The organism is Streptomyces sp. NBC_01288, from assembly GCF_035982055.1.
In the GTDB taxonomy this organism is placed as follows: Bacteria; Actinomycetota; Actinomycetes; order Streptomycetales; family Streptomycetaceae; genus Streptomyces.
In genome coordinates this window covers 4244897-4298311 of the sequence record NZ_CP108427.1, presented here as the reverse complement: position 1 = coordinate 4298311, position 53415 = coordinate 4244897, and the positions used below count along the sequence as shown (strand labels likewise).

The window sequence follows — 53415 nt, the reverse complement described above, 5'->3', positions numbered from 1 at the left end:
CGAGATCCTCGCGGGAGAAGACCGGTGAGCGCCCGTCTCGTACGCCGTCCGACCGAGCGCGCCGCGATCCGTGCGGCCGCCCGGTCGGCCCGGCCGCTGCCCCCGGTCGACTGCCTCCTCGACGCCCTCGTCATCGCCCACCGCATGGGCGACCTCGAAGGCTGGACCCTCGCCGCACACCGCGCCGTACGCGCCGCCGCCCCGGAGGTCGGCGAGTCATGACCCAGGACCCTTCCCGTACGTGGATCCGCCGCGTATCAACCGCGGCCGGCCTCGCCTACACCGCCATCGCCGAGTACGAGCTGGCCCGCAGGTTGGGCGCCCGGCCGCCGATCGCGGTCATGCTCCCGCTCTCCCTCGACTGCTACGTCATCGCCGCCCTGAAGTGGTTCAGGGCGTTGGACGTCGCCCTGTCGCTCATCCTGATGTGCGCCGCGCAGGTCGCCGCCCACGCCCTCGAAGCGGGCGTTGTGAAGGTCAGCCTCAACCTCGTCACCGTCGTCTCGGTCCTCGTGCCGGTCGCTCTGTGGCGTACCCACGCGCTCGCCCGCAGCGAGGACGATGACCACACCGTGACCCCTGAGGCGCAGTACGAGACGGCCGTCGAACGCGTCCCTGTACCCGCAGCGGCACCACCTGTACCTGAGGTGTACCCGGCGATCGAGGTACGCGTACCTGCCGTACCGGACGCTGTACCTCCGGGCGTCCGGCTGCTCCCCCTCGTCGCCCGCACGGACCATGTCCGCCCCGCCGCGGAGAAGGTCGCCGAGCCCGTCCCGGAGTACGCCCCTCCGCCCGACGAGGTACCCGTACCCGAGGAGCAGGTACCCCACGAGGAACCCGACCCGGCGCCGGTCGACGAGGAGCCCGAGGACGAAGCCCTCTACCCCGACCCGCTCATCCCCCAGGTACGCATCGACTTCCCCAGCGAGGTGCCCGGTGTGCGCCGGCTGAAGGAGTCGTACGGCATCGGCCAGCCCCGCGCCCAGCGCATCCGTGACGAACTGATGGGAGTCCGGTCATGACGAAGTGGCTGCTCGTGGGCGCCCTGTTGGGCCTGCTCATCGTCTTCCCCAGCCTGCTCGCGGTTGTCGTCGCCCTCGTCGCGGCGATCCTCGGCAAGCCGGTCGTCGTCGCCTTCGCGGCCGGTCTGCTCCTACGCCCGCACCTGCCGCGTGTACGGCGGTGGGCGCCTTGACTGAGCCCTCTCCGCTCGACAAGGCGGAGGCTGCGGTGACCGAGGCGTCCGTGAACACGGCGGCCGTACAGGTCGCGATGGCCGCCGTTGAGTTGGCGAAGCTGGTCAGTGCCCAGCAGCAGGCCGCGCCCCCGGCGTGCGGTCACCAGGCGCCGCAGCAGGCGCAGTTCAACACCCGGAAGTGGCTGACCATCAGCGGCCTGGCCATCGTCGGCGGCTGCGTCGCCTGCTTCCTGGCCATGGCCTTCGCCGTGGCGGCCGTCGCCGTGGCCATCTGCGCGACCTGCGCGACGGCATGCCTGATCGTCCTGCGCTCGATGTGGCGCGACCTCACCAACCGCTGACCAGGGGGAATCCCATGCACAAGTCCACCCAAGACCAGTACGTCCGCCTCGCGTGGAACGCCACCGCCAAGGCCGAGCAGCTGGCCCGCGACGCCGAGCGGTACGCCCGCGACGAGGACCACCGGCGCAAGGTCGAGCCCCTCGCCGCCGCTGGCCGCCTGTGGGCCGAGGTCGCGCAGTCGTACGCCGCCATCGCGGCCGTGCTTCCCGAGCCGCTGCCCGAACTGCCCACCACCGAACCGACGGAGTACTGACCCATGGACGACGACCTCAAGCTCTCCGACTTCACCGGCGGCGAGAAGGTCCACCTCGCCCTGCTGCACACCCGTATGGCGAAGCGCGGACTCGCCGGGCCGACCGTCTACATCGACGACCTGAAGAAGAAGGTCGAGCGCGTCGAGAAGCGCGCCCTCAACCGCAAGAACAAGCAGTAGGTACACCACGGGGCGGCCGTACCCGGCACAGGTACACCGGCCGCCCCGTGTCCCGGAACGCCCAACAGAACGACCGGAGAAGCCAGCATGACGGATCTTCACGTACCCGCCAACGACGAGGACACGGGTACACCCGTACCTGTCGTACTCGACAAGCCAGGTACCCCGAGTACACCCGCACCCGAGGCCGTACCCGCCGAGGTACGTCCCCGCCGCCGGATCCGCGCCGCGTCGCTGCGCCGCGTCGTCGTCGAGATCCGCCAGAACCCCGCGTACCGCGCCGCCGTCCGCCACGGCTCATACACGTGGGGAGGCGGCCGCATCCTCACCAGGCGGGCGTGGGAGGCCCGTACGGCGGCCATGCACCACCGGATGATGCGCATCGCCGAGGCCGCGGGCAACGAAGAGATGGTCCAGAAGTGGGAGCAGCGGGCGTACGCCTACCGGTTCGCCCGGCACAAGCGGCGTATGGACCTGTTGCAGCTGGCGATCAGCCTGCCGAAGGCCGTGTTCACCACGGTCGTTGCCGGTACCGGTGTCCTGCTACTGATCGGCATCCTGATCGCCTGGCACCAGCACGACGTGGCTGATGTCCTCGGACCGCTCGACGCCGTGATTCAACTGGTGGCGTGGCTGGGGTTCCTGGCCTCCGTGATCTGGGACCCGCTCCTCTACTCGTTGCCCCTGCTCGCCATGGCCGGAGCGTGGGCGGTCGGACGGAACCAGCGGACCGCACCCACCTGGGCACTGCCCGCAGACGGCGACGAGCGGGACGTCGTACCTGATGAGAACGCCATCATGCGGGCGCTCGGCAAGCTCGGCATTCCGCCGCTCAACGCCTCCATCAAGGAGGGCTGGAAGCCGCGCTGGGTGCAGCCGTCGACCCGTTCGGGGAACGGCTGGCATGCGCAACTACAGCTGCCCGAAGGCGTACCCGTCGAGATGATCGCCGACAAGAAGCAGATCCTCGCGCACAACCTGATGCGCAAGCCCATCGAGGTGTGGCCGACCGAGCCGCGCGACCAGGCCGGCGTGCTCGACCTGTGGGTCGCCGACCCCGGCGTCCTCACCAAGCCGGTACCGTCCTGGCCGCTCCTGACGGAAGGAACGACCGACTTCTTCAGGGGCGTACCTGTTGCACTCAACGCCCGCGGCGAGCAGGTCATCGGGCGGCTGATGGCTGCGAACTACCTGATCGCCGGGATCATGGGTTCGGGTAAGTCGTCGCTGGTCGTTGCCCTGCTGCTCGGCGCGATGCTCGACCCGCTGGTCGAGATCGACGTGCACGTCCTGGCGTACAACAACGACTACGACGCGATGCGGCCCCGCCTGCGGACCCTGGTTAAGGGCGACGACGACGAGCACGTGGTTGCGGCCATGGACACGCTGCGCGCCCTGGCCGGCGAGGTGTCCCGACGGGGGCAGGAACTGGAGCGCCTCGGCACGGACACCAAAGTCACTCGCGAGATGGCGGAACGCGACCCGTCCATGCGGCCCCGGATCGTCGTGTTCGACGAGGTCCACGAGCTGTTCACGCACCGGGAGTACGGCAAGGAGGCCAAGGAACTGGCGCTGAAGGTCACCAAGAAGGCCAGGAAGACGGCCATCATGCTGATGTGGATCACCCCGGACGCGGATGCGGCGAGCCTGCCGCGCGGGATCTCCAAGACCGTGTCCCACCGTGTCGCGTTCGCGATCAATGATCACCAGGGCAACGACGCGATCCTCGGCACCGGCATGCACAAGAACGGGTACTCGGCGACGACCCTCGTTGCAGGTGAGGACGTCGGCACGGCCATGGCCGCGGGCTTCGGGAAGACTCCCGGGCTGATCCGCTCCTACTTCGTGCGCAAGGAGGCAGGCGTCGACGAGGTCACCCCGGTCGTCGAGCGCGCCATGAAGGCGTACAAGAGCGACGAGGGCGTATGGGAGGTGCCCACGTTCGACGTGGCCGACCCGCTCACCGACATCGCGGCCGTCCTCGGACACGCGACGAAGATGCTCACCCTGGACGTGCTGCACGGGCTGAAGGATCGCAACCCCGTCGAGTACGGCTCCTGGTCACCCCGAGATCTGAAGGCTGTCCTGGACGACGCCGGGCACGGCGAGTACAAGACCAACGGCGGCAAGATGCACGTCGGCCTCGACCGCATTCTCGACGCCATCGCGGCCCGGGACGACGACACCTTGGACGACGAAGACGACGAGGGAGGCATCGAGGACTGAGGGAGTTCTCCCTACCCGCCTCCCTCCCTGCCTCCCTGTACATGGCCTGCGGGTATGCCCAGTTAGGGAGGCGAGGGAGGCGGGTCTCCGCACCTGTGGGAAACGGGAAACGGGCACTTCAGCCTCCCCCGCCGCGCCTCCCTCCCCTCGCCCCGCGTACGCGTGCGCGTACAGGCTGGCGGACGCACGCTGAAGTCATGAACAGCCGGACTCCGCCAGGTCCCCCGGACGCTCGCAGCACATGACCCGCGGGCCAATCAGCACCGGCAGGCCCAGAGCGGCCGCAGCGGCCAGCGGCGTGTGAGGGGTCAGCCCTGCGCAGCCCCTGGCAATCCGTATCGCTCCACGAACAGAGCCACCGTGGCGGGGTCCCGGCGCATCGCCGCCATCAACTGGTTCCGGCGGAACCGCACCCGGCCCGAATCCAGCACAGCTTGATAGCCGTCCCGCGCCTCGACCAGACGTTCCACCACCAGGAACTCGATGACGTCCTCCAGACAGGGCCGAAACCGCTTGCCGCCCACGGGAAAGTGCAGCTGGGCAAGCGAGCGGCCTGTGTCCGTCTTCGGATCGTTCAGTGTGTGGAACAGGTCCGAGACTGCGTCCACCTGTAGGTGGGCGTCCGGGTAGCCGTCCGCCTTGTCCCGTTCGTAGTCGTAGTGGAACAAGCCGTGTTTGGCTTCTGGGGAGCCGAACACGCCGACGAACGACTTCTGCACCATCAAGTGCTCGCGTTCGGCATCTAGGCGCAGCTGGAAACTCACGTCCATCCATAGCTCGGTCCGCGGCGCCGTCGGTTTCAGCTTGAACCGCTGGGCCGTCATCGTCTGCTTGTCGAGCAGGTGACCGAGCGCGAAAAGGCGGTCGTCGCCCAGATCGAGCGCGACCGCCTTTACCTGCACGTGACTTCCGATCGTGCCGTTCAGAAGGGCTTGGATCTCCTTCGTGAAACTGACCGTCTGGTCACGCAGCTTGTCAGAGATCAAGTGCACCACCGATGGACACCCATAGCGATTGCGCCTGGGCTGAACTGAAGTCGCGTCGGCGGGCCATCTCACGGAGCTGTGCGTAGGTGATGCCGAGCCTGTTGAGCGCCGCGTACGCGGCCTCCCGGAACTCGTCTTCGGACAGCTCGGTGATGACGTCGTCGTCGTGGTCCGATGTCCGCTGCTCTTGAATGGTCATCCGAATCGCCCCTACCCCCCGGTAGCTTCTCGATGACATTAGTGTCCCTCAAGGGTCTGACACTGTGACCTAGGCGGCCACCCGGCGTCCAGCCCCTGAACACTCCTGGTTATTTCTTCCCACCTGAGAGTGAGTCGAACAAGCCCGATTGCCTCGCAATACGTACGCAAGGCCTGTTCTGCTCGGCCGCCGAACGGTAGACGCACCGTTGATGGACGGGACCGCGCTCAGTGCTCCCACACGTCGGAGCCGCCGCCACGCCACTCGATCAGGCCGGACTCGGCGACGTACGCCTCGTCGACGTCCTCGATCCCGGCACGGCGCAGGAACTCGGCGATGTCCTCAAGCCCGTACGCACGGCCGAGGATCTCGCTGTCGACGCGCACACGCCGGCCGCCGTCCTCGTCGGGCGGGCACACGACCACGGGCATCACGGAAGCCATACCGTCAGCCTGGCGCTCCCGGCCGACGGCCGCACGCTGAGCCAGCTGCCTGGGCAATCCCCGCGATCAGGCGGAGCCGCGCGAGGCCAGCTTGGACAGCCTCCCAGCATGATCAGTCCAGTGACAGGCGACCGGGAACCTCGCCGCCGTATGAGCGCGGGCCCGCTGTTCGACCGCGAGGAAGCCGAGCGCCGTCTCGGACCGGCCGCTGTTGAGGCGTCCCGCCGGAATGCGGCTGCTGCTCCTCCGCTTCGGCCGGAGCAGATCGAGTTCCTCCGGGCCCTGTTCGCGGTCGCACGCCCGGTGGCCTCCAGATGACCCGCGAAGAGCGCCTCGCGATCCTCGGCCCCGAGACCGTCGCCAAGATCCGCGCCCGCGTCGCGCTCGCCCCGGAGCCCACGGACGAACTCGTCGAGGAACTCCGCCGGATCATGACCAACCCCGGCGGCGAGATCCCCGCGGCCCGGCCGAACGACGAAGCCACCGAAGGCCAAACGTGAATGCCCGGTCCGGGGAGAGACGGGACCCATCCGTGCGGGCAGCGGCTCCGAATCACGAGTGAGGGACACGGAGCGGTGCTCTCACCCGTCGCCCGGCTGTGGCTGGGACGCTTCAGCCGGGCGACGAGAGACGTGCCAAGAGCGTGTGGATGGAAACCTCAGCAGGCAGGGCCGACGGACACCTGCACCTTCTTCAACCGCTTGGCTGGCGTGGCGTCTGCGTTGTAGCCCGGGTTGTCGCTCGCCCACGCCGCTTCGGTGCAAGCCCCGGGAACGGTCGGCGACGTTCGCTGCACCGTCTGGAAAGTGGACTCGCAGTTCGGGTAGCCGTTGCCGCCCAAGACCTGAGCACTGTCGGGGACACCGGGCACCTTCATCCACAGGACGACGTCCCCCACGGCCGGGCATTCCTTCGCCGACGGGGATGGCTTCGCCTTGGCCGCAGGTGTCGCGCTGTGGGTGGGTGTCGCCGCGGCGTGCTTGATCGGCTTGGGTGTCCCCACCGGATCGTCGGCGGTGACGGCCGGCCTGGGTGTGCCGCTGCTACAGGCAGCGGTCAACAGGATGGCGGCGATGGGCAGGATGAAGCGGCGCACGAGTCCCCCTCGGCTGTACGGAAGTTGCGTGCGGACACGCTGGCACCGATGTGCGCATCATGGGGCGTTGTTTCCGGAACGTGACGATTCGCGACAATGCGCTATCGATCCCGGCTGGCGCAGTCTGTAGGCCAACAGCACAGCGGAGCCCACGAGGGAACGCTGGTTGCGCGTATCTCCCTCGCAGACCTTCGGCAGGCGCAATCTCCCGCAATCTCCCGGCACGCATGGACGATCCGCAGCATGCTGGACCTCCAACCAGCGCAGATGGAGGGCGACATGACGCTCAGGTTCATCGGCACCACATCGGAGCACGGCAACTGCCCCACGCTGTACGAGGTCGTCGAGACCGGCGAGATCCTCGTCCAGGGCGAGCGCGAGACCGACCCCGAGCATCTCGCCCAACTCCGGGACGTGAAGGACTCCGAGACGTTCGTACGGATCCCGCGCGAGCTGCTCACCCGCTTCGCCCCACGGGACACTGAGTCGACCGCCGGGCCGCAGACCAAGGAGTAGAACGCGTGTCGGACCTGATCCCGTTCGACGAGATCACCCACCTGTTCACCGACTTCGAGCACACCGCCTGGCGTCTGGAGACCCAGCGCGGCTACGCGACCGACCGCGTCAGCCCCAACTGGCCGCGCTTCCAGCGCGGGGAAACCTTCGACTACGACCCGGCCAGCCCCTGGCATGTGGGCGTGCGCGCGCAGACCGAGGCCGGCAAGCGGTACGGACGCGTGCGCCTGGTCGACGATCCGCCGACCGAGGGACAGCGGTTCCTCCTCGCCACTGGCCTGGGCAACGTGGCGGCTGGCGAGGACATCCGCAACCTCTACCGCGCGGGCGCCGTACGGATCGGACTGCCGGACTACGACTTCTGGCTCTTCGACTCCCGCACCCTCGTGAAGTTCGTCATCGACGACCAGGGCGTGACCCTCGGCGTACAGATCCTCGAAGACGCCGAGAGCGTCGTACGCGCCTGCCAGGCCCGGGACGCTGCCCTGCACTTCGCGGTACCTACCAGGCAGTTCCAGGCGCAGGTACCGTCAGCCGGGTGAGCACCGATTTCCAGTCCGGCCGCGAGGCCCTCGGTGTGCGGCTACGCGAGCTGCGCACCGAGGCCGGCCTTCAGGGCAAGGACCTTGCGGAGCGGCTGGGCTGGCAGCGGTCGAAGGTGTCACGGCTGGAGCTGGGAAAGCAGACCGCGACCGCCGAGGACCTCGACGCGTGGGCGCAGACCCTCGGCGTCCCGGACGAAGCCGACGACCTGAAGAGCCGCCTGCGGGGCCTGGAGTCCCAAGCCCGGTCGTGGCGTCGGCAGCTCTCCACCGGACACCGCGGGGTGCAGGAGCGGTACGTCGCTGAGTACCGGCGTACGTCCACCGTGCGCGGCTATGAGGCGACTGTCATCCCCGGGTTGTTCCAGACCCCGGACTACGCCCGGCATCTGCTGCTCCACAACGCGGAGTTGATGCAGTCGCCGCGCGATACCGAGGACGCCGTACGCGCCCGCATGAAGCGCCAAGAGGTGCTGTACGAGGCAGACAAAGCCTTCCGTGTCCTGATCTGGGAGGGCGCTCTCCATGCCCTCGTATGCCCGCACGAGACGATGGCTGGCCAGCTCGACCGGCTCGTCGGGCTGATCGGCCTGAACACCGTGGCACTCGGCATCGTGCCGTTCGGGGTGCAGTTGAAGCTCAGCCCGAAGCACGGGTTCTGGATCTTCGACGAGGAACGCGTCATCGTCGAGACCATCAACACGGAGTTCACCCTCGAATCCGCCGAGGACGTCGCCCTGTACGGACGCGTGTGGGATCGCCTTGACGAGGGCGCCGTGTACGGGCCTCAGGCGCACCGGCTCATCGGCCGTGCGCGGGCTTCTCTGGACCTCGCGTGAGCAATCCGCCCCAACCCCGGTAGCAGGTCCGCAATCGCGCGCAATCGGCACGCGCGCTCGCATCGCGGGTTCCTAACGTCCTGGTCATGGCCACAAAGCCCGCCCTGTCGCTCCGGCAGCAAGGCCAGGACTGGCTCCTGTCCTGCACCACTGACCCCACCAGCGCGCGCCGCCGATGGGACCGCGAGGAACTCGCCCCGTTCCTCACCGGCATCCACTGGCGGGCCGCCGAGGCGCCCCTCCTGCCGTCAATGCACGCGATGCAGCGGATCGGCTCGAAGCGTCTCGGCCCGGTCCTCGCCGACGTCGAGGCCGAGTTGGCGTGGTGGCTCCTCCCGCCCGATGTGGGCGACCAGCTGGACGACGTACGGCAGCTCACCGTCCGGTGTTCCGGCTGGGTCCTCGACTGCCCGCCCGTTCTGTACGGGGTGGACGGCCGCATGTGGCTGGAACGGCCGGACGGCGTCGGCCGGTTGACCGATCCCGTACTGCTGGGTGCCGCGTTCGGCCCGGGCGGACAACTCTCGGAGGCTGCTCGATGAAGACGGACATGGACGCGCCCCCCGTACTCGGGCTTCCGCTCGATGGGCCGGCGGCGAACCCGAACTGCGGTGTGTGTGCGGCGCTCGCGCGGCAGCGTACGGACGCTCGGGCGGCCGGGGACTTCTCGAAGGTGTCGGATCTCAACGTGGAGTTGCGCAGCCATCAGGCGGCCGTCTCATGACCGTGCGCGTCTGCCGGGCCTGCGACGAGCCGATAGCCGATCCTGACGACGCGGTCCTCGTCTGGCACCAAGAGTCCATGTCCGGCCCGGGCAGGGACGTGTGGGCGCACCGCGAGCACTCCGACCTCATCCAGCCGGACACCGGCCTCGTCCGTGTCCTGGCCCGCGTCCTGATCGCGAAGGCTATGCAGTCGGGCGACTGACTGCCCCGTAACCCCTGCTGCCGGCGGAGACTGGCCGTAGCAGGAAGGGCGGCCGCCTTCACCTCCCCCGGGCGGGGCGGCCGCCGTTGAACTCCCGCCTGCCTTCTGTACCCCGGTCTCGATGAGAGGGCGGGCGGGATCGCGACAGGGCCCCGACTGGTGCGCGTCTCCCGGTTAGGGCCCTGCTCGTTCAGGTGGACTATCGCGAACCCCCGGCAACCTACGAATGCCATCGCTATCATCCCGGGCAATCACGCACAGAGGGTGCGTCTGTGACCGGGGGGACTCACGTGGGGGTTCGGCTGTCGGGCGGTATCGGCCCGTTACGGGTATCGGTTCCGGTGCTCGGCGCGGCCGGCGGGTTCTTCGGGGTCTGCCTGTTCGCGTTCAAGCTCATCGGCTGGCTGCTGTGGTGGGAGCTGGTCCTCGGCTGGTACGCGCTGCTCGGCTGCTACTGGCTTCTGCGGGTCGTGTACTGGGAGGCACCGAGGGCGGCCTGGCGATGGTGGCAGCGGCGGCAGGCGGCCACAGCCGGGGCACTCTGACGCGTCGCCAACGCGGGTGTGCCCGGCCGCCGTGGCGAGCAGCCGGGCACAATTCGTCAGGCAGTGAATATCAGTTCAGAAGATCGGTCGAGTGGCCCGCTCGGTGATGAGCCACGTCGAGCCCCGATGCGCGGCCACGGTGGCCTTGTGCTCGGCCCGCTGCCGCGCCTGCTCCCTCGCCGCATACAACTCGGCGGTGGTCTTCGGCTCGGCTTCCTCTTCGACGTCCTCGTCGACCTCCTCCTCCTCGTACTCCTCGTATGCCTCGTCGTCTTCCTCGACGTCCGACTCCGGGGTGATGACGCCACGGGCCACCAACTCCCGCATGCGCGCCTGCTCCCGCAGTTCCGCGTCCGCGCGGTAGCCGGGCAGGATCCGCGCCGCGTACCTCTCGGCCGTCGACTGTGCAGCCGGCGCGGCCCCCTGGTCAGTGGACCGCGACTGCTCTCGCGCACGGATCCGCTCTGCGTGCATGACCGCACTGGCGGACACCGGCGGGTTACTCGGGTTCCTCATGGGTTTCCTCCTTCAACTGGACTGGCTTCTTACGGTGAAGGTCCTCACTGGCGAGGACCCGTTTACGGGCCGCCCTGCACGCGACGAGCCGCTTCCTCCACCACGGCCTGGGCTTCCGCCTCGGCCTCCAGCTCGGCGAGGATCTGCTCGTTCCGGGCCTTCGCCGCGGCCAACGCCTCGCCGGACCCCGCCTTGTACTGGCGGCGTTCCTCCGGGGTCATCTCGCGGTGTTCGTCCAGCGGCGGCACGTCCTGACCCTGGCTCCGCTTGGCTTCGATGACCATCCGGTACAGCTCAGACAGCGGCTGCGCCCCCATTTCGCACGCGGGTCCGTGGTAGGCGCACCACTTCTCCTCGCTGGCCGGCAGGGCGCCGAGGCGGTTGAGGCGGGCACGCATAGATCGCCCGCTCATATCGTGTCCACCTCCTTCTCCTTCTCCGCTTCGGGGGTGAGGCCGAAGATGGGCAGCAGCTCGGCCACGTCGCCGCCGTTGGCCACGTACTGGTCCAACGCGGCCAGCACCTGGCGGCCCAGCTCGCGGGCCTCCGGCGGGCCTTCCTCCAGTCGCGTCAGCCGTGTCATCAGGCGCCGCCGGCTCACGACAGATCACCGACGTCGACACCGAGCAGCTCGTACACGAGGGGCTGCCCGCCGACGAGGGCAAGCCGTGCCCCGTCCGGGCCCTGGTGGGTGTAGCAGCGGACGCCGGGGCGGGACCACAGCAGTTGTCCGTACTGCTCGGCCTCCGCCGTCAGGTCCGTGGCGGGTGGGCCTACTTGGCTTTCCAGGCGCGTCAGGCGCACCCCGTATCTGCGGTTCACGCGATGCTCCTCTGTTCGGTGATGGCGGCCTCCAGGGCTGTGAGGCGCTCCTCAAGGTCCACGTGCTCGGCGAAGGCAGGCAGCGCACCGAGGAGGACGGAGGCGGCCCGTACGCGTACCGCGGCCGAGTCGTCGGTGAGGGCCTCGTGCAGCGCGGTCACGGCATCGCGGGCGGCGGCGCCGAGAGCGGCACGCGCCTCGGTGAGCAGTGCCCGGCGCGCGGCTTGGACGTCGGCCTCGAAGGTGGTGTCTTCGCGCCAGCGGCGGACGGTGCGGCCGTTGACGCCGACGGCAGTGCCTACTGCGTCGGTGGATTCACCGCGGGCGAGGCGGGCGATGGCTTGGATCTTTGCGTCCAGGGCAATTTCGGGCACTGACGGTCACCTCCGGGGTATTGGTCGGGGCCGACCGCCGGATGGCGGCCGGAGTCTGGGTCAGGCACGGAAGGTGTCAGGGATGGCCGCACGTACGGCGTCCGGCAGTGCGGAGAGCGCACCGTTTGCGACCGGGCACCCCGGATCGTGGGCGACTTGGATGTGAGGGAGACCGGTCTCGGGGTCCGTATTGAGAGTGGCCGGGTCGCTGTTGCAGTGGCCGCACTGGTAATGGGCGGCGAGTGCGGCGGGGTCGATGTCGCCGAACAAATAGTCGGTGCGGAGCGGAGAGGCCATGACGGGGCTTCCCTTCAACATGTGGGGTGGGTGGTCTGGCCCGGCTCGGTGACGTCGATCGGGTAGCCGCACTCGGTACAGGTGACGGCATTAGAGAGAGGCTGCATTTCAGCGTCCCCAGCGTCCCCAGCGTCCCCCCTGCTGTGTTCACGCAGGTCAGGGGCGGTGTCCTGGGGGGACGCTGCGAAGAGGACAGCGTCCCCCTCAGCGTCCCCCAGCGTCCCCCCGGTCGAGGTGGGGGACGCTAGCGTCCCCACTCCAGCGTCCCCCCTGTTTCCGCTGGTCACAGCGCTACCGGAGCCGTTGGGGGACGCTGGGGACGCTGTTTCGCACCTTCTATCTGCTGATGCCGTCAGCCGGTACAGCCGCTGCTTCTTCGGGCTGGGCCCGCGCTTGCTGTCGTCGACCTCGATCCCGATCGTGCGCAGCGCGGGGGCGAGCCGCTTCAACTGTCCGCCCGCCCTGGTCGGGTCCTTCGGCCACTTCTTCGGCAGCTTGTCGGGGGTGGGTACGCGCTCCAGCAACTCCGAGGCGGTGAGCGTCACCCCCAGCGGACCGGACCGGTCGACGAGGGTGACGACGGCCTGGGCGAACGGCTCACCGTCGAGGACGTCGGCCACCGCGTCCCGAGCAGTGGCCTTGTAGCTCTCCAGGGTCTTCCAGCCCCTCACCTGGTCGACGGCCGCCAGGACGCGGGCGAAGTCGGCCATGCGGGGACGCTCGGTCAGCTCGACGTCCGGCAGCACCTTCAGTACCTCGGAGAGGAGGTCGAACAGCGAGGCGAGGATGCCAGGGTGGGCGTCGGCATAGGCCCGGTCCATCTCGGCTTCCTCGCGCCGCTCGCGGTCCGGGATGGTGTGCAGCTCGATCGTGAGGAGCCGCTCAGCGAGGTCTCCCGCGCGGGCGCCGGCATCGATGGTGGTCATGGCCAGCACGCGCCGGAACTCCAGGACCACCACGTCGTCGTCGGTGTACAGGGCCCGGTCCACGATGCCGTCTCCGGTCACCGCCCGGCACAGGGCATCGGACAGCCAGTCCGCGATGATGCTCACGTTGTCCAGGCACAGCGCCCAACTGTTGAACGCCTGCGTGGCCCACGACTTGATGTCCCTCGGCGCGGTCCGCTTCGGTGCGCCGGACGGATCGATGATCCCGATGACCATCTTCGCCGCGTACGACTTCCCGGTCCCCTGCTCTCCCCGGAAGGTGAGGATCGGGTGGGGCAGGTCGGGGATGAAGCAAGCGACGATCCAGGCCGTCAGCAGCCGGAAGTGCTCCTCGTCGGTGTTGAGCAGCTCGCCCAGCCTGGCCAGGCCGTCACCGTCTCGTACCGGTTCCGGAAGGGGCTTCATCGCACCCGACCTCCGGAAGAGGACGGGAGACTTCGGGGTACGTTCCCAGCCGTCCGGGCCGATGGTGACGCACCGCCCGTCTGCGGTGCCGAGGTCGACGACGATGCGCTCGTGGTGGCGCCCGATCCGCAGGTGCGGGACGCGCGGGTCCGCCGCCTGCGCGGCGCCTTCCAGCACGGTCATTGCGTCGGCGAGGGCGGACTGAGAGGGAGCGGACCCGCCGCTGCCGTCGGTGTAGAGCAGCGCGAGTTGAGAGCGGAGGCCAGCCTTTCCACGCAGGGGGAGGGCGATGTTCGCGCCGTCCTTCTTCACTCCGTACGGGCGGCCGTCCTCGGACATGAACATCTCGTACTTCTCGCGCGCGAGGGCAACGAGCTGGGACGCCTGCGAGGGACCGCGTTCCTTCTTGGTGCTGGCCTCCACCTCGTCAGCGAGGCCCGCTCGGCTGAGGATCTCCCGCGCCTCGTCGTCGATGTTGTTCTCGTCGTCGCTCATGCGCTCGTCCTCATGGGTGCATTTCGGGCACTGCTCACGGTGCGTTCGGCGGCATGCTCTGGGTGGCCAAGGGAGACAGCGGCGTCGACGAGGGCGCGGCTGATGGAATCAGCGTCGACACCGGTCTCGTACGCCCGGCAGGCCGACCAGTACAACCTGGTGTTCAACTCGCCTTCGGGGGCCTCCAGCACGAACTTGACGAGGCCGACCAGGGCTGCGCCCCGCCGAGGACCGGGAAGGTAGACCGGGGGCCTCCGGACCGGAGGCGGGGGCAGCATCAGGGCGAGCAGCGCATCCGGGAGTTCGGCGGCCGGGCGCCGGTCGACGAACCGGTAGATGCCCTTCGGGGTCCAGGACCCAGGGCCGACGAGGAATCCGCCGTATCCGCGGACGTCAACGCCTGGACCGAGCTTGCTCGCACTGTTGCGGACGGGCGCGCCGGCCGGGCCGATGAACCAACGGTGTTCGCCGCCCGACGGGGTGGCGATGATGGTTGTCTCGGGCACGGTGAAACCGTGCTGCTCGGCAAGAGCGGCGAGGGAGACGACGCCATCCACACCGTTCTTCCGGTCGAGGTCGACACCGAGAAGAGGCTCGTAGCCGCGTCCGCAGGCGATCCCGTATCCGCAGGCATGGGGCGCTGCGTCGAACTGCTCGTCGATCCGCTTCGGGTCGGTCGTTGCGTCGTGGACGCCGTGGCCGAGGCGACCGCAAGTACCGCGGCACGGTGGTGTGCCTGGCGGGTCGTCGCGATGCGGAGACCGGATCGCGGGCAGTTTGGCGCTGCCGATGGGGAAGACGTGCAGGCCGTGTTGGGCTGCTTGGTGCGCGCTCTCGATGGCGCGCAGCCAGGCGCTTCGGGTGGTTCGGTTGCTCACGTGTTCCCCCTGCCGCGACGCCCTCGTCTGGCGGGCTGGAGGTCATAGCGGGTACCGCACGGGGTACGCACGACGCCGAGGTGGATATGGCGGTGCCACCCCTCGCACTTCGGGCAGCGGCCGGTGAACTCGATGCGTCCCCGCGTCGTAAGAACGATGGGTCGTACGACAGGCAGAGGCGGTACCGTGGACTCAGTCCCGCCGCCAAAGAGGACTTGCTGAGACCCGCCGGCTAGCCCCCGGCGGGTCTTCGCGTTTGTCGTCATGCTGCGGCGCCTCCGGTCTTCACCGTCTGGGCGTCCAGCCACTGCTCGATGTCGGTCCACCGGGCGCGGAGGTGGCGGCCGACCTTGATGAGCTTCGGGCCGCCGCCACGGCTGGACCACTGGTAGACGGTCCCGATCGGCACGCCGAGGTATTCGGCGACTTCCTCGGCGGTGGCGAGCTTGCGCCTCTGTGCCTCGGTGACCTGAGGCAGAGCGATATGAGGCATCAGTTCTCTCCTACGTGAAATAGATTCACTCAAGATGGCCGCGATGGCTCCCTCGGGTGAAACAGTGCCTCATAGTGGCGAGTGATGCAAGTTCTCGTTAAGGTGAACTCATGTCACCTGAAGCGGTGGGACCGGTAGAAACCATCGGCCAGCGAGTGAAAGAACTCCGCGCGCGGCGCGGCTGGACCGCGGCCCAGCTAGGCAAAGAACTCGGGAAACACGGAGTCCGCTGGGACCGTTTCGCCGTGGCCAACCTGGAGACGGGGAAACGCAAGAACGTCACGGTGACCGAACTCATGGCTCTCGCCCTGGCCCTCGACGTAGCCCCCACGCACCTGCTCATCCCGCTGGACGATCGCCTGTACAAGATCACCCCGACTTACTTCTTGCCGACTCTCGACGCCCGCGAATGGTTCCGCGGCAACGTCCCGCTGTACGGGATGCACGGGGAGCGGGCACGCACCTATCTGTCCGAGCGCCCCCTTGCCGACCTCGAAGGTCGGAAGCCTGATTTCGCCGAGCTGCGAACCACGCTTGTGCCCGACCCCGACAATCCTGATGACCCAGACCGTGCCGTCCCTCTAGTCAGCTACAGCCGGGGCGAGCCGGAGTCCGGAGACTCATCGGCTGACCCGGCTGACCAGGAGGAAAGTCGTGGCTAACGTCTACGACCGGTGGCACCTCTCCCGCCCGAAGAAGGGGGCCGACCCTTGCGCTGTGCACTCCAGCAAGACGAATGTCCTGGTGCCGAGCAAGGACCACGGCAAGGGGAAGCGCTGGCAGGTCCGTTGGCGTGACGCGGCGGGGGAGCAGCAGAAGGAGAACTTCGCCAAGCGCAGCCAGGCCGATACCCGCGCGGACACGATCGGGGCTGACCTCGCGCGTGGTCTGTACGTTGACCCGGCAGCGGGCAAGGAGAGCTTCCGCGCGGTCGCCGAGCGCTGGCGAACGTCAGCCGTCCATAAGGGCGGTACACCCTCGCGCGTCGAACGGGGCCTGCGGCTGCACATCTACCCGACGTTCGGAGACCGGCCGATCGTCACCATCCGCCCCTCGGAAGTGCAGGCCTGGGTCAAGGATCGCTCGCAGGTTCTCGCCCCGTCCACGCTCCGGGTGACGTTCGCCTACCTGGTCACCGTGATGCACACGGCCGTACGGGACCGGACGATCGCCATCAACCCGTGCGCCGGCATCAAGCTCCCGGAAGTCCGGCGCCCGGAGATTGTGCCCCTTCACAAGGACGCGGTCCGCGCCCTGATCGAGGCGGCTCCGCCCCGGTACCGCGCGATGATCCTGCTCGCCGTCGCCTCCGGGCTCCGCCAGGGCGAGGTCTTCGGCCTGGAGGTGGACTGCATCGACTTCCTGCGCAAGGAAGTGACGGTGCGACAGCAGCTCATCACCCCGGACAAGGATGTCGACGCCGACGAGGATGAGACCCCCGAGCCCTACATCGGCGAGCCGAAGACTCACGAGAGCTATCGCACGGTGCCCCTGGTCGGCCTCGCGGTCGACGCCCTGGCGGCGCACCTCCAGCAGTACCCGGCGGCCGTCGTCGACATCGAGGACCGGACGGACACCCGGAAGCCGAAGCGTCGGAAGGCTCGGATGCTGTTCACCAACGACCACGGCGGGGTGCTGAAGCGGGCCAGTTGGTCGCACGTGTGGGCGCGCATGGAGGTGCGGGCGAACGAGGTGCTCAGCAAGGCGTACGCGGAGACGTACGCGGCGTGGGTGCATCGCGGCCGGCCGGACGGACAGGAGCCCGCGCCCGTGCGGGTGCCGGAGGGGGCGAGCATGCACGACCTGCGCCACTTCTACGCCTCAGCGCTGATCAAGAACCGCGAGAGCGTGAAGACGGTACAGCGACGACTCGGCCACTCGAAGCCCAGCATTACGTTGGATACCTACACCCATTTGTGGCCAGACGACGAGGACACAACCCGGGCGGCCGTCGAGGCGGTCCTCGGCGATGTGCCCGCGTTGTGCCCTCAGGTCACCACGATTTCCAGCTAGTGCAGGTCAGGCCCTTGGGTCACCGGTAGTTCACGTACTGCAGCGCGAAGTCGAAGTCCTTGCCCTTGAGCAGGGCCTGCACGGCCTGGAGGTCGTCGCGGCTCTTCGAGCTGACCCGCAGTTCGTCGCCCTGCACCTGGGCCTTCACGCCCTTGGGACCCTCGTCGCGAATGATCTTCGCCACCTTCTTCGCGTTGTCCTGGGAGATGCCCTCCTCGATCGACGCGAAGATCTTGTACTCCTTGCCGGAGAGCTGCGGCTCACCGGCGTCCAGCGCCTTCAGCGAGATGCCGCGCTTGATCAGCTTGGACTGGAAGACGTCGAGGATCGCCTTGACCCGGTCCTCGGAGTTCGCCTCCATGACGATCTTCTCGGCGGACCATGCGATCGAGGCACCCACGCCCTTGAAGTCGTAGCGCTGGGAGATCTCCTTGGCGGCCTGGTTGAGGGCGTTGTCGACCTCCTGCCGCTCGACCTTCGAGACGATGTCGAAACTGGAGTCGGCCATGTCCTGTGGCTCCTTGTATCGGGGTGCGTATCGATGCGTGTCACTGCGTATCGGCGTGCGTGGGGGCAGCCGCCGAGCCCGGTGTAGGCCCCGGGCCGCATCCGCATAAGCGTAGCCACCCCCTCCCCTCCGAGCGCCGGTCAATCGGGTGGCGAAGCACCCCTGGGCATCGGGTATCGTTTACGTCGTTGCCACGGAGCACCGCCGAAAAGCGGTTCGAGAGGCAGCAGCCCCGGCGGTGTGCCCGAGTGGCCAAAGGGAGCAGACTGTAAATCTGCCGGCTTAGCCTACCCAGGTTCGAACCCTGGCGCCGCCACATGATCGAAAGGGTCTGTGATCAGCAGCAATGCTGATCACAGACCCTTTCGTCGTTCCCGGGGCCTTTCCGAGGCACCGCAAAGGTATCCCGAAGGCGCCCCAGGGGCATCCCCCCGGCCCCCTCCGCCCTGCCGCCAACCTTGACGTGCCCGTGCCACAGCCCTACTGTCGCGACACCGCGTTCACGTTGAAACATAAAGTTCATACACGTGAACGCCTGCTCCGCCAACCGAGTCGAGTCCACAGAGCAGACAGGAAGGCACCCCCCATGCGCATGCGTACGCTGCTCACCTCCCTGGCCACCGTCGTCGCCGTCACCGGCGGCCTCGCCCTCACGGCGCCCGCCGCGTCGGGCAGTACCGGCGCCGCCCACGTCGTCGCCGCACCCCTGGCCGACCCCTCCGTCGCGCCCGGCGGGAACTTCGACCTGGGGGTGTGGCAGCTCCAGGAGCCGATCGGTTCCCCCGGCTCGCCCACGACGATCTCGTCGTCCCGGCTCCAGGGGGCCAACGGGTTCCAGGACTCGTACTTCTACACGGACACCCGTGACGGAGCGATGACCTTCTGGGCGCCGGAGAAGGGCGTCACCACCCCCAACTCGAACTACGCCCGCTCCGAACTGCGGGAGATGAACCGCAGCGGCAGCGCCGCCGACTGGTCGCTCAGCGGCACCCACACGATGAAGGCGACGCTGCGGGTCGTCTCCGTCACGTCGAACGTCTGCGTCGGCCAGATCCACCTCGGCAGCGGAGGCACGTCCACCAAGCCGCTGCTGGAGCTGTACTACCGGTCGAGCGGCGACATCGTCCTCGGCACCGAGAACTCGCCCTCGGGCGGCCAGACCCTGCACACCGTGGGCAACGTCTCGGTCGGCAAGACGTGGAGCTACACGATCGGCGTCTCGGGCGGGAACACCATCAACCTGACGGTCAACGGGAGCACCACGCACTACGCCATCCCGTCGTCCTTCAACGCCTACAAGCAGTACTTCAAGGCCGGTTCGTACAACCAGTCGTCCTCCGACAGCACCACCAAGGGCGCCCGAGTCGCCTTCTACGGCCTCACCGTCGCCCACAGCTGAGCGAGCCTCGACAGCCGACCCGGCCTGCGGCGGGGCAGACTGATCCCATGTCGTCACGCCGCAGAAGCTGCCCCGAGTGCCGTCGTGAAATCGCCGTCGTGGCCGGTCGGTTCGCGCGGCACGACCCGCCCGGCGCCCGGGAGAGCGGGGACCTCGTGTCGTGCCCCGGGTCCCGCCGCCAGGCGGAACTCGGGGCGGCCCAGCCCGCGTTGGACGGGTACGTGGTCCCGGAGTTCCCCGGCCAGATGCCACTCTTCTGAACGGCGGCCCACCCCGCCGCCGGGGAACCCCAGTCGCTCAGATCCTCAGTTCCCCGCCACCGACTTCACCGCGACCGACACCGGCGCGGACCCGCCGATCAACTCCAGCGTCAGGCCGGCCGTCGCCGGGGTCTCCACCAACTCCGCGAGTACGGCGGCCACATCGTCGCGCGGGATCGCGCCGCGACCGGTGTGGGCCTCCAGCCGGACCAGCCCGGTGCCGGCGTCGTTCGTGAGCGAACCGGGGCGCAGGATCGTCCAGTCCAGGGCGTCCAGCCCGCGTACGTACGCGTCGGCCTCGCCCTTGGCCCGCAGATACACGTCGAAGACACCGTCCCCGGAGTGCGTCGGATCCGCGCCCATCGAGGACACGACGACATGACGTCGTACGCCCGCCAGGACCGCCGCGTCGGCGAACAGCACCGCCGAACCCCGGTCGACCGTGTCCTTGCGGGCCATGCCGCTGTTCGGGCCCGCGCCCGCCGCGAAGACCGCCGCGTCCGCGCCCCGCAGCTGCGCCGCGACCTCCTCGACCGAGGCCGACTCCAGGTCCAGCAGCAGCGGTTCGGCGCCGGCCGCCCGTAGATCGTCGCCCTGTTCGGCGTTGCGGATGATGCCCGCGACCTCTTCACCGCGTGCGGCGAGCAGACGCTCCAGCCGCAGCGCGATCTGACCATGACCTCCAGCGATGACAATGCGCATGCCTTCGACCGTACGCCCGGACGGCCGCACGCGCCGCATTACTTCAGCCGCGCCCCAGCGGCGCACACCCGCGACGGACGCGCCGGGCGCGCGGACCCGAGCCCTGGCGCCTCAGGCGTACGCCCCGGCGCGGCGGCAGCCGCTCACGACAACTCGCCCCGTCCCTGCCGGGGCAGCCCCAACTCCGAGCCCGCCGCCGTGTTGCAGTACTCCCGCACCGCGCTGGTCCGTGCCACCACGCGCCCCCGGTGCACCACGATCCGGCTGTACGCCAGCGACAGCGCGCCCGCGAGTCGGTCGCCGCGCACCGCGAGCAGTTCGGCCGGAAATCCCGCCTCGACCCGTACCTCGGGCAGGCCGAGTGCCGCGCGTGCCGACGAACTCACCGTGTCGTAGGCGTCCTCGGGCCGCATCCCGTGGCGCGAGGCCAGCAGATAGGCGGCCTCCAAGGGGTCCCCGCGGCCCACCGGGTTGGACACGTCCCGCAGGGCGCCGCTGCCCGCGGCCACCTGGACGCCGGCCGTGCGCAGCAGTCGTACGGGAGCCGTGCCCCGGCGGTCCACGCCGCCGCAGCCGCCCTGTGGCAGGCAGACCACCGTCACGCCGGCCGCGGCCAGTTGGTCCGCGATCCGCGTGACCGTGTCCGCAGGCAGCCGCCCCAGGCCGCCGCACGGGCCGAGCGTCACCCCGGGGCGCATGCCGCCCGCGACCGCCGCCAGCCGGGCAAGGCGGGTCGGGTCGGCGGCGTCGGTGTGCAGGTCGACCGGACAGCCGTGCTCGGACGCGACTTCCAGGACGGCCTCCACGTACCCCGTCGGATCGGGGTCCAGATCTGGACAACCGCCCACTACGGAGGCACCCATTTTCAGCGCGTCCCGCAGCATCGCGAGCCCGTCCGCCCCCGCCACCCCGGTCAGCAGCCGGGGCATCGCCACCGCCGTCAGCTCCGCCAGCCCCCGCAGCGCCCGCCGCGCCTGGAGTACGGCGGCCAGCGCGCTCAGTCCCTGAACGTCCCCCACGCGCACGTGTGCCCGCTGCGCGGTGGCCCCGTGCCCGAGTTGCAGCAGCGCGGCCTCGGTGGCGCGGCGCTGGACGTCCTCGGGGTCGTAGGAGACCGGTCCGCCTTTCTCGGCCGACAGGGCGGTGTCACTGTGTGTGTGCGGCTCGGCCGGGGCCGGGAGGAGGAGGTAGCCGCTGAGGTCCACGCGCGCGCCGCACGCGCGCGTGGCGTCCGTCGCCAGGCTGCCGGCCGTGCCGACCGCCTCGATGCGCCCGCCGCCCAGCCGTACGTCCACGGTCCGGCCGTCGGTCAGCCGGGCCCCGCACAGCAGGAGCGCGGCCGGGTCGGCCGGTCCCGACGAGCCTGAGGAACCCGACGGGCCGGACGACGAGGGGGACGGCTGGGGCTGGCTGTCGGGCATCGCGCTCCAGGGGCTCAGGGCTTCGCGGGCTCGGGGCTTCGGGGCTCAGGACTGGGGACTGCGCAAAGGGGCGCAAGATCACGCAGAGTGAGTCGAGCCTAGGGCGGTGATCCGCTCACGGCCGGGAGGAGCGCAATAGTCGTACCGGTGTGGTCCCCCATACGTGAGGGGCCCCTGAGGCCTCTGGGAGGGCCTTGGAAGCGGCTGGAGCGGGGCCGCGAAACGGATTTGGGCGAACGGTCGCCGAGCGTGTAATGTCTTCATCGCTCGCCCCAATAGCTCAGTCGGTAGAGCGTCTCCATGGTAAGGAGAAGGTCTACGGTTCGATTCCGTATTGGGGCTCTGGTGTGAAAGGTTCCCGTCGCAAGATTGGGAACTGATCGCATCACAGCGGTGTAGCTCAGTCGGTAGAGCAAGCGGCTCATAATCGCTGTGTCACCGGTTCAAGTCCGGTCACCGCTACTGACAGTAGCCGATTGCGGGGTCGGTCCTTCGATCGGCTACTCTGTTATGCGTTCATAGTCCCATCCGTTCGTCAAGGAGCACTCCTGTGGCTGCCACCGACGTCCGCCCGAAGATCACGCTGGCCTGCGTGGAGTGCAAGGAGCGGAACTACATCACCAAGAAGAACCGGCGTAACAACCCGGACCGTCTTGAGATGAAGAAGCACTGCCCGCGTTGCAATGCGCACACCGCGCATCGCGAAACGCGATAAGAATCAGGCTCGTACACGAGGCCGTCCCCGAAGTCTGGGGGCGGCCTCGCGTCGTTCTTCACACAGCAGGCCAGCCAGCAGCAGGAACAGCAGGAGGTACCGGGCCATGGCGCTCGACCAGTCCTTCGTGGGGCGGACCTATCCGCCCACCGACCCCTACGAGGTGGGCCGGGAGAAGATCCGTGAGTTCGCGGAGGCGGTGGGCGACGCCAACCCGGCGTACACGGACCCGGAGGCCGCCAAGGCGATCGGTCACCCCGATGTGATCGCCCCGCCGACCTTCGTCTTCTCCATCACGTTCAAGGCCGCCGGACAGGTCGTCCAGGACCCGCAGCTCGGCCTCGACTACAGCCGCGTCGTGCACGGCGACCAGAAGTTCGTCTACGTCCGCCCCGTGCGCGCCGGCGACCGCCTCACGGTCACCTCCACGATCGAGGCGATCAAGTCGATGGCGGGCAACGACATCCTGGACATCCGCGGCGAGGTCCACGACGAGGCCGGCGAGCACGTCGTGACCGCCTGGACCAAGCTCGTGGCCCGCGCGGCGGAGGGGAACTGACATGACGGCGAAGATCGCGTACGACGACGTCGAGGTCGGCACCGAGCTGCCCGCCCAGACCTTCCCCGTGACCCGCGCCGCCCTCGTCCAGTACGCGGGCGCCTCCGGGGACTTCAACCCGATCCACTGGAACGAGAAGTTCGCCAAGGAGGTCGGGCTCCCGGACGTCATCGCGCACGGCATGTTCACCATGGCCGAGGCGATCCGCGTGGTCACCGACTGGACCGGCGACCCGGGTGCGGTCGCCGAGTACGGCGTCCGCTTCACCAAGCCCGTCGTCGTCCCGAACGACGACCAGGGCGCGACCGTCGAGGTCAGCGCGAAGGTCGCCGCCAAACTCGACGACAACACGGTCCGCGTGGACCTGGTGGCGACGAGCGCCGGGCAGAAGGTGCTCGGCATGTCACGGGCGGTCGTACGACTGGCGTGAGCTGAGGTAAGGGGCGTCCGCCATTGCGGGCGCCCCTTACGCATGGGTCGGCCGGGCCGATTCGGTCACCGGCAGTGACGCCGGCCGGTATCGGAGCCGTCCCGCCTGTGCGTCGTGTCACAGCGCGGAACGTCGCGCCACTCCCTGAAAGGCCGCCGCGCGGTGCCCCTTGACGTAGTTAGTGATTGAGTACTAACTTTCTCGCATGGTCAGGATGAGCGCAGAAGAGAGGCGCGAGAGCGTCGTCCGCGCGGCGATCACCGAGTTCGCGCAGCGGGGGTACTACGGCACCTCCACCGAGGCGATCGCCAAGCGGGTCGGTGTCTCGCAGCCGTATCTCTTCCGGCTCTTCCCGGGCAAGAAGGCGATCTTCGCGGCGGCCTCGCTGCGGTGCGTGGCGGACGTGTGCCAGGCGCTGGAGGAGGCGGCCGGGGGGCTGGAGGGCGAGGATGCCCTGCATGCCATGGCCGATGCCTACGTGCGGCTCATCACGGAGAATCCCGAGAAGCTCCAGATGCAGATGCAGACGTACATCACCGTGGCCGCCGCCGAGGCGGAGGGTGACCACGAGTTCGGCGAGGTCGTGCGGAACGGCTGGATGAAGCTCTGGGAGATCGTGCATCTACCGCTGGGGGCGGATGTCGAGGAGACCACGACCTTCATGGCGTACGGAATGCTGATCAACACCCTTGCGGCCATGGGTTTTCCGCCCGAGCACCGGGTCTGGGAAGGGTTGTATCCGGAGGCCCGTGTCACCGGTCGGCTGGAGAAGTCGTAGTGGCGGGCAAGGGGCGGATTCTGCGCCTTTTCATGCCCGGCGAAGTTAGTCATCAATAACTAATCATCGGTACGAGCACCCTTTGGGGGAGCGATGTCAGAGCCAACCGCACGTCGCGGGGGAATGGTCTGGGCCCTCGTGATCACCAGCGTCGCCGGATTCATGGCGGCCCTGGACAACCTCGTCGTCACCACCGCCCTGCCGTCCATCCGCAAGGACCTCGGGGGCGCGCTGGGGGACCTGGAATGGACCGTGAGCGCCTACACGCTCACCTTCGCCGTCCTGCTGATGTTCGGCGCGGCACTCGGCGACCGGTTCGGGCGCCGCCGGCTCTTCCTTGTCGGCATCACCGTCTTCACCGTCGCCTCCGCCGCCGCGGCCATGGCACCCGGGATCAACTCCCTGATCGCGGCCCGCGCGGTCCAGGGTGTCGGCGCGGCGATCATGATGCCGCTGACACTGACCCTGCTGACGGCGGCCGTGCCCGTCGCCAAGCGCGGGATGGCGTACGGCATATGGGGCGCGGTGAACGGACTCGCCGTCGCCTCCGGACCCCTCATCGGCGGCAGCCTCACCGAGCACATCTCCTGGCACTGGATCTTCTGGCTGAACGTCCCGCTCGGCCTGGCCCTGATCCCGCTCGCCCGCCTGCGCCTCTCCGAGTCCCACGGCACCGGCGCCCCGCTCGACTTCCCCGGCACCCTGCTCGCCAGCGGCGGCCTCTTCGGCATCGTCTACGGCCTGGTCCGCGGGCCCGCCGACGGCTGGACCAGCTCGCTCGTCCTCACCGGGCTGTTCGCGGGGAGCGCGCTGTTCGCAGGGTTCATCATCTACAGCGTCAACGCCAAGAACCCCATGCTCCCGATGCGGCTGTTCCGCTCCCGCGCCTTCTCCGGGATCAACGCGGCGAGCCTGTTGATGTTCCTCGGGATGTTCGGGTCGATCTTCCTGCTCAGCCAGTACATGCAGGGCGTCCTCGGCTACTCGCCCACCGAGGCGGGCCTGCGGATGCTCCCCTGGACCGGCATGCCGATGCTCGTCGCCCCCATCGCCGGCATCCTCTCCGACCGCATCGGCGGCCGCCCGGTCGTCGCCGCGGGCCTCTTCCTCCAGGCGGCCGGCCTCGGCTGGATGTCCTACGTAGTCACCACAAACGTCTCCTACGGCGCTCAGCTGCCCGGCCTGATCCTCAGCGGCATCGGCATGGCCCTGTTCTTCGCACCGGCCTCCAACCTGGTCATGTCCAGCGTCCGCCCTCAGGAGCAGGGCATCGCCTCCGGCGCCAACAACGCGCTCCGCGAGATCGGCGGCGCCCTCGGCATCGCGATCATGGCGTCCATCTTCTCGGCCCAGGGCGGCTACCAGACCGCCCAGACCTTCGTCGACGGCCTGAAGCCCGCGCTGGTCACCGGCGCGGCGGTGGTCGCTCTCGCGGGAGTCGCGACGCTGCTGATCCCGACGCGGCGGCGGGCGGCGGAGCTCGCGGCGACGTCCGAGTCGGCGGTGGCTTCGGACTCGGCCGGGTCTTCCGAGTCCGACTCGGTACTGGAGAACGCCGGTCGCTGACCGGGATGCCTGTGCACGCACGCGTGGGGCCCTGCCGTTGGTGGTGGGGCCCCACGCGTGCGTGCGGCTTGGTTGGTTGGGCTTGTGTGGGCGGGAGGGTTCGGTGGTGGGGCTTCACGCGTGCGAGCGACTTTGTCGGTGTCGGTGGGGTTCTGCGTGGGTCGGCGTCTGCTGTTGCCGGGGGAGCTTCACGCGCGCGTGGGCTTGGCATTGTGGGTGAGGCTCCACGCGTGCGTGCGGGCGTCCGGCTTCGTTGGTGGGGTTCTACAGGTGTGCGCTCGGCTTCGCTGCGGCGGTGAGGTGGGGGTGGCTGGGGAGTTGGCTGCGCGGGGGTGCGTGGTCCGGGTGGGGGCGGGGCCAGTGGTGGATGCGGTGCGTCGTGCTGGGCGCGGGCCTTGTGCCCGGAGACGGTGCCGGTGCCAGACGTGCAGTGCGCGGCGCACGCGCTGTTGGGCGCCTGCTCGACGGCGGTTGGGGACCCGGGCCGGACACTTGCCTCGTGCTGAGGCGTGTTGCCTTGTGCCGGGTGGGTCTCGTACTCGCCTCCGGCGCGTGCCCTGTACCGGATGCGTGCCCCGTGGCCGATGCGTGCCTCATGCCGGGTCCGGCACCGGTGCTGGATGTGCGCCTGCATGTCGCGCGCTTCTGGTGTCGACCACCCGCCCGGCAGCAGACCTGATGCCTGGCGTCGGACGCGTACCCCGCGCCCCATCGGTGCCCTACGTGCTCTCGGCGCCGGAAGCCCGCCCCACACTGCCCGCCCCACACGCGCAGCCCCCGCCTCCGTCAGACGCCCCGCCCCGCTCACACCACCCGCACCGCCACTGGTCCCGTACCCCCACCCCTCACCGAAATGACCACCCCCACCCCGCCACCCCCGGACTTGTCAGTCCCGTCTCGTAGTCTTGGCCCCGTGCAGGAACTCCACGACGCTCCCCTCGCCCCCCTCACCACCTTCCGGTTGGGTGGTCCCGCGACCCGGTTGATCACCGCGACCACCGACGCCGAGGTGATCGACGTCGTGCGCGCGGCCGATGACGCCGGGACGCCGTTGTTGGTCATCGGGGGCGGGTCGAACCTCGTCATCGGGGACAAGGGGTTCGAGGGCACCGCCCTGCGGATCGTCACCCGTGGCTTCGAACTCGACGGCACGCGGCTGGAGTTGGCGGCCGGTGAGGTGTGGACCGACGCCGTCGCCCGCACCGTGGAGGCCGGTCTCGCCGGTGTGGAGTGCCTCGCCGGGATTCCCGGGTCGGCCGGTGCGACCCCGATTCAGAATGTCGGGGCGTACGGCCAGGAAGTCTCCGCCACCATCACCGAGGTCGTCGCCTACGACCGCACCACCCGTGAGACGGTCACCCTCACCAACGAGGAGTGCGCCTTCTCCTACCGGCACAGCCGGTTCAAGGCCGAGCCCGAGCGGTATGTCGTGCTCCGCGTTCGCTTCGCACTGGAGGACGCGGACGGGCTGTCCGCGCCGGTGAAGTACGCCGAGACGGCCCGCGTCCTCGGTGTCGAGCCCGGTGATCGGGTGCCGTTGGCGCAGGCGCGGGAGACCGTGCTCGCGTTGCGTGCCGGGAAGGGCATGGTGCTTGATCCCGAGGACCATGACACCTGGTCGGCCGGTTCCTTCTTCACCAACCCGATCCTCACCGACGCGCAGTTCACCGCGTTCCACGCGCGCGTGGAGGAGCGTCTCGGGGAGGGTGCGGAGCCGCCCGCGTATCGGGCGGGGGAGGGGCACACCAAGACCTCCGCCGCCTGGCTGATCGACAAGGCCGGTTTCACCAAGGGGTACGGCAGCGGGCCCGCCCGGATCTCCACCAAGCACACCCTCGCCCTCACCAACCGGGGCGAGGCGACCACGGCCGACCTGCTCGCTCTCGCGCGTGAGGTCGTCGCCGGCGTCCACGACGCCTTCGGGGTCACGCTCGTCAACGAACCGGTGACCGTCGGCGTCAGCCTCTGACGCGACCCTCCGTAGGGCCTCAATAGGCCAGCCCCATCCCCTGTTTCACCGTCCGGGGATCGTCCGTCATCGTCAGCATCGCGTGGGCGACATCGGCCCGCCCGATGAACCGGCCCTTGTCCGGGAAGCCACCCACGATCGTGCGGTACGTACCCGTCACCGGCTTGTTCTGCAGGCGTGGCGGGCGCACGCTCGTCCAGTCCGTGGCGCTGGCGGCGAGGGCCGCCTCCATCTCCCGTAGGTCGTCGTAGACATCCTTCAGGAGGGCCGAGATCAGCCCGCGCGCGGTGCGGTCCAGGAGCCCCGCGCCCTCCGGGTCCGGGCCGATCGGGCCGGCGCTCACCACCAGCACCCGGCGCACCCCCTCCGCCTCCATGGCCGTCAGGACCGTACGCGTGAGCCGGGTCGCCACCCCGGCGTCCTTGCGGCTGCGGGCACCGAGCCCGGACAGCACCGCGTCCCGGCCCGCGACCGCCGGGCGTACCGCCTCCGGGTCGGTGAGGTCCGCGCGGAACACCTCAAGGCCCGCGCCCCGTACGGTCAGCCGCGCCGGGTCCCGTACGACCGCCGTGACCTCGTGGCCCGAGGCCAGCGCCTGGCGGACGATCTCCTGACCGATGCCTCCGGTGGCACCGAAAACGGTGAGCTTCATGGCGCACTCCTGCCCCTGAACGAGGTGGGTGAGTGTTTACTCACCCCTGCCTCCCTCTAGAGTGGGTAAGTACTCACCCACCCGTCAAGCCCGAACGGACCCGCCATGGAATCCTTGGGCCCCATGCAGCAGAAACAGGCCGCCGAGCCCGCCGCGCAGAAACCCGCCCGGGTCCGCATCCTCGACGCCGCCCACGAGTTGATGCTCACTGTCGGCCTGGCCAAAGCGACCACCAAGGAGATCGCGAAGGCCGCCGGTTGCTCCGAAGCCGCGCTCTACAAGTACTTCGCCGGCAAGGAGGAGCTGTTCATCCGCGTCCTCACGGAACGGCTGCCCCAGCTCACGCCACTGCTGCGCAGCCTCGCCGCCGAGCCCGGACAGCACTCCCTGGAGGACAACCTCACCGAGATCGCCCGCCAGGCGGCCCTCTTCTACGAGCAGAGCTTTCCGATCGCGGCTTCCCTCTACGCCGAGACCCAGCTCAAGCGGCGCCACGACGAGGCACTGCGGCAGCTCGGCTCGGGCCCCCACAAGCCGATCGAGGCCCTGGACGCCTATCTGCGCGCCGAACAGGCGGTCGGCCGCGTCCGCCCAGCCGCGGACACCTTCGCGGCCGCGTCGCTCCTCCTGGGCGCCTGCGCACAGCGCGCGTTCGCCTACGAGGCCGCGGGGACCGGCGTACGACCGCCCGTGGACGAGTTCGCGCCACGCCTGGCCCGGACGCTGCTGGGCGGAATCTCCGTTGCCGAGGACCCCTCCTGACCGGGACCCTTGTCCTATGAGGCACCCCATATGGAGCTGAGACTCCGCCAGTTCAGACCCCGGTTCGGCCCGCGCGAACACCGTGTCGTCCAGCCCGGTCAACCCCTGCGCCACACCTCACTGCGCGACCAGACGCCGCTCGGGATGCTCATGGGGGACCACGACGGGCTGAGCCGACTGGCCGGGCTGTTCTCGTTCGCCGCGTACTCCCGGCACACCATCGTGCACGTCCCGCTTCGCGAGAGCGTGCCGCCCGACGAGGGGTGCGGGGAACTGGTCGATCTGGTGGTGGCCCACTCGGAGGCGGGCCTGCGCCCCTCCAAGTGGCCCGAGCTGCGGCGGCCGTTGGGGCGCGGCACGCCGCTCACCGTGCGCACGGACGAGGCCCGTACCGAGCGCCACGCGCGCGTGTGGCTGGAGCGGCGGTACGACCGCGGACTGTTGCGGCACACCACGCACGCGCGTACGTACTTCCTGATCGGCGGCCGTGACGTCCTCGCCACCGTCGCCACCCAATTCGCCTACGCGGCCGGCTGGGGGCCGCGGGAGAAGGGGGTCGCCAAGGGGCGGCCAGCGTTCATGGGAAGTCTGCAGCACGAGCTGGAGCCCACGCGCGGCGGCGGGCATCCGCACGAGGTCCTGATCTGTTTCAAGCCGTATCCGCCCTACGCCCACTTCAAGCGACCGGGGCACTGAGCCAGTCGTCGATGCCCGACAGGAGCTTGGTCTTCATGTCCTCCGGGGCGGCCGATCCGCGGACCGACTGCCGGGCCAGCTCGGCCAGTTCGCGGTCCGAGAAGGCGTGGTAGCGGCGGGCGATCTCGTACTGGGCGGCCAGCCGGGAGCCGAACAGGAGCGGGTCGTCGGCGCCGAGGGCCAGCGGGACGCCCGCTTCGAAGAGGGTCCTCAGGGGCACGTCCTCGGGCTTCTCGTAGACACCCAGGGCCACGTTCGAGGCGGGGCACACCTCGCAGGTGATGCCCCGGTCGGCGAGCCGCTTCATCAGCCGCGGGTCCTCCGCCGCGCGCACCCCGTGGCCGACCCGGGTCGCGTGCAGGTCGTCCAGGCAGTCCCGCACCGAGGCCGGGCCCGCCAGTTCGCCGCCGTGCGGGGCAGACAGCAGACCGCCCTCCTGGGCGATCGCGAAGGCCCGGTCGAAGTCCCGTGCCATACCCCGGCGTTCGTCGTTCGAGAGGCCGAAACCCACCACTCCGTGGTCCGCGTACCGCACGGCCAGCCGGGCCAGCGTGCGCGCGTCCAAGGGGTGCTTCATCCGGTTAGCGGCCACCAGGACCCGCATCCCGAGCCCGGTCTCGCGGGAGGTCGTCTCCACCGCGTCCAGGATCACCTCCAGCGCCGGGATCAGGCCCCCCAGGCGCGGTGCGTACGACGTCGGGTCCACCTGGATCTCCAGCCAGCCCGAGCCGTCCCTGACGTCCTCCTCGGCGGCCTCGCGGACCAGCCGCTGGATGTCCTCGGGTTCCCGCAGGCACGACCGGGCCGCGTCGTACAGCCGCTGGAAACGGAACCAGCCCCGCTCGTCCGTCGCCCGCAGCTTCGGCGGCTCCCCGCTGGTCAGCGCCTCGGTCAGGGCGTCGGGCAGGCGTACGCCGTACTTGTCGGCGAGCTCCAGCACGGTGGTCGGCCGCATCGACCCGGTGAAGTGCAGATGCAGGTGGGCTTTCGGCAGTTCAGCGACATCACGTACACGCTCCATCTGGGAATCCTGCCGTACGTTTCCGCCGTCCCGGTACCACTTTCCTCGATCGTGGTCTTGCTCGCACAAAGCAGCGGGCCGCCTCCCCGGAGGGAAACGGCCCGCACACGCGCGTGGAGCACGAAAAACGTCAGCCCTTGGCCTCCGCCAGCAGCTTCTGGATGCGGCTGACGCCCTCGACGAGGTCCTCGTCGCCCAGGGCGTACGACAGCCGCAGGTAACCGGGGGTCCCGAAGGCCTCACCCGGGACGACCGCGACCTCGGCCTCCTCCAGGATCAGCGCGGCCAGCTCGACCGAGTCCTGCGGGCGCTTGCCGCGGATCTCCTTGCCGAGCAGCGCCTTGACCGACGGGTACGCGTAGAACGCGCCCTCGGGCTCCGGGCAGAGCACGCCGTCGATCTCGTTCAGCATCCGCACGATCGTCTTACGGCGCCGGTCGAAGGCCTCGCGCATCTCCGCCACGGCGGTCAGATCACCGGAGACGGCGGCCAGCGCGGCGACCTGCGCCACGTTCGAGACGTTCGAGGTGGCGTGCGACTGGAGGTTGGTCGCGGCCTTGACGACGTCCTTCGGGCCGATGATCCAGCCCACCCGCCAGCCGGTCATGGCGTACGTCTTCGCGACGCCGTTGACCACGATGCACTTGTCGCGCAGCTCCGGCAGGATCGCGGGCAGCGAGGTGAACTTGGCGTCGCCGTAGACCAGGTGCTCGTAGATCTCGTCCGTCATGACCCACAGACCGTGCTCGACGGCCCAGCGGCCGATCGCCTCGGCCTCGGCCTCGCTGTAGACGGCGCCGGTCGGGTTGGACGGCGAGACGAAGAGGACGACCTTGGTGTTCTCGGTGCGGGCCGCCTCCAACTGCTCGACCGTGACGCGGTACCCGGTCGTCTCGTCGGCGACGACGTCCACCGGGACACCGCCCGCGAGCCGGATCGACTCCGGGTACGTCGTCCAGTACGGCGCGGGGACGATGACCTCGTCGCCCGGGTCGAGGATCGCCGCGAAGGCCTCGTAGATGGCCTGCTTGCCGCCGTTGGTGACCAGGATCTGCGAGGCGTCCACCTCGTAGCCCGAGTCGCGCAGCGTCTTCGCGGCGATCGCGGCCTTCAGCTCCGGCAGACCGCCGGCCGGGGTGTAGCGGTGGTACTTGGGGTTCGAGCAGGCCTCGATGGCGGCCTGGACGACGTAGTCCGGGGTCGGGAAGTCCGGTTCACCCGCGCCGAAGCCGATCACCGGACGCCCGGCGGCCTTGAGGGCCTTTGCCTTGGCGTCCACGGCGAGGGTGGCGGACTCGGAGATCGCGCCGACTCGGGCGGAGACCCGGCGCTCGGTGGGAGGGGTTGAGGCGCTCATGGGCCCATCGTTTCAGACCGGAAACCCGCCCGGCACACCGGTTTCACAGACTGAACAGGATCGGGCGAGCGTGGAACAACCGTCCGGATTCCCGCCCCGGCCTGGGCGATCTTCCTCCGGCAATCCCCGTACAGGCACTTTCTGTTCGACGACCGGCCCCGGAACACGTACACTCCTAGCTCGTTGGCCTTCAGCAGCCGCGCCCTATCTAGTGCACACCGAGCACCCGGGCGGATGCGGTACGTTGGGGATGTCACAAAGGGTCGTAGCTCAATTGGTAGAGCACCGGTCTCCAAAACCGGCGGTTGGGGGTTCAAGTCCCTCCGGCCCTGCTACACACATCTTCACCAGGATGTGTGCGCAGCGCATGTACGTACAGCAATGCATCGCCGTGCGGCTCAGACCGGGCGCGGCACGGCCACGACCCGGGAACAGGTGAGGATGAATGGCGGACGCCGTGGGCTCCATCGACATGCCTGATGCCCAGGACGAGGTGTCGGAGTCCAAGAAGAAGGCCCGCAAGGGTGGTAAGCGCGCCAAGAAGGGCCCGCTGAAGCGCCTCGGCATCTTCTACCGCCAGATCGTCGCGGAACTCCGCAAGGTCGTCTGGCCGACCCGTAACCAGCTGACGACTTACACGACGGTTGTCATCGTCTTCGTCGTCATCATGATCGGTCTCGTGACCGTGATTGACTATGGACTCAATCACGCCGCGAAGTACGTCTTCGGCTGAGGCCGGAAGCGAAGGGCGCCCTGACCGGCGCCCCTTTCGCGTGTTCCACCCCCATGTATCCAGGAAGAAGCAGCCACGTGTCTGACCCGAACCTGAACGAGGCCGTCGAGCCGGACGAGTCCGTGGAAGACGAACTCGACATCGTCGAGGGCGCGGACGAGGAGCTGGACGAGGTCGAGGCTGCGGACGCCGACGCGGGCGAGCCGGCCGAGGAAGCCGCCGTACACGTCGAGGACGAGGACGCGGAAGCGACCGAGGACCTCGACGACGAGGCCACGGCCGAGGACGACGAGGAAGAGGCCGAACCGGCCGAGCCCGTCGACCCCGTCGTCGCCCTGCGTGAGGAACTGCGTCTCCTGCCCGGCGAGTGGTACGTCATCCACACGTACGCCGGTTACGAGAACCGCGTGAAGACCAACCTGGAGCAGCGCGCCGTCTCGCTGAACGTCGAGGACTTCATCTTCGCGGCCGAGGTGCCGCAGGAAGAGGTCGCGCAGATCAAGAACGGCGAGCGCAAGACGATCAAGCAGAACAAGCTCCCGGGCTACGTCCTGGTCCGCATGGACCTGACGAACGAGTCCTGGGGCGTCGTCCGCAACACCCCCGGTGTCACCGGCTTCGTGGGCAACGCCTACGACCCGTACCCGCTGACCCTGGACGAGATCGTCAAGATGCTCGCCCCGGAGGCCGAGGAGAAGGCCGCGCGCGAGGCGGCCGAGGCCGAGGGCAAGCCGGTTCCGCAGCGCAAGGTCGAGGTCCAGGTGCTGGACTTCGAGGTCGGCGACTCGGTCACCGTCACCGACGGGCCGTTCGCGACGCTGCAGGCGACCATCAACGAGATCAACGCCGACTCGAAGAAGGTCAAGGGTCTCGTCGAGATCTTCGGCCGCGAGACGCCGGTCGAGCTTTCGTTCGATCAGATTCAGAAGAACTAGTACTTCGGCCGCGAGTGCGTGGGGGCTGGTCGCGACCACGCGACGGTAGTCGCATATCGACACAGCCTCGCGCCCCTGGTGAGTCAGGTCAGGCGGGTTCCAAGTGGACCTCCTGACCTTTCTCGTTTTTGGGCACGGCCCCTTACCCGTTATTGTTGTGCGGTATGCCTGCGCGCGGGAGAACAACCCGGGTGCAGGCAGGACCCGAACGAGAGGACCCGGAGAGCAATGCCTCCCAAGAAGAAGAAGGTCACGGGGCTCATCAAGCTCCAGATCAACGCCGGTGCGGCGAACCCGGCCCCGCCGGTCGGCCCCGCGCTCGGTCAGCACGGCGTCAACATCATGGAGTTCTGCAAGGCCTACAACGCGGCGACCGAGTCGCAGCGTGGCTGGGTGATCCCGGTGGAGATCACGGTCTACGAAGACCGCTCCTTCACCTTCGTCACCAAGACTCCGCCGGCCGCGAAGATGATCCTCAAGGCCGCTGGTGTCGAGAAGGGCTCGGGCGAGCCGCACAAGACCAAGGTCGCCAAGATCACCCAGGCGCAGGTCCGTGAGATCGCCACGACCAAGCTTCCCGACCTGAACGCCAACGACCTGGACGCCGCGTCGAAGATCATCGCCGGCACCGCCCGTTCCATGGGCATCACGGTCGAGGGCTGACACCCACCCTTCAGGACATACCGTGGCAGGGCCTGCTCGGCCCACACCACGACTCCTCAAGAACACACACAGGAGCAGTAGTGAGCAAGCGCAGCAAGTCTCTCCGCGCTGCGGACGAGAAGATCGACCGGGACAAGCTCTACGCCCCGCTCGAAGCCGTCCGTCTCGCCAAGGAGACCTCCACCTCCAAGTTCGACGGCACCGTCGAGGTCGCCTTCCGTCTGGGTGTCGACCCGCGCAAGGCGGACCAGATGGTCCGTGGCACCGTGAACCTCCCGCACGGCACCGGCAAGACCGCCCGGGTCCTGGTCTTCGCGACCGGTGACCGTGCTGAGGCCGCGCTCGCCGCGGGCGCCGACATCGTCGGCTCCGACGAACTCATCGACGAGGTGGCGAAGGGCCGGCTGGACTTCGACGCCGTCGTCGCCACCCCGGACCTCATGGGCAAGGTCGGCCGCCTGGGCCGCGTGCTCGGTCCCCGTGGTCTGATGCCGAACCCCAAGACCGGCACCGTGACGCCGGACGTGGTCAAGGCCGTCAACGAGATCAAGGGCGGCAAGATCGAGTTCCGCGTCGACAAGCACTCGAACCTGCACTTCATCATCGGCAAGGCGTCCTTCGACGACACCCAGCTGGTGGAGAACTACGGCGCCGCTCTGGACGAGATCCTTCGTCTGAAGCCGTCCGCCGCCAAGGGTCGCTACATCAAGAAGGCCGCGATCAGCACCACGATCGGCCCCGGCGTTCCGCTCGACCCGAACCGCACCCGCAACCTCCTCGTCGAGGAGGACCCGGCCTCCGTCTGAGCCCCGCGCTCACTCCGGTAGCCGCGTCCAGCGCGCGTCAGGATTCAGCGAGCCCCGCAACCTTCGGGTTGCGGGGCTCGTCCTCTTTTCGGACGGGGTGTCAGTGCGCTGCGCTAGCGTTTCCGGCAGGCACAGCAATCGCATAGGGGTGGGGACGAATGAAGAGCACGACCGTGCGCCGGGTGGGTCTCTCGATCGCGACGGCCACCGCGCTGGCCTCGGTGGCCGCCTGTGGTTCCTCGGGGTCCTCCGGGGGCTCCGGCAAGGACGACAAGGCCGTGGGCAAGGGCTCGACCCGGGTGAGCCCCATAGCGGCCCTGCGCAGCGCCGAGCAGTCCACCGACAAGGCGGACTCCGCGAAGGTCGAGTCCTCCACCGTCATGGGCTCCCTGATGTCCATGGACGCCAAGGGCACCCTCGGCTGGGGCGACGGCATCACCGGCGTCCTCACGATGACGTACACGGGCGGCACGATGGCCCAGACGATGCGCGCGGCCGGCAGTACGTCGATGGAGGCCCGCTATCTGCCCGACGCCTACTACGCGAAGATGGGCGACAAGTTCGCCGAGCAGGCGGGCGGCAAGCACTGGCTCAAGTACGACTACGACGACCTGGCCAAGCTCGGCGGCAGCTCCGGCACGTACCTCAAGGACCAGATGCAGAACTCCACGCCGAACCAGTCGGTCAAGCTCCTGCTCGCCTCCGGTGACGTCAAGAAGGTCGGTACGGAGTCGGTCCGCGGCCAGCAGGCCACGCACTACTCGGGCACGGTGAACGTCGCCGACCTCGCCGCCAAGAACTCCAACCTCACCGCGAGCCAGCTCGCCGGCCTCAAGAAGCAGCTCACCGCGGCCGGCGTCACCACGGAGCAGGTCGACATCTGGGTCAACGCCCGGAACCTGCTGGTCAAGAAGGTCGAGAAGGGCCAGATGTCCTCGGGCCAGTACAGCCAGACCGCCTACTACAGCGACTACGGCGTGAAGGTCGCCGCGACCGTGCCTCCGGCGAGCGACACCGAGGACTTCACGGCGTTGCTGAAGCAGCAGGGTGCGGGCTCGGGCAGCAGCGACACGTCGACCGGGTCCGGCACGAGTTCCTGAGCGGACGACAACTCCGGCCGGGCGCGAGTCCGGCCAGGGCCAACTTCGGTCGGGGCCAAGGGACTTCGCGGGGGCCCACAGGAGCTCGCCGAGGCTCACGGGAATGCGCCGGGCTCGCCGCCCTGCTAGTCGCCGAGGAAGCGAGGAGACGGGCGGCAACTCCATGAGCGCGGTACGTCGGCAAGGTCACCCTCGCCGATATCAAGGTCACCGGGGACATGTGGGTCGACGGCGTCGGCCGCGCCGAGCCGTTCCGGATGCGCGGTGAGGGTGACAAGGATCCGCTCGACATGACGGTCGCCGCGTTGATTAAGGACGCCCAGGACTGAGCCGTACGGGCGGATTTGCTTCTGTCCGTGGCGCTCGCGTACGGTGGTCCAGAAGCCAAAGACCGCTGGTCGTTGCCGTGCCTGTCAAAGGGTGTGGTGACCGAAGGATCCGCTGAACAGTGGACGACCCGCGCAGGTGAACTGGATGTGTTCCCGGGAATGGTATTTCCGGTCGAGCTACGCCCCGTGCGCCTGCGCCGGGGCGTTTTTTCTGTCCCAGCCCCTTCTGAGCGGTCCTCATCACCCGGAAGGAGGCCGACGCTCTATGGCAAGGCCCGACAAGGCTGCCGCGGTAGCCGAGCTCGCGGACCAGTTCCGCGACTCGAACGCCGCCGTGCTGACCGAGTACCGGGGTCTCACCGTGGCGCAGCTCAAGACGCTGCGTCGTTCGCTCGGTGAGAACGCCCAGTACGCCGTGGTGAAGAACACGCTGACCAAGATTGCGGCCAACGAGGCCGGGATCTCTACGCTCGACGACCTGTTCAACGGTCCGACGGCGGTCGCCTTCATCACCGGTGACCCGGTGGAGTCGGCGAAGGGTCTTCGTGACTTCGCCAAGGACAACCCGAACCTCGTCATCAAGGGCGGTGTCCTTGACGGCAAGGCGCTGTCCGCCGACGAGATCAAGAAGCTCGCGGACCTTGAGTCCCGCGAGGTTCTGCTCTCCAAGCTGGCGGGTGCCTTCAAGGGCAAGCAGACTCAGGCTGCGCAGCTCTTCCAGGCGCTTCCGTCGAAGCTCGTCCGCACCGTGGACGCCCTTCGCGCCAAGCAAGAAGAGCAGGGCGGTGCCGAGTAATTCGGCTCGCAGCATGACCGCCGCCTGAGGCTCCGCGCCCCACGGCAACGGTCGTAGCGGGCCGAACGTACGCCCGCCAGACATGTACACACCGGCACCAGCCGAAATTAGTGGAAGGAAGCCATCGTGGCTCTCACCCAGGACGAACTGCTCGCCGAGTTCGAGACCATGACCCTCATCCAGCTTTCCGAGTTCGTGAAGGCGTTCGAGGACAAGTTCGACGTCACCGCCGCCGCCGCGGTCGCCGCTGCGCCGGCCGGCCCGGCCGCCGCTGCCGAGGTCGCTGAGGAGCAGGACGAGTTCGACGTCATCCTCACCGGCGCCGGCGAGAAGAAGATCCAGGTCATCAAGGTCGTGCGTGAGCTGACCTCGCTGGGTCTCAAGGAGGCCAAGGACCTCGTGGACGGCGCTCCGAAGCCGGTCCTTGAGAAGGTCGCCAAGGACGCCGCCGAGAAGGCCGCCGAGTCCCTCAAGGGCGCCGGCGCCTCGGTCGAGGTCAAGTAACACCGTCTAGGTCGTGGACGAGGCCCCAAGGGCCTTGTAACGCCTAAGCACCGAAGAGCGATCATCCATCTGGGTGGTCGCTCTTCGGCGTTCCTGGGTCGGGTGAGCGGCAGCCTTGCGATCAGGGGTTCCCGGAGTATGGTGATCTTCTTCGTGCCTCCGAGCATCCCTGGTGGTATGTGGTGTGGGCCATGGAGCCCTTGACGAACCGCACGCAGCGCGCAATTCTCAGGACGCGTCGTCACAACGATCCGAATCCGAGGCATGGATCGGCGGCGAAGAGGGCAGTATCAACGCGTTGAGGACGTGAGCTTGCCGAGGGTGTTGAGCACGACGAGGGTCTCAAAAAAGCGGGGCTGGACATCAGTGCGCCAAGTGGCTACACTGACCCTTTGCGCTGCCTGTTAGCTGCTCCCTGCCCGTCACCAGGGGCATGCCCTCACTTGAGCATCGATGACCGGACTATCTCTGACCTGGCCTTTCCGGGCCGTCTCAGGAAGTCCATGTCTCTTTGCCCCTGAGAGGGGCCGGTACGCGCGTAGTGAGTCCGAGCCCTCGGAAGGACCCCCTCTTGGCCGCCTCGCGCACTGCCTCGACCGCGAATATGAACAACGGCGCCAGCACCGCCCCGCTGCGCATCTCCTTTGCAAAGATCAAGGAGCCCCTCGAGGTTCCCAACCTGCTCGCGTTGCAGACCGAGAGCTTCGACTGGCTGCTCGGCAACTCCGCCTGGCAGAGTCGGGTCGAGGCGGCTCTGGAGTCGGGTCAGGACGTCCCCACGAAGTCCGGTCTGGAGGAGATCTTCGAGGAGATCTCTCCGATCGAGGACTTCTCCGGGTCGATGTCGCTGACCTTCCGCGACCACCGTTTCGAACCTCCCAAGAACAGCATCGACGAGTGCAAGGAGCGCGACTTCACGTACGCCGCCCCGCTCTTCGTAACCGCTGAGTTCACCAACAACGAGACCGGCGAGATCAAGTCCCAGACGGTCTTCATGGGCGATTTCCCGCTCATGACCAACAAGGGCACCTTCGTCATCAACGGCACCGAGCGTGTCGTCGTGTCGCAGCTGGTCCGTTCGCCGGGCGTCTACTTCGACTCCTCGATCGACAAGACGTCCGACAAGGACATCTTCTCCACCAAGGTCATCCCGTCCCGGGGTGCCTGGCTGGAGATGGAGATCGACAAGCGCGACATGGTCGGTGTCCGCATCGACCGCAAGCGCAAGCAGTCCGTCACCGTCCTGCTCAAGGCTCTCGGTTGGACGACCGAGCAGATCCTGGAGGAGTTCGGCGAGTACGAGTCCATGCGCGCCACCCTGGAGAAGGACCACACCCAGGGCCAGGACGACGCGCTTCTCGACATCTACCGCAAGCTGCGTCCGGGCGAGCCCCCGACCCGCGAGGCCGCGCAGACGCTTCTTGAGAACCTCTACTTCAACCCGAAGCGCTACGACCTCGCCAAGGTCGGCCGTTACAAGGTCAACAAGAAGCTGGGCAGCGAGGCCCCGCTGGACGCCGGCGTCCTGACCGTCGAGGACATCATCTCGTCGATCAAGTACCTGGTGAAGCTGCACGCCGGCGAGACCGAGACCGTTGGTGACAACGGCGCCTCGATCGTCGTCGAGACCGACGACATCGACCACTTCGGCAACCGTCGTCTGCGCAACGTCGGCGAGCTCATCCAGAACCAGGTCCGTACGGGCCTGGCGCGTATGGAGCGAGTCGTCCGCGAGCGGATGACGACCCAGGACGTCGAGGCGATCACGCCGCAGACCCTGATCAACATCCGGCCGGTCGTCGCCTCCATCAAGGAGTTCTTCGGCACCAGCCAGCTGTCGCAGTTCATGGACCAGAACAACCCGCTGTCGGGTCTCACCCACAAGCGCCGTCTGTCGGCGCTCGGCCCGGGTGGTCTCTCCCGTGAGCGGGCCGGCTTCGAGGTCCGTGACGTGCACCCCTCGCACTACGGCCGCATGTGCCCGATCGAGACCCCTGAAGGCCCGAACATCGGCCTGATCGGCTCGCTCGCCTCCTACGGCCGGGTCAACGCGTTCGGTTTCGTCGAGACGCCGTACCGCCGGGTCACCGGTGGTGTCGTCACCGACGAGGTCGACTACCTGACCGCCGACGAAGAGGACCGATTCGTCATCGCGCAGGCCAACGCGCCGCTCGGGGACGACTTCCGGTTCGAGGAGACCCGCGTCCTGGTCCGCCGTCGTGGCGGAGAGGTCGACTACGTCCCCGGTGACGACGTCGACTACATGGACGTCTCCCCGCGCCAGATGGTGTCCGTCGCGACCGCGATGATCCCCTTCCTGGAGCACGACGACGCCAACCGTGCCCTCATGGGCGCGAACATGATGCGTCAGGCCGTGCCCCTCATCAAGTCCGAGGCGCCGCTGGTCGGCACCGGCATGGAGTACCGCTGTGCGGTCGACGCCGGTGACGTCCTGAAGTCGGAGAAGGACGGTGTGGTCCAGGAGGTCTCCGCGGACTACATCACCACCGCCAACGACGACGGCACGTACACGACGTACCGCCTCGCGAAGTTCTCCCGCTCCAACCAGGGCACGTCCGTCAACCAGAAGGTTGTCGTGGACGAGGGTTCCCGGGTCGTCGCCAACCAGGTGCTGGCGGACGGTCCGGCGACCGAGAACGGCGAGATGGCGCTCGGCAAGAACCTGCTCGTGGCGTTCATGCCGTGGGAGGGTCACAACTACGAGGACGCGATCATCCTGTCGCAGCGCCTCGTACAGGACGACGTCCTCTCCTCGATCCACATCGAGGAGCACGAGGTCGACGCCCGTGACACCAAGCTGGGCCCCGAGGAGATCACCCGGGACATCCCGAACGTCTCCGAGGAGGTCCTCGCCGACCTCGACGAGCGCGGCATCATCCGTATCGGTGCCGAGGTCGTCGCCGGTGACATCCTCGTCGGCAAGGTCACGCCCAAGGGTGAGACCGAGCTGACCCCCGAGGAGCGCCTGCTCCGCGCGATCTTCGGTGAGAAGGCGCGCGAGGTGCGCGACACCTCGCTGAAGGTGCCGCACGGCGAGATCGGCAAGGTCATCGGCGTCCGCGTCTTCGACCGCGAGGAGGGCGACGAACTGCCGCCCGGCGTCAACCAGTTGGTCCGGGTGTATGTTGCGCAGAAGCGCAAGATCACCGACGGCGACAAGCTGGCCGGCCGCCACGGCAACAAGGGTGTCATCTCCAAGATCCTGCCGATCGAGGACATGCCGTTCCTTGAGGACGGCACCCCGGTCGACATCATCCTGAACCCGCTGGGTGTCCCGTCCCGAATGAACCCGGGACAGGTCCTGGAGATCCACCTCGGCTGGCTCGCCAGCCGCGGCTGGGACGTCTCCGGATTCAACGAGGACTGGGCGAAGCGGCTCCAGGTCATCGGCGCCGACCAGGTCGCTCCGGGTACCAACGTCGCGACCCCGGTCTTCGACGGTGCCCGCGAGGACGAGATCTCCGGTCTCTTCCAGGCCACGATCCCGAACCGCGACGGCGACCGGCTGGTCAAGCCCTCCGGCAAGGCCAACCTGTTCGACGGCCGCTCCGGCGAGCCGTTCCCGGAGCCGGTCTCGATCGGCTACATGTACATCCTGAAGCTGCACCACCTGGTCGACGACAAGCTGCACGCCCGTTCGACCGGTCCGTACTCGATGATCACCCAGCAGCCGCTGGGTGGTAAGGCGCAGTTCGGTGGTCAGCGCTTCGGCGAGATGGAGGTGTGGGCGCTTGAGGCTTATGGCGCCGCTTACGCCCTCCAGGAACTGCTGACGATCAAGTCCGACGACGTGACCGGCCGCGTGAAGGTCTACGAGGCCATCGTCAAGGGCGAGAACATCCCCGAGCCCGGCATCCCCGAGTCCTTCAAGGTGCTCATCAAGGAGATGCAGTCGCTCTGCCTGAACGTGGAGGTGCTGTCCAGTGACGGTATGTCCATCGAGATGCGTGACACCGACGAGGATGTCTTCCGCGCAGCGGAGGAGCTCGGCATCGACCTGTCCCGGCGTGAGCCGAGCAGCGTCGAAGAGGTCTGACGGGAGTCCGGAGACCTGCGCCACGCAGGTCTCCGGCCCCAGGACCCCCGTATCAGACCCCAAGACTTACAACCCTGAGAGGGATTGACGCATAGTGCTCGACGTCAACTTCTTCGATGAGCTCCGGATCGGTCTGGCAACCGCTGACGACATCCGTCAGTGGAGCCACGGCGAGGTCAAGAAGCCTGAGACCATCAACTACCGCACGCTCAAGCCCGAAAAGGACGGACTCTTCTGCGAGAAGATCTTCGGTCCGACCCGGGACTGGGAGTGCTACTGCGGCAAGTACAAGCGCGTTCGCTTCAAGGGCATCATCTGTGAGCGCTGCGGCGTCGAGGTGACCCGCGCCAAGGTGCGCCGTGAGCGGATGGGCCACATCGAACTGGCCGCGCCCGTCACCCACATCTGGTACTTCAAGGGTGTCCCGTCGCGTCTGGGATACCTGCTCGACCTCGCCCCGAAGGACCTCGAAAAGGTCATCTACTTCGCGGCGTACATGATCACGTTCGTCGACGAAGAGCGCCGTACGCGTGACCTGCCCTCGCTGGAGGCGCACGTCTCCGTGGAGCGTCAGCAGGTCGAGAACCGGCGTGACTCCGACCTCGAAGCCCGCGCCAAGAAGCTTGAGACCGACCTGGCCGAGCTTGAGGCCGAGGGCGCCAAGGCCGACGTGCGCCGCAAGGTGCGCGAAGGTGCCGAGCGGGAGATGAAGCAGCTGCGCGACCGTGCGCAGCGCGAGATCGACCGCCTGGACGAGGTGTGGACCCGGTTCAAGAACCTCAAGGTCCAGGACCTCGAAGGTGACGAGCTGCTCTACCGCGAGCTGCGTGACCGCTTCGGCACGTACTTCGACGGTTCGATGGGTGCCGCGGCGCTGCAGAAGCGCCTGGAGTCCTTCGACCTCGACGAAGAGGCCGAGCGGCTTCGCGAGATCATCCGTACCGGCAAGGGCCAGAAGAAGACCCGTGCGCTGAAGCGGCTGAAGGTCGTGTCTGCGTTCCTGCAGACCTCCAACAGCCCCAAGGGCATGGTTCTCGACTGCGTCCCGGTCATCCCGCCGGACCTTCGCCCGATGGTGCAGCTGGACGGTGGCCGCTTCGCGACCTCCGACCTGAACGACCTGTACCGCCGCGTGATCAACCGCAACAACCGCCTGAAGCGCCTTCTCGACCTCGGTGCGCCCGAGATCATCGTGAACAACGAGAAGCGCATGCTCCAGGAGGCCGTCGACGCGCTCTTCGACAACGGCCGTCGTGGCCGCCCGGTGACGGGCCCCGGCAACCGTCCGCTGAAGTCGCTGTCCGACATGCTCAAGGGCAAGCAGGGTCGATTCCGTCAGAACCTGCTCGGCAAGCGCGTGGACTACTCCGCGCGTTCCGTGATCGTCGTCGGCCCGCAGCTGAAGCTGCACCAGTGCGGTCTGCCGAAGGCCATGGCGCTGGAGCTCTTCAAGCCGTTCGTGATGAAGCGCCTGGTGGACCTGAACCACGCGCAGAACATCAAGTCGGCGAAGCGGATGGTCGAGCGCGGCCGCACGGTCGTCTACGACGTCCTCGAAGAGGTCATCGCCGAGCACCCGGTTCTGCTGAACCGTGCGCCCACGCTGCACCGCCTCGGCATCCAGGCCTTCGAGCCGCAGCTGGTCGAGGGCAAGGCCATCCAGATCCACCCGCTCGTCTGCACCGCGTTCAACGCGGACTTCGACGGCGACCAGATGGCCGTACACCTGCCGCTCTCCGCGGAGGCACAGGCCGAGGCCCGCATCCTGATGCTGTCCTCGAACAACATCCTGAAGCCGGCCGACGGTCGTCCCGTCACCATGCCGACCCAGGACATGGTGCTGGGTCTGTTCTTCCTCACCACCGACGGTGAACTCCGCGACGTCAAGGGCGAGGGCCGTGCGTTCGGCTCCACGGCCGAGGCGACGATGGCGTTCGACGGCGGCGAGCTGGCGCTCCAGTCGGCCGTGGACATCCGCTTCCCGGTGGGCACCATCCCGCCGCGTGGCTGGGTGCCGCCGGTCCGCGAGGAGGGCGAGCCCGAGTGGCAGCAGGGTGACACCTTCCGCCTGAAGACGACCCTGGGCCGCGCGCTCTTCAACGAGCTGCTGCCCGAGGACTACCCGTTCGTCGACTACTCGGTGGGCAAGAAGCAGCTCTCCGAGATCGTCAACGACCTGGCCGAGCGCTACCCCAAGGTCATCGTGGCGGCGACGCTCGACAACCTGAAGGCGGCCGGCTTCTTCTGGGCGACCCGTTCCGGTGTCACCGTGGCCATCTCCGACGTCGTCGTTCCCGAGGCGAAGAAGGAGATCGTCAAGGGTTACGAGGCCCAGGACGAGAAGGTCCAGAAGCAGTACGAGCGCGGTCTGATCACCAAGGAAGAGCGCACGCAGGAGCTCATCGCGATCTGGACCAAGGCGACCAACGAGGTCGCCGAGGCGATGAACGCGAACTTCCCGAAGACCAACCCCATCTTCATGATGGTGGACTCGGGTGCCCGAGGAAACATGATGCAGATGCGTCAGATCGCGGGTATGCGTGGTCTGGTGTCGAACGCCAAGAACGAGACGATTCCCCGTCCCATCAAGGCGTCCTTCCGTGAAGGCCTGTCCGTGCTGGAGTACTTCATCTCCACCCACGGTGCCCGTAAGGGTCTGGCCGACACCGCCCTCCGTACCGCCGACTCGGGTTACCTCACCCGTCGTCTGGTCGACGTCTCCCAGGACGTCATCATCCGCGAGGAGGACTGCGGCACCGACCGCGGCCTCAAGCTGCACATCGCGGAGCGCGGCGCGGACGGTGTCCTGCGCAAGGCCGACAACGTCGAGACCAGCGTGTACGCCCGTGCGCTGGCCGAGGACATCACCGTCGACGGCAAGGTGCTGGCCCCGGCCAACACCGACCTCGGCGACGTCCTCATCGACGAGCTGGTCAAGCACGGCATCGAGACGGTCAAGACCCGCTCGGTCCTGACCTGCGAGTCCGCCGTCGGCACCTGCGCCATGTGCTACGGCCGCTCGCTGGCCACCGGCAAGCTGGTCGACATCGGTGAGGCGGTCGGCATCATCGCCGCCCAGTCCATCGGTGAGCCCGGTACCCAGCTGACGATGCGTACCTTCCACACCGGTGGTGTGGCCGGTGACGACATCACCCAGGGTCTGCCCCGTGTCGTCGAGCTCTTCGAGGCTCGTACGCCGAAGGGTGTCGCCCCGATCTCCGAGGCCCAGGGCCGCGTGCGGATCGAGGAGACCGAGAAGACCAAGAAGCTCGTCGTCACCCCGGACGACGGCAGCGAAGAGACGGCGTTCCCGATCTCGAAGCGTGCCCGTCTCCTGGTCAGCGAGGGCGAGCACGTCGAGGTGGGCCAGAAGCTCACCGTGGGTGCCACCAACCCGCACGACGTGCTGCGCATCCTGGGTCAGCGTGCCGTCCAGGTCCACCTGGTCGGCGAGGTCCAGAAGGTCTACAACTCGCAGGGTGTGTCGATCCACGACAAGCACATCGAGATCATCATCCGGCAGATGCTCCGCCGCGTGACGATCATCGAGTCCGGCGACGCCGAGCTGCTGCCCGGCGAGCTGGTCGAGCGTTCGCGCTTCGAGCAGGAGAACCGTCGTGTGGTCCAGGAGAGCGGTCACCCGGCCTCCGGTCGTCCTCAGCTCATGGGTATCACCAAGGCCTCGCTGGCCACGGAGTCCTGGCTGTCGGCGGCGTCCTTCCAGGAGACGACCAGGGTTCTGACGGACGCGGCGATCAACGCCAAGTCCGACTCCCTGATCGGCCTCAAGGAGAACGTCATCATCGGTAAGCTCATCCCGGCCGGTACGGGCCTGTCCCGCTACCGCAACATCCGGGTCGAGCCGACCGAGGAAGCCAAGGCCGCGATGTACTCGGCCGTCGGCTACGACGACATCGACTACTCGCCGTTCGGCACGGGCTCCGGCCAGGCCGTACCGCTGGAGGACTACGACTACGGTCCGTACAACCAGTGAGTAGCTGAAACGCGTTGAAGGGCGGCACCCCGCATGGGGTGCCGCCCTTCGGCGTTCCCAGGTGCTGCTCAGTGCGGTGTCAGTTCCCAGGCGGTGACCACCACTGTGGCGATGGCGGCCAGGGCGCCGATGCTGGCGAGCGGCCAGCGGGAGCGTTCCAGGGCGTCCAACCGCTGTTCGTGGTCGGCGAGTTGGCGGTCGGTCTGGTCGCTGCGCTGGACCAGCAGCGCGAGGGAGCCGTCGACCCGGGCGAAGCCGGCCTCCACGGTTCCGCGCAGCCGTTCCAGTTCCACGGCGACGGCGATCGGGTCGGACAGGGACGTGGGTTCGTTCACGCGTCCTCCCGTCCCGGCTCGGCCTTGACCAGCTTCAGCAGCGCGCCGTCGCCGGCCGCCGGCACGTCGGTGCGCAGCCAGGTGGGCAACAGTGCCTGTACGGCGGGCAGGGCCATGATCCGGGTGACTCCGGCGGCTACGGCCAGTGCCGCGGCCACCCAGGGCAGGGTGTCCGGGACACCGGCGGCGTCGACGACCACCGGCAGCAGGACACACAGGCCGACAGCGGTCTGGAGAACGGTACGGAGGGTGTGCTTGGCGGCCTCTGACATGGGTGGACCTTGCCTTTCCGAGGGGTTCAGGAGCTGTACGGGACCTTCAGCGCGATCCAGGAGGTGGCTCCCGGCCAGCCGTCCGCCGCCGTGCCGGTGTAGCCGAGCTTGCGCTGCCACTTGGCGTAGGAGGTCTTGTCGGCGGTGGTCCACTGGGGGCCGGGACCGGAGGCGTACGCCGAGCAGCCGACGGTGACCAGTCGCTTGCCCATCGCCGTGACGATCGCCGACCTGGGGTTCTTCTTGAACCAGTCGGCGCCGGGGAAGGGCTGGTAGGTGGGGTTGGCCGGCTTGGTGGGCGTGGTGACCTTGGTGCCGAGGCGGGTGGCGACCCGGGTGCGGAAGTCGGCCATCGTGAAACCCCGCGGGTCGATCTTGGTGTTCGTCCACTCCTTGTGGCCGATCACCGAGTGGGCGTTCCAGCCGTGTGCTCGGCACAGGGCGGCCGAGGCGCGGACCATCGCGTCCAGCTGGACGGCCGGCCAGGGGTCCTTGCCGTCGCCGAGGTTGACGCACTCGAAGCCGTAGAAGTGGACGTTGCCGTCCGTGTTGTTCTGGTTCGGGGCGGGGAGGGTGGGGCTCTGGGCGATGACTGCCTTCAGTACGTCTCCGTCGCCGCTGCCTGCGTGGTTGGCGCGGCCGTTGCCCACGAGGTGGACCGTGCCGTCCTTGGCGATGACTCCGTGGCAGAGGGGGCCGGGGAGTTCGGAGTGGCCGTTGTAGCAGAGGTTGACGGAGTTGGTGGTGCCGGTGGTGACGGTGTGGTGGATGACGATGCCGTTGACCGGGCCCCAACTGCCCTTGCTGTTGCGGTTGTTGGTTCGCCAGGCGGGGTGCTCGATGACGGTGATGCCCTCGGCTTTGAGGGCGGTGATGAGGGCGTCGGGGGAGAGGGGTGTGGCCATGGGGTGCCTTTCGGGAGGTGAGCGGGGGGAATTGGGCATGAAAAAACCCGGGCCAGGGGTGGGTGGCTCGGGTTGTGTGCGGGGTGGGGCTGCGTTGTGGCTGGTCGCGCAGTTCCCCGCGCCCCTTGGGGGGTTGGGGTGAGAGGGCTGGGTGCGCCCGCGCGGCGGTAGCCGCATGTTCGATACAGCCCCGCGCCCCTTAAGGGCATGGGGGCTGGGCGGGGTTTGGAGGCTAGGCCGGCGTCGTCGTCGACGTGCTGTCTGTGGTTCCGTCGTCTCCTGAACCGTCGCCGTCTCCCGGATCGTCGTTCGACGGGGTCCACTTGGCGGCCAAGGCTGTGTAGATCGCTGTGTTCTCGACGAAGTTGGCCAGGGCCGTGGCCACCACGGTCTGGATTGCTGTCTGGTCGGGGACGACCATGGCCGTGCCGATGGGCATGATCGTGGTGCGGGCGCTGCCGTGGATGGCGGAGCCGTTCGCGCCCCACTCGGTGAACTGGGCGGCCACCGTCACGGGGGCGTAGGTGCCGCTGATCGAGTCGGGGGCGATGATGCTGTTGTAGCTGGAGTCGGAGACGTTGACGTAGATCGTGTGGCCGGCCTCGGTGATGGTGGCTCGGCCCGCGAAGTCGATGGCCAGGCCCCAGGGTTGGGTGGTGTCGATGTCCATGGGTTGTCGTGTCCCTTCTCAGGTTTGGCGGCCGTACATCAGGATCGGGTTGGCGTAGACCGTGCCGGAGGCGCTGGTGACCTGGGCCTGGACCTCGACCTTGAGCTGGGTGCCGTAGACCGAGCCGAAGTCGGAGCTGATCAGGGCCTCGTAGACGAAGTCCGTGCCGGCGCTGACCGTGCTGCCCCACTGGGCGCCGTTGACGAGGACCTGGACGGAGCCGGTGGCGCCGGAGCCGGCGCGGGTGTTCATGACCAGGCGCATCTTCGGCTGCCAGGCGATGTTGTAGGACATCGCGATCGTCGTCATCGACGTCGAGGTTGTTTGTGGCCAGCGGGTCGTGCTCGTGTCCTGTGGGGGCAGCATGTTCAGCCAGGGGCGGGCCAGGCCGCCCGTGCTGATGTCGTCCGAGAGGATCTCGCGCTCTGCCTTGTCGTAGAGGCGGAGGGGCTGGAGTGAGGTGGCGGTGCCGTCGCCGTTGTACATGCTCATCGCCAACTGGCCGGTCTGGCGGCGGAGTTCCATGCGGTACTCGTCGGTGCCGGGCCACTTGCCGATCTTGAAGACCGGGGAACCCGCGGCCGGGCCCACCTCCAGCGTGCCGCCCGAGACCGTGTTGAGGGCCGGGCGGGTGTTGACCGCGGTGGAGAGCTGCTGGATGCGGCGTTCCATCTGGGTGAGCCGGTCGATGATGTCTTCGGGGAGCTGGGGCATCAGGCCTCCTCCAGGTAGAGGTCGGCGGTGTCCGGGCGGCCGCGCTGGGCGGGGCTGACCTTGACGCCGATGATCCGGTAGCGGGTGTCGAGGCCCTCGGCGTACCACTCGTCGGTGATCCGGATGCGGACCGTGCGGCCGATCAGCGCGGCCGGGACCAGGTCGTCGAGGCGCACGCTGATCTCGGGGATCACCACCGCGCCGGTGGCCGCGGCCAGTTCGGTGCGGGCGAGCGCGGTGAGGGTGGCCGCGTCGGTGATGTCGTTGTGGTCCGAGGTGAGGTCGATGCGGGGGTAACCCGCTTGTCCGATCAGGTTGTTGGCGACTGCCACGGTCGAGCAGAGGGGGCGGGACTCGCTGGCCTGGTCCGTGTTGGTTGAGGCGCCTCGGGCTCGGTCGGTGGTGCCGCCTCGGGTCGCGTCGCGCGGGAAGGAGTAGGAAAGGATCGTGCCCGGTCGGTCCATCACCAGGTCGGTGGCGCCGGTGAGGATCTTCGGGCTGCCGAGACGGAGGCGGCGTACCCGGGCTCCGGTGGTCGGGTCGGTGTACACCGAGATGTAGTGCTCGAAGCCGTTCTCCAGCGCGGCCAGGGCGTCCAGCGCGTCGAGGTAGACCGTCTCGTCGCCGTCCCGGTAGCTCGCCGAGCGGGTCACCCCGGAGGTCTCGGTGCCGTAGCTGACGCCGATGTCTCCGCCGGGGAGTGCGGTCTGGAGGTCCGTCCAGAGGGCCCTGGCCATGTCCAACTGGTCGCCGGTGAGGGCTAGTTGGTAGCCGGGGTCGTACTCGGGGGTCGTCGCCCGGATCAGGCGTCGTCCCGCGTACGACTCGAAGGTCGCCGCCTGGACGCCGAGCGTGAGCACGCCCTGGTCGTCGCTCTGGAGGGTGCTCGTCCAGACGATGCCGCCCCACCACAGGTCGTTGCCGCGCTGGAGGTAGACCGAGGTGCGGCCCTCCTCGATACGGCGGACCCGGGCGGCCATCGCCGCGTCCGGGACCGGGACGGTGCCCGACAGCGAGCCGGCCTTGCCGATGTAGTCGTCGACGGTGACGTCCCGTAGGGGGAGGATGTCGATGGTGCTGTCGGTGAGCAGGTCGCAGAAGATCGCCCGGTAGGGCGTGTTGACGGTCGTCATGCGGCGGCCTCGTAGGTCGCGGTGCCGAAGATCGTGTAGCCGCTCGCCCAGGTCCACGGGGTGATGGCGTCCACTCCACCGGTGTAGGCGTACGCGGTGAGGCTGGACTGGGCCGAGCACGTGACCAGTTCGAAGGCGCCGGTGGTGGAGAGGTAGACGCGAGCCGTGGCGCGGTTGCCCGCGGTGTTGGCGGACATCTCGGCGAAGCCGATCGCCATGCGGGTCGAGGCCGCGGCGACGGGCAGGGAGAAGCGCCAGTTGTCGTTGACGGTGGGGCTGGTGCCGAAGCTGGTGGTGCTGCCGAACGTGATCTGGAAGTTCAGGTGCACGGTCGTGCCGAACTTGACGTACCGGCAGCCCACCGTGGCGTTGCCGAAGGCCGGGGTCGCCGTTCCGCTGGAGGTGGTCCACACCGGGGTCCAGTTCTGCCAGGTCGGCAGGGCCGGGTAGTCGGCCCAGGCGGTGCCGTTCCAGCGCTGCAACTGGCCGTTCAGGTCGCGGTACTGGCCGGGGTAGGAGCCGTTGGTGGAGTCGGTGGTGACCGGGAGGATGCCGCCGATCGCGACCGTCGCGGTACGGACGCCGGTGAGGGCGGTGGTCCAGGCGATGCCGCCGGTGCCCGCGCTCGTGTTCTTGGGTACGGCGACCTGGTACAGCGGGACGGCGAGGTCGGGGGTGGCCGGGATCGCCGGGGTGGCCGCGGGGGTGCCCTGGACGATCTCGACGACGGCCTCGGTACGGCCCGAGCTGTCGTAGACGTCGTCGTAGATCCGCAGGACGAGCAGGTCGACGCGGTCGTACTGGGCGTCGCCGTCCGCGAACGTCACGTTCTCGAACTCGGTCAGCGCGATCGGGTAGGCGCCGCGGGTGTCGGTGGACTGGACGATAGCTCGGCCGGGGCTGACGGTGCCGCTCATGGTGCCGGTGGTGCCGGTCAGGGTGAAGCCGTTGATGCGGTACAGGCCGGTGGACGATCCCGGGAGGATGCCGGAGCGGACCTGGACGGCGGAGGTCGGGGTGAGGGCGCCGAGCGAGATGAGCCGGGTGTCCTCGCGGGACTGGCTGTCCGGGGACAGCCAGCCGGAGCGTGTGGGCATGGGTGAACTCCGATCAAGGGGTGGGGAGTTGGGGGGAGCGTGGGAGGGAGGGGTCTTACGCGATGGGGTCGGCGCGGAGGTAGATCGTGTCGAACCAGGCGGCGACGGTTGAGGACGTCGATCTGTGCATGGCCGTGATCGTGTAAGTGGCGCCCGGGGTGAGGGAGTTGAGCCGTAGTTGAGTCGAGACCGACTTGCCGACCGCGCCTGAACCGGACGCGGCTCGTTCGTCGTCCGCCGCCCAGATCACCGTGGTGCCGAGGGTGACCTGCGGGGACATGTGCGCGGTCGTCGTCTCGCTGCTCGTCGTGTAGGCGCGGGCGCCCAGGGCGATGATCACCGAACCGGACGGTGGCGCCGTGAAGTTGAGCGTCAGCGACGTGACGGCGGTGTCCGTGAGCGTGGCCGTGTACGTCGTCGACGTGGTGTAACCCGCGTCCAGCGACTGCGCGAACGCCGGTCCCGGCACGGCGGGTTGCCAGGCGGTGCCGTTCCAGCGCTGGAGCTGACCGGCCGAACTGTCCCGGTACTGCCCGGAGTAGCCGCCGGTGGTCAGCGCGCCCGCCGGGGCGATCCCGCCGAGCCCCCTCGGGTACGGCACCCAGGCCGAGCCGCTCCAGCGCTGGAGGGTCTCGGTGATGTCCCGGTAGTGGCCGGGGTAGCCGCCCGCCGCGGTGTCGTCGGAGCGGGTCGGCAGGATGCCGCCCAGCGGAACGGTCGTCGGACGCAGATCGGTGCTCGCGGTGGTCCAAGCGATCCCGCCGCTGCCCGTGCTGGTGTTGGCGGGCACCGCGACCGTGAACAGCAGTAGCGAGACGTCCGGGACGGTGGGCGCGACCGGGACGGCGGCCGGGGTGCCCTTCACGATCTCGACGGCGGCCTCGCTGCGGCCGGAGCCGTCGAACTCGTCGTCGTAGATCCGCAGGACGAGCAGGTCGATCCGGCCGTACAGGGCGTCACCGTTGGCGAAGGTCAGCGGGACCGGGTCGGTGACGGTGACCGGGTAGGCGCCGCGGGCGATCGAGGACTGGACGACGGCCCGGCCCACGCTGAGGGTGCCGCTCATGGTGCCGGTGGTGCCGGCCAGCCACAGCCCGGTCACGCGGTAGACCCCGCCCTCGGAGCCCGGCAGGACGCCGGAGCGGCCCTTGGTGTCGGTGACCGGGGTGAGCGCGCCGATCTGGGTGGCCCGGGTGTCCGCCCGGGTCTGGCCGTCCGGGGACAGCCACGCGGACGTGACGGTCACGGCGCACACTCGTAGGTGCCGTGGATGGACAGCACATCGCCGGTGCCCCACGCGACGGGATCCGACTTGTCCCAGATGCTGCCGCTCGCCGCGAGGGTGTCGCGCACCGAGCGGACGTAACCGACGCCGCTGGTCACCGCGAGCAGGCCGCTGCCCTGGTAGAGCAGGTTGGCCGAGGAGTCGAAGCACTCCGCGTTCAGGACCCGGCCGTCCAGCTTCCACGCGGGGGTGGAGACCGGTGCGACCGGCAGCCGGAACGTCCAGTTGGCGTTGACGTCCTGGGTGGTGAGGTTGGTCGTCGACCCGATCCTCAGATAGATCCGGACATGCACGACCGCACCCGTCTTCGCGTACGACCCCGCCAGCGTGCCGTTGCCGATCGCGGGCGCGGTGCCGGTCTCGGCGCCCCACACCGGGGTGTAGTCGGTCCAGGTCGGCGACGGCTGGTACGACACCCAGGTCGTGCCGTTCCAGCGTTGCAGCACCCCGGCGGAGGTGTCCCGGTACTGGCCCGTGTAGCTCGCGGTGGTGACCGCGCCGGCCGGGGCGATCCCGCCCAGCGCGCTCGGGTACGACACCCACGCCGAGCCGTCCCAGCGCTGGAGCGCGCCGCCGGAGTCGCGGAACTGGCCCGGGTAGGCGCCGTTGCCGGTCTCGCCGTACGCGGGCAGGATGCCGCCGACCGCGACGACGGGCGTGCGCAGGTCGGTGACGTCGGTGCTCCAGTTGATGCCGCCCTTGCCGGCGCTGATCCCGGCGGCCACTCTGGCCTGGTAGAGCGCGAGCCCGACGCCGG

65 protein-coding genes and 4 tRNA genes (2 of these 69 only partly in view) are annotated in these 53415 nt (G+C 68.6%); 41 read left to right on the top strand and 28 right to left on the bottom strand.

What is annotated here, in order from left to right; genetic code table 11:
• From OG194_RS18925 to OG194_RS18890, 8 genes are all read left to right on the top strand, one after another.
• Positions 1 to 28: the end of a DUF6907 domain-containing protein gene (locus OG194_RS18925; protein ID WP_327402007.1), read on the top strand. The gene continues 338 nt to the left of window position 1, outside the view; 28 of the gene's 366 nt are visible here — the last part of the coding sequence; the start codon falls outside the window, past its left edge; its stop codon occupies positions 26 to 28.
• Positions 25 to 222: a hypothetical protein gene (locus OG194_RS18920; RefSeq protein WP_327402006.1), complete on the top strand. Its 198-nt coding sequence runs from the start codon at positions 25 to 27 to the stop codon at positions 220 to 222. The genes OG194_RS18925 and OG194_RS18920 overlap by 4 nt, the downstream gene beginning before the upstream one ends.
• A complete protein-coding gene (locus OG194_RS18915; protein WP_327402005.1) occupies positions 219 to 1025 on the top strand; it encodes a hypothetical protein in 807 nt (268 codons plus the stop codon). The genes OG194_RS18920 and OG194_RS18915 overlap by 4 nt, the downstream gene beginning before the upstream one ends.
• A complete protein-coding gene (locus OG194_RS18910) occupies positions 1022 to 1198 on the top strand; it encodes a hypothetical protein (RefSeq protein ID WP_327402004.1) in 177 nt (58 codons plus the stop codon). The genes OG194_RS18915 and OG194_RS18910 overlap by 4 nt, the downstream gene beginning before the upstream one ends.
• On the top strand, positions 1195 to 1542 hold the full coding sequence (locus OG194_RS18905; RefSeq protein WP_327402003.1) for a hypothetical protein: 348 nt from the start codon (positions 1195 to 1197) through the stop codon (positions 1540 to 1542). The genes OG194_RS18910 and OG194_RS18905 overlap by 4 nt, the downstream gene beginning before the upstream one ends.
• Positions 1543 to 1556: 14 nt before the next feature.
• Positions 1557 to 1796 carry a hypothetical protein gene (locus OG194_RS18900; protein ID WP_327402002.1) on the top strand — a complete coding sequence of 80 codons (240 nt, stop codon included), beginning with the start codon at positions 1557 to 1559 and terminating at the stop codon, positions 1794 to 1796.
• Between the two features lie 3 nt (positions 1797 to 1799).
• Positions 1800 to 1976 (top strand): DUF6257 family protein, encoded by a 177-nt coding sequence (locus OG194_RS18895; protein ID WP_327402001.1) that lies wholly within the window; start codon positions 1800 to 1802, stop codon positions 1974 to 1976.
• 87 nt (positions 1977 to 2063) lie between these two features.
• Positions 2064 to 4202: a cell division protein FtsK gene (locus OG194_RS18890; protein ID WP_327402000.1), complete on the top strand. Its 2139-nt coding sequence runs from the start codon at positions 2064 to 2066 to the stop codon at positions 4200 to 4202.
• Positions 4203 to 4510: 308 nt separating this feature from the next.
• On the opposite strand, the gene OG194_RS18885 is transcribed toward OG194_RS18890, so the two are convergent.
• The 3 genes from OG194_RS18885 to OG194_RS18875 all read right to left on the bottom strand — a co-directional run bounded on the left by OG194_RS18885 (position 4511) and on the right by OG194_RS18875 (position 5830).
• Complete coding sequence (locus OG194_RS18885; RefSeq protein ID WP_327401999.1) at positions 4511 to 5188, bottom strand: hypothetical protein; 678 nt, start codon at positions 5186 to 5188, stop codon at positions 4511 to 4513.
• Positions 5178 to 5387 (bottom strand): hypothetical protein, encoded by a 210-nt coding sequence (locus OG194_RS18880; RefSeq protein WP_327401998.1) that lies wholly within the window; start codon positions 5385 to 5387, stop codon positions 5178 to 5180. Before OG194_RS18880 ends, OG194_RS18885 begins: the two co-directional genes overlap by 11 nt.
• Positions 5388 to 5614: 227 nt before the next feature.
• Entirely contained in the window at positions 5615 to 5830 is a 216-nt protein-coding gene (locus tag OG194_RS18875) for a hypothetical protein (protein WP_327401997.1), read from the bottom strand.
• 314 nt (positions 5831 to 6144) lie between these two features.
• Between OG194_RS18875 and OG194_RS18870 the strand changes: the two genes are divergently transcribed.
• Positions 6145 to 6330, top strand: a complete 186-nt coding sequence (locus OG194_RS18870) for a hypothetical protein (RefSeq protein WP_327401996.1) — start codon at positions 6145 to 6147, stop codon at positions 6328 to 6330.
• Between the two features lie 158 nt (positions 6331 to 6488).
• Here the strand turns inward: OG194_RS18870 and OG194_RS18865 are convergent, their stop codons facing one another.
• Positions 6489 to 6926: a hypothetical protein gene (locus OG194_RS18865; RefSeq protein WP_327401995.1), complete on the bottom strand. Its 438-nt coding sequence runs from the start codon at positions 6924 to 6926 to the stop codon at positions 6489 to 6491.
• A gap of 279 nt (positions 6927 to 7205) precedes the next feature.
• Here OG194_RS18865 and OG194_RS18860 point away from each other — a divergent pair, with 279 nt between their 5' ends.
• From OG194_RS18860 to OG194_RS18830, 7 genes are all read left to right on the top strand, one after another.
• Positions 7206 to 7442, top strand: a complete 237-nt coding sequence (locus OG194_RS18860; protein ID WP_327401994.1) for a hypothetical protein — start codon at positions 7206 to 7208, stop codon at positions 7440 to 7442.
• Positions 7443 to 7447: 5 nt separating this feature from the next.
• Positions 7448 to 7984 carry a DUF6879 family protein gene (locus OG194_RS18855; RefSeq protein WP_327401993.1) on the top strand — a complete coding sequence of 179 codons (537 nt, stop codon included), beginning with the start codon at positions 7448 to 7450 and terminating at the stop codon, positions 7982 to 7984.
• Positions 7981 to 8823, top strand: coding sequence for a helix-turn-helix domain-containing protein (locus OG194_RS18850; RefSeq protein WP_327401992.1), 843 nt, complete (start codon positions 7981 to 7983; stop codon positions 8821 to 8823). Before OG194_RS18855 ends, OG194_RS18850 begins: the two co-directional genes overlap by 4 nt.
• 86 nt (positions 8824 to 8909) lie before the next feature.
• A complete protein-coding gene (locus tag OG194_RS18845; RefSeq protein WP_327401991.1) occupies positions 8910 to 9365 on the top strand; it encodes a hypothetical protein in 456 nt (151 codons plus the stop codon).
• Positions 9366 to 9373: 8 nt separating this feature from the next.
• Positions 9374 to 9547 carry a hypothetical protein gene (locus OG194_RS18840; RefSeq protein ID WP_327401990.1) on the top strand — a complete coding sequence of 58 codons (174 nt, stop codon included), beginning with the start codon at positions 9374 to 9376 and terminating at the stop codon, positions 9545 to 9547.
• Positions 9544 to 9750: a hypothetical protein gene (locus OG194_RS18835; RefSeq protein ID WP_327401989.1), complete on the top strand. Its 207-nt coding sequence runs from the start codon at positions 9544 to 9546 to the stop codon at positions 9748 to 9750. The genes OG194_RS18840 and OG194_RS18835 overlap by 4 nt, the downstream gene beginning before the upstream one ends.
• A gap of 290 nt (positions 9751 to 10040) precedes the next feature.
• Positions 10041 to 10295 (top strand): hypothetical protein, encoded by a 255-nt coding sequence (locus OG194_RS18830; protein ID WP_327401988.1) that lies wholly within the window; start codon positions 10041 to 10043, stop codon positions 10293 to 10295.
• A 75-nt stretch (positions 10296 to 10370) separates the two neighbouring features.
• On the opposite strand, the gene OG194_RS18825 is transcribed toward OG194_RS18830, so the two are convergent.
• The 9 genes from OG194_RS18825 to OG194_RS18785 all read right to left on the bottom strand — a co-directional run bounded on the left by OG194_RS18825 (position 10371) and on the right by OG194_RS18785 (position 15522).
• Complete coding sequence (locus OG194_RS18825) at positions 10371 to 10811, bottom strand: hypothetical protein (RefSeq protein WP_327401987.1); 441 nt, start codon at positions 10809 to 10811, stop codon at positions 10371 to 10373.
• Between the two features lie 62 nt (positions 10812 to 10873).
• The gene (locus OG194_RS18820) at positions 10874 to 11224 is read right to left on the bottom strand and encodes a hypothetical protein (protein WP_327401986.1); all 351 of its coding nucleotides are present in this window, start codon (positions 11222 to 11224) and stop codon (positions 10874 to 10876) included.
• Positions 11221 to 11394: a hypothetical protein gene (locus OG194_RS18815; RefSeq protein WP_327401985.1), complete on the bottom strand. Its 174-nt coding sequence runs from the start codon at positions 11392 to 11394 to the stop codon at positions 11221 to 11223. The genes OG194_RS18820 and OG194_RS18815 overlap by 4 nt, the downstream gene beginning before the upstream one ends.
• Positions 11395 to 11408: 14 nt before the next feature.
• Positions 11409 to 11633 (bottom strand): hypothetical protein, encoded by a 225-nt coding sequence (locus OG194_RS18810; RefSeq protein ID WP_327401984.1) that lies wholly within the window; start codon positions 11631 to 11633, stop codon positions 11409 to 11411.
• On the bottom strand, positions 11630 to 12007 hold the full coding sequence (locus tag OG194_RS18805; protein ID WP_327401983.1) for a helix-turn-helix domain-containing protein: 378 nt from the start codon (positions 12005 to 12007) through the stop codon (positions 11630 to 11632). Before OG194_RS18805 ends, OG194_RS18810 begins: the two co-directional genes overlap by 4 nt.
• Positions 12008 to 12067: 60 nt before the next feature.
• Entirely contained in the window at positions 12068 to 12304 is a 237-nt protein-coding gene (locus tag OG194_RS18800) for a hypothetical protein (RefSeq protein ID WP_327401982.1), read from the bottom strand.
• Between the two features lie 14 nt (positions 12305 to 12318).
• Positions 12319 to 14151: an ATP-binding protein gene (locus OG194_RS18795; RefSeq protein WP_327401981.1), complete on the bottom strand. Its 1833-nt coding sequence runs from the start codon at positions 14149 to 14151 to the stop codon at positions 12319 to 12321.
• Positions 14148 to 15029 carry a bifunctional DNA primase/polymerase gene (locus OG194_RS18790; protein WP_327401980.1) on the bottom strand — a complete coding sequence of 294 codons (882 nt, stop codon included), beginning with the start codon at positions 15027 to 15029 and terminating at the stop codon, positions 14148 to 14150. The genes OG194_RS18795 and OG194_RS18790 overlap by 4 nt, the downstream gene beginning before the upstream one ends.
• Positions 15030 to 15291: 262 nt before the next feature.
• The gene (locus tag OG194_RS18785) at positions 15292 to 15522 is read right to left on the bottom strand and encodes a helix-turn-helix transcriptional regulator (RefSeq protein ID WP_327401979.1); all 231 of its coding nucleotides are present in this window, start codon (positions 15520 to 15522) and stop codon (positions 15292 to 15294) included.
• A 110-nt stretch (positions 15523 to 15632) separates the two neighbouring features.
• On the opposite strand from OG194_RS18785, the gene OG194_RS18780 reads away from it, so the two are divergent.
• Together OG194_RS18780 and OG194_RS18775 are read left to right on the top strand one after the other, a co-directional pair.
• Entirely contained in the window at positions 15633 to 16184 is a 552-nt protein-coding gene (locus OG194_RS18780) for a helix-turn-helix domain-containing protein (protein WP_327401978.1), read from the top strand.
• Positions 16177 to 17535 (top strand): tyrosine-type recombinase/integrase, encoded by a 1359-nt coding sequence (locus OG194_RS18775; RefSeq protein ID WP_327401977.1) that lies wholly within the window; start codon positions 16177 to 16179, stop codon positions 17533 to 17535. The genes OG194_RS18780 and OG194_RS18775 overlap by 8 nt, the downstream gene beginning before the upstream one ends.
• Positions 17536 to 17554: 19 nt before the next feature.
• On the opposite strand, the gene OG194_RS18770 is transcribed toward OG194_RS18775, so the two are convergent.
• Positions 17555 to 18043, bottom strand: a complete 489-nt coding sequence (locus tag OG194_RS18770) for a YajQ family cyclic di-GMP-binding protein (protein WP_327401976.1) — start codon at positions 18041 to 18043, stop codon at positions 17555 to 17557.
• Between the two features lie 234 nt (positions 18044 to 18277).
• Between OG194_RS18770 and OG194_RS18765 the strand changes: the two genes are divergently transcribed.
• From OG194_RS18765 to OG194_RS18755, 3 genes are all read left to right on the top strand, one after another.
• Positions 18278 to 18359: transfer RNA gene (locus OG194_RS18765), tRNA-Tyr, on the top strand.
• A 270-nt stretch (positions 18360 to 18629) separates the two neighbouring features.
• Complete coding sequence (locus OG194_RS18760; RefSeq protein ID WP_327401975.1) at positions 18630 to 19442, top strand: polysaccharide lyase family 7 protein; 813 nt, start codon at positions 18630 to 18632, stop codon at positions 19440 to 19442.
• A gap of 47 nt (positions 19443 to 19489) precedes the next feature.
• A complete protein-coding gene (locus OG194_RS18755; RefSeq protein WP_026150157.1) occupies positions 19490 to 19702 on the top strand; it encodes a hypothetical protein in 213 nt (70 codons plus the stop codon).
• 45 nt (positions 19703 to 19747) lie between these two features.
• Here the strand turns inward: OG194_RS18755 and OG194_RS18750 are convergent, their stop codons facing one another.
• Entirely contained in the window at positions 19748 to 20404 is a 657-nt protein-coding gene (locus tag OG194_RS18750; protein ID WP_327401974.1) for an NAD(P)H-binding protein, read from the bottom strand.
• A 143-nt stretch (positions 20405 to 20547) separates the two neighbouring features.
• Positions 20548 to 21825: an amidohydrolase family protein gene (locus tag OG194_RS18745; protein WP_327401973.1), complete on the bottom strand. Its 1278-nt coding sequence runs from the start codon at positions 21823 to 21825 to the stop codon at positions 20548 to 20550.
• 269 nt (positions 21826 to 22094) lie between these two features.
• Here OG194_RS18745 and OG194_RS18740 point away from each other — a divergent pair.
• From OG194_RS18740 to OG194_RS18705, 8 genes are all read left to right on the top strand, one after another.
• Positions 22095 to 22167 (top strand) — tRNA-Thr (locus OG194_RS18740).
• A 47-nt stretch (positions 22168 to 22214) separates the two neighbouring features.
• Positions 22215 to 22287, top strand: a tRNA-Met gene (locus OG194_RS18735).
• Positions 22288 to 22375: 88 nt separating this feature from the next.
• Positions 22376 to 22540 carry a 50S ribosomal protein L33 gene (gene rpmG, locus OG194_RS18730; protein WP_003948671.1) on the top strand — a complete coding sequence of 55 codons (165 nt, stop codon included), beginning with the start codon at positions 22376 to 22378 and terminating at the stop codon, positions 22538 to 22540.
• A gap of 106 nt (positions 22541 to 22646) precedes the next feature.
• Positions 22647 to 23099 carry a MaoC family dehydratase N-terminal domain-containing protein gene (locus OG194_RS18725; RefSeq protein ID WP_327401972.1) on the top strand — a complete coding sequence of 151 codons (453 nt, stop codon included), beginning with the start codon at positions 22647 to 22649 and terminating at the stop codon, positions 23097 to 23099.
• A 1-nt stretch (position 23100) separates the two neighbouring features.
• On the top strand, positions 23101 to 23529 hold the full coding sequence (locus OG194_RS18720) for a MaoC family dehydratase (RefSeq protein WP_327401971.1): 429 nt from the start codon (positions 23101 to 23103) through the stop codon (positions 23527 to 23529).
• A gap of 205 nt (positions 23530 to 23734) precedes the next feature.
• On the top strand, positions 23735 to 24307 hold the full coding sequence (locus OG194_RS18715; RefSeq protein ID WP_327401970.1) for a TetR/AcrR family transcriptional regulator: 573 nt from the start codon (positions 23735 to 23737) through the stop codon (positions 24305 to 24307).
• Between the two features lie 93 nt (positions 24308 to 24400).
• Entirely contained in the window at positions 24401 to 25873 is a 1473-nt protein-coding gene (locus OG194_RS18710) for a DHA2 family efflux MFS transporter permease subunit (protein WP_327401969.1), read from the top strand.
• A 913-nt stretch (positions 25874 to 26786) separates the two neighbouring features.
• On the top strand, positions 26787 to 27842 hold the full coding sequence (locus OG194_RS18705) for a UDP-N-acetylmuramate dehydrogenase (protein WP_327401968.1): 1056 nt from the start codon (positions 26787 to 26789) through the stop codon (positions 27840 to 27842).
• A 19-nt stretch (positions 27843 to 27861) separates the two neighbouring features.
• Here OG194_RS18705 and OG194_RS18700 read toward each other — a convergent pair whose 3' ends face one another.
• Positions 27862 to 28494: an NAD(P)-dependent oxidoreductase gene (locus tag OG194_RS18700; RefSeq protein WP_327401967.1), complete on the bottom strand. Its 633-nt coding sequence runs from the start codon at positions 28492 to 28494 to the stop codon at positions 27862 to 27864.
• 123 nt (positions 28495 to 28617) lie between these two features.
• On the opposite strand from OG194_RS18700, the gene OG194_RS18695 reads away from it, so the two are divergent.
• Positions 28618 to 29256 carry a TetR/AcrR family transcriptional regulator gene (locus OG194_RS18695; RefSeq protein ID WP_327401966.1) on the top strand — a complete coding sequence of 213 codons (639 nt, stop codon included), beginning with the start codon at positions 28618 to 28620 and terminating at the stop codon, positions 29254 to 29256.
• A gap of 30 nt (positions 29257 to 29286) precedes the next feature.
• Complete coding sequence (locus tag OG194_RS18690; RefSeq protein WP_327401965.1) at positions 29287 to 29952, top strand: hypothetical protein; 666 nt, start codon at positions 29287 to 29289, stop codon at positions 29950 to 29952.
• On the opposite strand, the gene OG194_RS18685 is transcribed toward OG194_RS18690, so the two are convergent.
• Together OG194_RS18685 and OG194_RS18680 are read right to left on the bottom strand one after the other, a co-directional pair.
• On the bottom strand, positions 29933 to 30973 hold the full coding sequence (locus OG194_RS18685; protein ID WP_327401964.1) for an adenosine deaminase: 1041 nt from the start codon (positions 30971 to 30973) through the stop codon (positions 29933 to 29935). The genes OG194_RS18690 and OG194_RS18685 overlap by 20 nt on opposite strands.
• Before the next feature lie 130 nt (positions 30974 to 31103).
• On the bottom strand, positions 31104 to 32330 hold the full coding sequence (locus tag OG194_RS18680; protein WP_327401963.1) for a pyridoxal phosphate-dependent aminotransferase: 1227 nt from the start codon (positions 32328 to 32330) through the stop codon (positions 31104 to 31106).
• A gap of 259 nt (positions 32331 to 32589) precedes the next feature.
• On the opposite strand from OG194_RS18680, the gene OG194_RS18675 reads away from it, so the two are divergent.
• The 10 genes from OG194_RS18675 to OG194_RS18625 all read left to right on the top strand — a co-directional run bounded on the left by OG194_RS18675 (position 32590) and on the right by OG194_RS18625 (position 46247).
• A tRNA-Trp gene (locus OG194_RS18675) sits at positions 32590 to 32662 on the top strand.
• Between the two features lie 113 nt (positions 32663 to 32775).
• Positions 32776 to 33063 carry a preprotein translocase subunit SecE gene (gene secE, locus OG194_RS18670; protein WP_019055477.1) on the top strand — a complete coding sequence of 96 codons (288 nt, stop codon included), beginning with the start codon at positions 32776 to 32778 and terminating at the stop codon, positions 33061 to 33063.
• Positions 33064 to 33140: 77 nt separating this feature from the next.
• A complete protein-coding gene (nusG, locus tag OG194_RS18665; RefSeq protein ID WP_327401962.1) occupies positions 33141 to 33998 on the top strand; it encodes a transcription termination/antitermination protein NusG in 858 nt (285 codons plus the stop codon).
• 228 nt (positions 33999 to 34226) lie between these two features.
• Positions 34227 to 34661: a 50S ribosomal protein L11 gene (gene rplK, locus OG194_RS18660; RefSeq protein WP_019072313.1), complete on the top strand. Its 435-nt coding sequence runs from the start codon at positions 34227 to 34229 to the stop codon at positions 34659 to 34661.
• 80 nt (positions 34662 to 34741) lie between these two features.
• A complete protein-coding gene (gene rplA / locus OG194_RS18655) occupies positions 34742 to 35467 on the top strand; it encodes a 50S ribosomal protein L1 (protein ID WP_327401961.1) in 726 nt (241 codons plus the stop codon).
• 158 nt (positions 35468 to 35625) lie between these two features.
• Positions 35626 to 36567, top strand: coding sequence for a hypothetical protein (locus tag OG194_RS18650; RefSeq protein WP_327401960.1), 942 nt, complete (start codon positions 35626 to 35628; stop codon positions 36565 to 36567).
• A gap of 594 nt (positions 36568 to 37161) precedes the next feature.
• Positions 37162 to 37692 carry a 50S ribosomal protein L10 gene (gene rplJ / locus OG194_RS18640; RefSeq protein WP_019055481.1) on the top strand — a complete coding sequence of 177 codons (531 nt, stop codon included), beginning with the start codon at positions 37162 to 37164 and terminating at the stop codon, positions 37690 to 37692.
• Between the two features lie 123 nt (positions 37693 to 37815).
• Positions 37816 to 38196, top strand: a complete 381-nt coding sequence (gene rplL / locus OG194_RS18635; protein ID WP_327407127.1) for a 50S ribosomal protein L7/L12 — start codon at positions 37816 to 37818, stop codon at positions 38194 to 38196.
• Between the two features lie 571 nt (positions 38197 to 38767).
• Entirely contained in the window at positions 38768 to 42253 is a 3486-nt protein-coding gene (gene rpoB, locus OG194_RS18630; protein ID WP_327401959.1) for a DNA-directed RNA polymerase subunit beta, read from the top strand.
• A 94-nt stretch (positions 42254 to 42347) separates the two neighbouring features.
• Positions 42348 to 46247, top strand: a complete 3900-nt coding sequence (locus OG194_RS18625) for a DNA-directed RNA polymerase subunit beta' (RefSeq protein WP_327401958.1) — start codon at positions 42348 to 42350, stop codon at positions 46245 to 46247.
• A gap of 68 nt (positions 46248 to 46315) precedes the next feature.
• On the opposite strand, the gene OG194_RS18620 is transcribed toward OG194_RS18625, so the two are convergent.
• The 9 genes from OG194_RS18620 to OG194_RS18580 all read right to left on the bottom strand — a co-directional run.
• A complete protein-coding gene (locus tag OG194_RS18620) occupies positions 46316 to 46582 on the bottom strand; it encodes a hypothetical protein (protein ID WP_327401957.1) in 267 nt (88 codons plus the stop codon).
• Positions 46579 to 46854 carry a hypothetical protein gene (locus tag OG194_RS18615; protein WP_327401956.1) on the bottom strand — a complete coding sequence of 92 codons (276 nt, stop codon included), beginning with the start codon at positions 46852 to 46854 and terminating at the stop codon, positions 46579 to 46581. The genes OG194_RS18620 and OG194_RS18615 overlap by 4 nt, the downstream gene beginning before the upstream one ends.
• Before the next feature lie 26 nt (positions 46855 to 46880).
• A complete protein-coding gene (locus tag OG194_RS18610) occupies positions 46881 to 47759 on the bottom strand; it encodes a peptidoglycan-binding protein (protein WP_327401955.1) in 879 nt (292 codons plus the stop codon).
• 232 nt (positions 47760 to 47991) lie between these two features.
• Complete coding sequence (locus tag OG194_RS18605; protein ID WP_327401954.1) at positions 47992 to 48429, bottom strand: ATP-binding protein; 438 nt, start codon at positions 48427 to 48429, stop codon at positions 47992 to 47994.
• Between the two features lie 18 nt (positions 48430 to 48447).
• Positions 48448 to 49143, bottom strand: a complete 696-nt coding sequence (locus OG194_RS18600; RefSeq protein ID WP_327401953.1) for a hypothetical protein — start codon at positions 49141 to 49143, stop codon at positions 48448 to 48450.
• Complete coding sequence (locus tag OG194_RS18595; protein ID WP_327401952.1) at positions 49143 to 50276, bottom strand: hypothetical protein; 1134 nt, start codon at positions 50274 to 50276, stop codon at positions 49143 to 49145. Before OG194_RS18595 ends, OG194_RS18600 begins: the two co-directional genes overlap by 1 nt.
• Positions 50273 to 51373 carry a hypothetical protein gene (locus OG194_RS18590; RefSeq protein ID WP_327401951.1) on the bottom strand — a complete coding sequence of 367 codons (1101 nt, stop codon included), beginning with the start codon at positions 51371 to 51373 and terminating at the stop codon, positions 50273 to 50275. The genes OG194_RS18595 and OG194_RS18590 overlap by 4 nt, the downstream gene beginning before the upstream one ends.
• Before the next feature lie 55 nt (positions 51374 to 51428).
• Complete coding sequence (locus OG194_RS18585) at positions 51429 to 52619, bottom strand: hypothetical protein (protein WP_327401950.1); 1191 nt, start codon at positions 52617 to 52619, stop codon at positions 51429 to 51431.
• Positions 52616 to 53415 carry the 3' portion of a hypothetical protein gene (locus OG194_RS18580; RefSeq protein ID WP_327401949.1) on the bottom strand. Its footprint extends 424 nt past the window's final position, so the window shows 800 of its 1224 coding nt (coding positions 425–1224); its start codon lies beyond the right edge, outside the window; the stop codon is at positions 52616 to 52618. The genes OG194_RS18585 and OG194_RS18580 overlap by 4 nt, the downstream gene beginning before the upstream one ends.

Coding starts and splice junctions, on each gene's coding strand:
- OG194_RS18595 (WP_327401952.1), bottom strand. CDS start 50,276: ATGACGACCGTCAACACGCCCTACCGGGCGATCTTCTGCGACCTGCTC.
- OG194_RS18745 (WP_327401973.1), bottom strand. CDS start 21,825: ATGCCCGACAGCCAGCCCCAGCCGTCCCCCTCGTCGTCCGGCCCGTCG.
- OG194_RS18870 (WP_327401996.1), top strand. CDS start 6,145: ATGACCCGCGAAGAGCGCCTCGCGATCCTCGGCCCCGAGACCGTCGCC.
- OG194_RS18690 (WP_327401965.1), top strand. CDS start 29,287: ATGGAGCTGAGACTCCGCCAGTTCAGACCCCGGTTCGGCCCGCGCGAA.
- OG194_RS18725 (WP_327401972.1), top strand. CDS start 22,647: ATGGCGCTCGACCAGTCCTTCGTGGGGCGGACCTATCCGCCCACCGAC.
- rplJ (WP_019055481.1), top strand. CDS start 37,162: ATGGCAAGGCCCGACAAGGCTGCCGCGGTAGCCGAGCTCGCGGACCAG.
- OG194_RS18900 (WP_327402002.1), top strand. CDS start 1,557: ATGCACAAGTCCACCCAAGACCAGTACGTCCGCCTCGCGTGGAACGCC.
- OG194_RS18875 (WP_327401997.1), bottom strand. CDS start 5,830: ATGGCTTCCGTGATGCCCGTGGTCGTGTGCCCGCCCGACGAGGACGGC.
- OG194_RS18770 (WP_327401976.1), bottom strand. CDS start 18,043: ATGGCCGACTCCAGTTTCGACATCGTCTCGAAGGTCGAGCGGCAGGAG.
- OG194_RS18840 (WP_327401990.1), top strand. CDS start 9,374: ATGGACGCGCCCCCCGTACTCGGGCTTCCGCTCGATGGGCCGGCGGCG.
- OG194_RS18720 (WP_327401971.1), top strand. CDS start 23,101: ATGACGGCGAAGATCGCGTACGACGACGTCGAGGTCGGCACCGAGCTG.
- OG194_RS18895 (WP_327402001.1), top strand. CDS start 1,800: ATGGACGACGACCTCAAGCTCTCCGACTTCACCGGCGGCGAGAAGGTC.
- OG194_RS18815 (WP_327401985.1), bottom strand. CDS start 11,394: ATGACACGGCTGACGCGACTGGAGGAAGGCCCGCCGGAGGCCCGCGAG.
- OG194_RS18650 (WP_327401960.1), top strand. CDS start 35,626: ATGAAGAGCACGACCGTGCGCCGGGTGGGTCTCTCGATCGCGACGGCC.
- OG194_RS18755 (WP_026150157.1), top strand. CDS start 19,490: ATGTCGTCACGCCGCAGAAGCTGCCCCGAGTGCCGTCGTGAAATCGCC.
- OG194_RS18610 (WP_327401955.1), bottom strand. CDS start 47,759: ATGGCCACACCCCTCTCCCCCGACGCCCTCATCACCGCCCTCAAAGCC.
- OG194_RS18915 (WP_327402005.1), top strand. CDS start 219: ATGACCCAGGACCCTTCCCGTACGTGGATCCGCCGCGTATCAACCGCG.
- OG194_RS18880 (WP_327401998.1), bottom strand. CDS start 5,387: ATGACCATTCAAGAGCAGCGGACATCGGACCACGACGACGACGTCATC.
- OG194_RS18685 (WP_327401964.1), bottom strand. CDS start 30,973: ATGGAGCGTGTACGTGATGTCGCTGAACTGCCGAAAGCCCACCTGCAT.
- OG194_RS18795 (WP_327401981.1), bottom strand. CDS start 14,151: ATGAGCGACGACGAGAACAACATCGACGACGAGGCGCGGGAGATCCTC.
- OG194_RS18615 (WP_327401956.1), bottom strand. CDS start 46,854: ATGTCAGAGGCCGCCAAGCACACCCTCCGTACCGTTCTCCAGACCGCT.
- OG194_RS18785 (WP_327401979.1), bottom strand. CDS start 15,522: ATGCCTCATATCGCTCTGCCTCAGGTCACCGAGGCACAGAGGCGCAAG.
- OG194_RS18825 (WP_327401987.1), bottom strand. CDS start 10,811: ATGAGGAACCCGAGTAACCCGCCGGTGTCCGCCAGTGCGGTCATGCAC.
- rplK (WP_019072313.1), top strand. CDS start 34,227: ATGCCTCCCAAGAAGAAGAAGGTCACGGGGCTCATCAAGCTCCAGATC.
- OG194_RS18780 (WP_327401978.1), top strand. CDS start 15,633: ATGTCACCTGAAGCGGTGGGACCGGTAGAAACCATCGGCCAGCGAGTG.
- OG194_RS18695 (WP_327401966.1), top strand. CDS start 28,618: ATGCAGCAGAAACAGGCCGCCGAGCCCGCCGCGCAGAAACCCGCCCGG.
- OG194_RS18600 (WP_327401953.1), bottom strand. CDS start 49,143: ATGCCCCAGCTCCCCGAAGACATCATCGACCGGCTCACCCAGATGGAA.
- OG194_RS18750 (WP_327401974.1), bottom strand. CDS start 20,404: ATGCGCATTGTCATCGCTGGAGGTCATGGTCAGATCGCGCTGCGGCTG.
- OG194_RS18910 (WP_327402004.1), top strand. CDS start 1,022: ATGACGAAGTGGCTGCTCGTGGGCGCCCTGTTGGGCCTGCTCATCGTC.
- OG194_RS18590 (WP_327401951.1), bottom strand. CDS start 51,373: ATGCCCACACGCTCCGGCTGGCTGTCCCCGGACAGCCAGTCCCGCGAG.
- OG194_RS18715 (WP_327401970.1), top strand. CDS start 23,735: ATGGTCAGGATGAGCGCAGAAGAGAGGCGCGAGAGCGTCGTCCGCGCG.
- OG194_RS18760 (WP_327401975.1), top strand. CDS start 18,630: ATGCGCATGCGTACGCTGCTCACCTCCCTGGCCACCGTCGTCGCCGTC.
- OG194_RS18800 (WP_327401982.1), bottom strand. CDS start 12,304: ATGGCCTCTCCGCTCCGCACCGACTATTTGTTCGGCGACATCGACCCC.
- OG194_RS18680 (WP_327401963.1), bottom strand. CDS start 32,330: ATGAGCGCCTCAACCCCTCCCACCGAGCGCCGGGTCTCCGCCCGAGTC.
- OG194_RS18820 (WP_327401986.1), bottom strand. CDS start 11,224: ATGAGCGGGCGATCTATGCGTGCCCGCCTCAACCGCCTCGGCGCCCTG.
- OG194_RS18890 (WP_327402000.1), top strand. CDS start 2,064: ATGACGGATCTTCACGTACCCGCCAACGACGAGGACACGGGTACACCC.
- OG194_RS18845 (WP_327401991.1), top strand. CDS start 8,910: ATGGCCACAAAGCCCGCCCTGTCGCTCCGGCAGCAAGGCCAGGACTGG.
- OG194_RS18605 (WP_327401954.1), bottom strand. CDS start 48,429: ATGGACATCGACACCACCCAACCCTGGGGCCTGGCCATCGACTTCGCG.
- OG194_RS18700 (WP_327401967.1), bottom strand. CDS start 28,494: ATGAAGCTCACCGTTTTCGGTGCCACCGGAGGCATCGGTCAGGAGATC.
- OG194_RS18835 (WP_327401989.1), top strand. CDS start 9,544: ATGACCGTGCGCGTCTGCCGGGCCTGCGACGAGCCGATAGCCGATCCT.
- OG194_RS18710 (WP_327401969.1), top strand. CDS start 24,401: ATGTCAGAGCCAACCGCACGTCGCGGGGGAATGGTCTGGGCCCTCGTG.
- OG194_RS18860 (WP_327401994.1), top strand. CDS start 7,206: ATGACGCTCAGGTTCATCGGCACCACATCGGAGCACGGCAACTGCCCC.
- secE (WP_019055477.1), top strand. CDS start 32,776: ATGGCGGACGCCGTGGGCTCCATCGACATGCCTGATGCCCAGGACGAG.